We start from the raw sequence: 57671 nt of genomic DNA on the forward strand, positions 1-57671 counted from the left end.
CCTTACCTTCATAGGCCGGGAAATAGAAGAAATCGGCATCCTCGCCCACAACCGTGCCTTCAGGGAAGAAGGCCGGAATGAACGAAGCCTGACGGTGCATGTAGCATTGCGGAGGCGAGCTGAACATGCCCTTCGGGCTGTCACGAAAGTCAGTCGTTGCGACCGCGCCGGCTCCGCCGGCCACGTAATCATCGTTGCGCGCAAACGCTCCGAATTCTTCAATCGCGGCGACAACCTTAGGATCGTTAAATTTCAATTTGTTGGCGACCCAGGCGTCATAATCTTCGGGCGGCAACGTGCGCAGCATCATGTCTTCAACCCAGTCAGTCGCTGGCCAACCTGTCGCTCCGCCGGAACCCAGCCCGATGCACCATGGCGTTTCGCCATCTGCAACGATCTGATCGGACAGCGCCTTGAGCTCTTCCATCGTAGTCGGAATCTCATAACCGGCATCTTCGAAGTTTTCCGGCACGAACCAAACCAGCGACTTCACGTCGACCTTGTAGAAGAAGCCATATAGGTGATCCTGCCCGTCCGGACCTTGGTAGGTTCCCAGATCCACCCAGGACTGACCAGCCGCATAGTTGTCGCGAATCCAATCCGCGGTTCCTTCACTCAGGGGAGTCAGGAAACCCGCCTTGGCCATATCTGACGCCAGACCGGGCTGAGGGAACACTGCTACGTTGGGCGCCGATCCGGCTTCGGCATCAATTCTGATTTGCTGCTCAAAGCTGTCCGAGCCGACATAGCTGTACTCATGCCCGGTCGCCGCCGCGAACCCATCCAGAACCTTTTCGACATTCTCTTGGTCCGGCCCCAGCCACGGGCCGAATACGGTAACCTTGTCGGCCTGTGCGACGCCCCCGATCAGGGTAAATGCGGCGACGCCAGCATAAAGCGAGTGTTTCATGAATTTCTCCTCCCAACGATATCTCGCGCCTTTGGTCTCAAATATCCAAAGCGCTTTGGCTGGAGTGAGTTTATGCGCTAACAGCCTTCACCTGTCAACGATTGCTTTGCGAAGGCCCATAAATATAAATATCAAACAAGATGTTCGTGAAATCTGTTGACCACCAGCGAAAATGCCCGCAAAAACAGGAATACGCAGTAATTTGTAGGCGCTTTGAACAAATATGAACCTAAAGCAGCTCTCTGAAATCCTTGGTTTGTCTCAAACAACCGTCAGCCGCGCGCTGAACGGATACCCCGAGGTCAGCGAAGCCACGCGCACAAGGGTTCAGGCCGCCGCAACAAAACACGGGTACCGCCCGAACAGCAGAGCCAAGGGTCTTGCGACAGGTCGATCACACGTGATCGGGCACGTGATTCCCAGCTCATCCCAGCATGAAATGGTTAACCCAATCTTTGGCGATTTTGTCGCCGGGGCTGCTCGTAGATATGCTGAACACGGCTATGACATGATGTTCACTAGCGCCGACGACACATCTATTGAACGCGCCTATCGCGACCTGTTTCAGCGTGGTGCCGTGGACGGTGTCGTTCTGCAGGGCCCCAAGGTGAACGAGCAGCGGATTGAAGTCCTCAATCGCATGGGCGCGCCCTTCATTGTGCACGGACGATCCACTGGAATAGACGCACCCTATGACTGGGTTGATGTGAACAACAAAAGCTCGTTCAAGCGCGCCACCCAGTTTCTGATCGACCTGGGGCATCGACGGATCGCCCTTATCAACGGACTTGAAGATATGGATTTCGCCCAACGCCGCCGGGCCGGTTACCTGCAGGCCCTGAATCAAGCCGGTCTGTCACCGGACCCTGAATTGATGCGCAGCGCCGAGATGACAGAGGTATATGGCCACCACGAAGCGCGCGATATGGCTCAACTTAAGAACCCTCCGACCGCCATCCTGGTTTCGTCAATGATTTCGGCCATCGGAGTTCGGCGGGCATTGAACGAAGCAGGGCTGCAGATGGGCCGCGATGTTTCGGTGATCGCCCATGATGACGACCTGTCCTATCTGAAAAACGGGCAGGATGTACCGATCTTCACCGCCACGCGATCCTCGGTTCGGTTGGCCGGTGAAATAGCTGCCGAAATGCTGATCGAACGAATAAATGCGCCCGAAGACCCGGCCAAAACTAGATTGCTGGAGGCTGAGCTGGTAGTTGGCGGCTCGACCGGTCCCGCCCCCAACAGGTTCTGAATATGAAATACAACCGCACTGATTTCCCCAAAGATTTCCTCTTTGGCGTCGCAACCTCGGCCTATCAGATCGAAGGCCACGCACAGGGAGGGGCCGGGCAAACCCATTGGGATACCTTTGCCAGGACCCCCGGCAATGTTGTGCGAAATGAAAACGGGGATCTGGCCTGTGACCACCTGAACCGGTTCCCGCAGGATCTGGATCTGGTGCGCGATGGCGGCTTTGATTGCTACCGGTTTTCAACCAGCTGGGCGCGGGTTCTGCCCGAAGGCCGTGGTCAGGTGAATGAGGCCGGGCTGGATTACTATGATCGGCTGGCCGATGCGCTGCTGGAACGCGGTATCCGCCCCTGCGCCACGCTTTACCATTGGGAACTACCTTCGTTTCTGGCCGATCTGGGCGGCTGGCGCAATCGAGATATCGCCGGGTGGTTCGCCGATTTCACCGAGGTCATCATGGGCCGCATCGGCGATCGGATGTACAGCGTCGCCCCCATAAATGAGCCGTGGTGCGTCAGCTGGCTGAGCCATTTCGAAGGCCATCACGCCCCGGGTCTTCGCGACATCCGTGCAACCGCCCGCGCGATGCACCACGTCCTTCTGGCCCATGGCAGCGCCATCGACGCGATGCGGGGCCTTGGCATGTCCAACCTGGGCGCGGTTTTCAACCTGGAATGGGCCGAACCCGCAGATGACAGCCCCGAAGCGCGCCGCGCGGCTGATCTGTATGACGGCATCTACAACCGGTTCTTTCTGGGCGGCGTTTTCAACAAGGCCTATCCAGACAACGTTCTGGAGGGGTTAGAGCCCTACCTGCCCGCTGGCTGGCAGGATGATTTCGACATCATCGGTACGCCGGTCGATTGGTGTGGTCTGAACTACTATACCCGCAAGTTGATTGCGCCTTCGGAGACCACCTGGCCCAGTCTGCAGGAAATCGCCGGACCGCTGCCCAAAACTCAGATGGGGTGGGAGATCGAACCCGCCGCCCTGACCCGGTTTCTGACCCGCACCAAGCAGGATTACACCGGGGACCTGCCGATTCTGGTGACGGAAAATGGCATGGCCAGCCCCGAACGGCAGCAGGATAGCGACCGGATCGACTATCTGAACCAACATCTTTCGGCGGTACAGGACGCCTTGGCACAGGGCGTGCCGATCAAGGGCTACTTCATCTGGTCCCTGCTGGACAATTACGAATGGGCGCTGGGATATGAGAAGAGGTTTGGCCTTGTGGATGTGGACTTTCAGACGATGGAGCGCACACCCAAGGCGTCCTATACCGCAGTACAAAACGCCCTGACGGGAAGCACAGTGTCCTTACCGCTGGCGCAACCGGCTGGGGCCATGCACGACCATTGGAACCTCGTGGCCGATATCGGCGGCACCAATACGCGGCTTGGCGTTATCACCAATGGTGAACTGACGGACCTGCGCAAATACCCCACCGGCAAACTGCCCGAATTGCTTGAGGCCTTTCATAGCCTGCGCGACGAGATCGGAACCGACCCACGGGCCGTGGTTGCCGCCGGGGCAGGACCTGTCCGCAACGGTACAATCAGGCTGACCAACGCCCAACTTGATCTGTCAGAGGATGATATCGCCCGGGCAACGGGCGCCCGACATACCTTTGTGATCAACGACTTCACTGCCGCTGCGTGGTCTGTTGCCGAAATTTCCCATGACAATGTTGAAGTCTTGCAAGGGGCCAAGCATCCGCCGACCGGCACTCGTCTGGTCGTCGGGCCTGGAACCGGGCTAGGTGTCGGATCGCTGCTATATTCGAATGGCCGCTATCACACGGTGTCCGGCGAAGGCGGCCATATCGGCCTCTCGCCCCGAAGTCAGGACGAGGTCGAAATATTCAACGCCGCGCGGCAGGTGGCCCCCGAGTGTTTTTTTGACGACACCCTGACACTTGAGGCGGAAATGTTCCTCAGCGGTACGGGTTTGCCGATCCTTTATCAGGCCATCGAACTGGCAGGGGGTCGGGCAAAGGCCGAGCCCCGAACCGCGCGCGATATCCTTCAGGATGCACGCGACGGAACCGATGCCCATGCCGTCAAGGCCGCGCATATGTTCACCACACATCTAGGCGCGGTCATGGGCGATCTGGCGGTCGTCATGATGCCTGCCGGTGGCGTGTTCCTTGTGGGTGGCGTGGCCGAAAAGAACCGCTGGCTGTTCAAGGACGCCTTCCGAGACGCCTTTAATGCCGGAGGCCGGTTCAGCGAGTTGCGCCGATCCATGAACCTGTATGTCTCGGAACAGGATGAATTTGGCATTGTTGGCGCTAACAATTTCTGTAAAAATGCGCTAAGGCGGTAGTCTGACCGCACGTTTCAGAAACAGAAAGGTCCCGGCATGATCCTATGCTGTGGTGAAGCCCTGATCGATATGATCGAGACGCCCACGATCTCGGGCGAACTGGGGTTTGTGCCCCATTCTGGCGGTGCGATTTTCAACACGGCTATTGCCCTGGGTCGATTGGATACGCCGGTGGGTCTGCTGACCGGGCTTTCCTCTGACATGTTCGGGCAACAGCTTATGGCCGCCCTCAAGGCCAGCCATGTTGACTCCGACCGGGTAATCCATTCGGACCGCCCGACTACATTGGCATTTGTACAGCTCAAGGATGGGCAGGCAGCCTACAGTTTCGTCGATGAAAACTCGGCCGGACGGATGTTGACGCCAGAGGATATGCCAACCCATCTGCCCTCGGTCTCGGCGCTGTATCTGGGCGGGATCAGTCTGGCATGCGAGCCTTGCGCAGATGCCTATGCGGCGGTGCTTGACCGCTTTGGATCAGAGCGCGCCGTCATGTTGGACCCAAACATTCGCCCGGATTTCATCCGGGATCAGACCCGGTATCGCACCCGGCTGAACCGCATGATTGCGCAAGCGGATATCGTCAAGGTCTCGGACGAAGATCTGAACTGGATCATTCCGGGCCCAGAAAGCCTTGCTGAAAAAGTTCCGCTGTTGCTGCAGGCAGGACCTTCGGTGGTGATCGTCACCCGGGGCAGCGAAGGCGCGATCGGGTATCTTGCAGACGGGTCCGACGTTTCTGTTCCCGTAAAAAAGGTCGAGGTTGTCGACACCGTTGGCGCCGGTGACACTTTCAACGCAGGCGTCTTGTCCGCCCTAGATCAATCAGGCCACTTAACAAAATCCGAATTGCGCACATTGCCAGCAAACGCCCTGCGCGTAGCCCTTTCGAAAGGGGCGGAAGTCGCCGCTGTAACTGTCGCGCGCGCCGGGGCAAACCCGCCCTGGGCCCATGAACTCTGACCCAACGAAGAAGCCGATGAAACGTTCCGAAATCAACGAAATCAAATCCGAGGCCGAGGCCTTTATCCGTTCCTTTGGCGCGGTGCTGCCGCCCTTTGCGGATTGGTCGCCCGAGAAAATGCGCAGCGAACAGGCCGCCGGTATCCGTGAACGCGGGCTTGGGTGGGACATAACCGACTATGGCCAGGGTCGGTTTGACGAACTTGGCCTGTTCCTGTTCACCCTACGCAATGGCGATGTCAGCGATCTGAACAAGGGGCAAGGCATGCTCTATGCCGAGAAACTGCTGGTGTCGCGGGACAAGCAGCTTTCGCCGATGCACCGGCACATCGTCAAAGCCGAGGATATCATCAACCGGGGCGGTGGCGATCTGGTGATGGAAATCTACGCCTCAGACCCTCAGGGCGGCATTGACCGCGATACCCCTGTGACCGTGCCTAGCGACAACTGCCCTGTGACGCTTCAACCTGGCGAACTGCTGCGGCTAAAGCCCGGTCAAAGCGTGACCTTGATGCCGGGTATCTGGCACGCGTTCTGGGCGGAAAAAGGTGATTGTTTGATTGGCGAAGTGTCTACCGTCAATGACGACCGAACCGACAACGTCTTCGAACAGCCAATCCCTCGCTTTGCGACAATCGAGGAAGACGCCATCCCGGATTTCCTGCTGGTTGCGGATTATTGACATTGGCGCATAGGCGCGCTGGCACCGGCTTTGAACCCGATAAGCCCCTTTTACTAAATCGGAAAATCAGTCTACCATGGGCGATACTGGCACGCAGATAGTGGTCTGCCGGGAAGGAGCCTGAGCAATGGTGACAAAAGCCGAGCTTGAAGCAGAGATCGCAGAGTTGCGACGGCAGCTTGCCGAGCAGCCACCGGCAAAAAACGCTTCGCCAGATAAAGGGGCTGACGCCCCGCCGCGCGAAACCATCGCCGACCGGCTTACAGATAACCTCGAATCCTGGTCCACACAGCTTGACGATATACTTGAGGAATTCGAAGATCTGCCGCACAGAAAATCAATTCTGTTTGCCGCTGGTATTTTTGCCCTAGGCTACATGCTTGGCCGGTCACGCTAGGAGACGCCCATGAGCCGCATATCCCGCAATGTCTCAGTCATTTTGCGCGCTGAACGCTTGATCGCACGTGCACAGCTTGCGATCTCCGTGAAACGGGCCGGGTTTTACATAGCCGCCGGAGTGGCGGTGGGCCTGGCGATCATCATGCTGAATCTCGCCGGATTTTTTTGGCTTTCCGCGATCCTGTCGAAACCCGTTGCTGCGATACTTGTGGCGGGGACCAATCTGGTACTTGCTTTGATTCTGGTTCTGCTCGCCAATTCGATAAACCAACACGGCGATGCCTCGGCCGCAGTCGAACTTCGGGATATGGCGCTGCAAGACATTGAATCTGAAATCAGGGATTCCCTGGCCGAGGTCCAAAACACCGTAGCCGGAATTCGCCGCGACCCGGTTGGCGTACTGGCGCCCGAAGCCATCACGACCTTGCTGAGCATGCTGCTGAAATACGCCCGGCGCCGGAAAGAAACGCCGAACGAATAAGACCTATTCCAGAAAATTCACCGCAGCCCGCGCGATCACCATCTCCTCATTTGTGGGGATCGTCAGAATCCGGACACGGCTGAAATCCGTGGACAGGACTGTTCCACCATCGGCATTCCTGGCGTGATCCATTTCAATCCCGATCCATCGCATTCCATCACACACCATCTGCCGGATCTGGGCAGCGTTCTCACCAACGCCACCGGTGAAGACAAGCGCATCAATCCCTTCAAGTGCAGCGGACAGGGCGCCAAGCTCTCGCCGAATACGGAAGACGTAATAGTCGATTGCCTTTCGGGCTTCGGGCGTATCAGCGGCCAGCAACGTGCGCATATCCGATGATATCCCCGACAGGCCCAGCAGGCCGGATTTTCTGTACAACATTTCGGCAATCTCTTCTGCGGTCATTCCGTCCTGCTGCAGCATATACAGCACGACACCTGGATCCAGCTGACCGCAGCGCGTGCCCATCGGCAACCCGTCAAGCGCCGAGAACCCCATGGTCGAAGCCACAGCGCGCCCACCTGAAACCGCGCACATGGATGCCCCGTTTCCAAGATGGGCGATAACCACACGGCCATCATACAGACCCGGTGCCGTTTTTTTCAGCTTGTTCGAAATGTAGTCATAGCTCAGCCCATGGAACCCATAGCGGCGAACGCCTTTGTCATAGTAGCTTTTCGGCAAGGCAAAGGTGTCGTTTACCCACGGATGGGTGCGATGAAACGCCGTGTCAAAACAGGCAACCTGAGTTGTTCCGGGGAAGGCAGCGCTGGCTGCGCGAATACCCGCAAGACTGTAGGGCTGATGCAAAGGAGCAAAGGGAATAAACCCTTCTAAAGTGTTGATGACGGTGTCATCCACGCGCACAGGCTCGGAATAGACCGTGCCCCCATGCACTACGCGATGACCTATCGCGCACACATGAATGTCAGGAAGATATTCCCGCGCCATTTCAAGAAATGCATGGATTGCTTCATCATGGCTTTTGGTGCTCGACAGGGGACGATCTACTGATCTGCCGCCTGCCGACTGGGCCAATAGGCGTGGTGCATCACCTAAACGTTCTATTTGTCCGCGCCACCGCATGCTGGGACGGTTGTCATCAACCAGTTCGTACAGCGCGAATTTCAGTGATGAGGACCCGGCGTTCAGTGCCAGAACATGGTCAGCCATGGAGTTTGCCTTTACTTGCATATGCATGAAGCGCCGCCACCGCGCAGGACGCCAAACGCGAGTCGTCATCATCCGAACGCGAGGTCAGGATAATCGGTGCAGCAGCCCCGACCACGATCCCTGCCGCCTCGGCATGAGAGATGAATGTCAGCTGTTTCGCCACCATATTGCCTGCTTCTATGTTTGGGGCGACAAGAATGTCCGCAGCACCAGCCACCTCGGACGTAATCCCTTTGGTGCGTGCCGCATTCAGATCGACCGCGTTGTCCATAGCCAAGGGGCCGTCAACCAACCCTCCTGTGATCTGACCCCGTTCGGCCATCTTCGACAGCAAGGCGGCATCAACTGACGACGCCATGCGCGGGTTGATCGTCTCAATGGCTGAAAGCACGCCTACCTTTGGGGTCTCAATCCCGATGGAATGTGCCAGATGGATCGCATTCTGAACAATATCAGCCTTGGTTTCGAGGTCAGGGGCAATATTCACGGCCGCGTCAGTGACCATGATCGGACGCGACATCCCTGGAACATCCATAACGAATATATGTGACAGCCTTCGCCCGGTTCTCAACCCGTTTTCGCGGCGCAGAACCGCGCGCAACAGGTCATCGGTGTGCAAATGCCCCTTCATCAGTGTTTGCGCCCTGCCCTCAACCACCAGGTCAACCGCGCGATGGGCGGCGGCTTGGTGGCCATAGGCCTCGATAATTTCAAATCCGGACAGATCGGCACCCAGTGCCTCGGCTGCGGCAGCGATTTTGCCGGGATCACCCACAAGGATCGGCGTGATAATGCTGTTGCTATACCCCAGCAAAGCACCCCCCAATGAGTTTGGCTCTTCAGGTGCAACAACAGCAGTTGGCATCGGGTCAAGGGGTCTGGCTTTCGCCAGTAACGCTTCGAAATGGCGGTGGCGTTGAACGATAAGTCCCGGCACCTCGATCGAATCGAATTCCATATGCTTTGCGGGCGGCGTGACTCGGACATCTCCGCTCAGGACCAGGGTGCTGTCGCCAACACGCCGAACCTCGGCGGTGCAGATAACATCACCATCGTCGGATTTTTCTGTAACCCGAACAACTGCGGTCAACTCATCTCCGGCCAGAACGATCGCGTGAAACCGTAGATTGGCCGCTCGGGTCTGGGTTCCCGCACCCGGCAAAATATTCCCCAAGACGGCAGCCACCAGACCGGCGGGCCAAAGCGCAGGGGCCACCGCCTCGGGGTGGCCGTCGCCGTCACCATCATAGGCCGCCAGATGCAGAGGATTGTGATCCCCCGATGCCGAGGCGAAGGCGTAAAGATCGTCAACCGTGCACAATCGTGTCAGCTGGGCTTCGTCTCCGACCTCGAGCTGTGAAAAGGTTCGGTTTTCCTGGATCTTCATTTGGTCAGGCCTTTTTTCAGACGGTGCATCGGCATGCCTCGGAATTGGCGGCGGGTCGCGGAGCGGGGCATTCTCGGTCACTATTCGACCTGTGCCAAATCCTCCAGATCGGATGGCGGATCCATACCTTCGCCAATAACACGTTCACCTACCTCTAGCCGATCCTCTGCTGACGGCAATAGGCCGGACAATGTTTCAGCAGCCCAATTTAAAATGATGGTTTGTTCGACAACAGCACTGCCCGGACCCTTCGAAGGAGTACTGCTCCTGAGGTGGCTTGCCATCCACACCGTCAACCAAGAATAGTTTTCACAAATTGCGAGTTAAACTTTTGATTTAAGAACCACTTTTGACATATATACGACCCGGCCAAACACTTTGCCGCCCTCAGACCTGTTCCCACTAGCCAGTAATGCGGGGGCAAAAATGGGACGGGCATTCACATCTGCACAGGCAAAAACCTGCGGAAGCTGGTATTCAATGCGGCAGACCGGGCATTTTGGTCTGATGGCCCTGTTTGGACTACAGCGCCGCTGTCCAAACTCTGTAACGTCCCTGCCCTGTCACCTCGCGGATCAAGCCCCTCCGGCTGAAACGGTCAATGTTGCGCTGAACCGCAGCGCGTGAGGCTTTAGTCAGCTCTTCCGCCAATGGGGCCGAAACCATTGGCCAGGCCGTAAACACGTCGATCAGTCTTGGTGGTGTGCGCCCGCTCAACTCTGCAGTGGTCTCTCTGGCGCGCTGCTCCCAGGCGCTGACCCGGTCCAGGTGCAGCAAGGCGGACAATACCGCCTGCCCTGTTCCCCTGATCCAGGCAGCAAGCTTTTCTGATGGTTCACCAACACCTCTCAACGCACCCGGACCCGACAGAACCAAGGGCATGAACACAGCCCCGCCCCGCCCCATCTTGGCCGCATGACGGGCGGCAATGATTGCAGCCTCGGTATCCTGTCCGATGCCTTGAGACAGGGCCCGCCAGGCATGAAAACCGATGGCGGCCTGCGTCACCGGGTGCAGCCCCTCGGAATTGCGCATGACTTCGGCAAGATCGGCGATGGCTTCGGGGACTTCGTCAATCCCCTGCGCAATACGATCTAAAAAGGCTGTCAGGCCGGTCTCCCACCCGCCATCCGATGGCGCGGCGCCGGATGTTAGCCGCCGTACGGCCCAACCCGCGCGGTACAGGGCCTGCACATCATCCCCGGTTGCACCAATCCGAAGCCCGGTCCAAAGCGCCAGCCGATCAACGCTGATCCGGTCTCCGGTCCACCATCCCAAATCGGATACATCCATCAGCGCCAGCCGGTGTGTCCACCCATCCGGGCCGGCGCGCAAACGTTCGTCCAAGGCGCCGAAACTAACTGCCAGGTCGGCCAGTTCCAACGACAGATCTGCCTGCGCCGCACGCCAGTCCCTGGGATCAAACAAAAGACTGCGGTCGACCCTTGGACCGGGCGGCAGGAAATCCTCGACAGCCTCTTCGTCAGGTGGCAGGAACCACAGATCATCCTCATCAGCGTCGTCATCATCATAGATGCTGCGCGGGCCGAGGGGGTCCTCGTCCTCATCCGGATCGGGAATGACGGGTGTGGTGGTCATGTCCGCTATATTTCTGGTATTTCCGCAGGTTCACAAGGCGTTTTTGACGCGACCTCAGCTTGCAAAGGTCGCGGTTAGAATATCCAGCTTACTTTCCAGGTCAGTCTGATCGCTGTCACCAATCAACATATAGCCATAACCGTCTTTGGACCAGGTCGCCGTCGCCAACCCGCTGAGCACTGCCTCTTTCAAATCCTTGCTTGGCGCGCCTTCACCCTGACGAATGACACAGAAGGCAAAAGGCTGGCCCTGTTCATTCGCAAAGACCACTTGAACCAACGGTTTGCCCCTGAAGGACAACACCTGCGCACGCTTCAATTCCATCCCCGGCAACGCCTCAAGAGTGTCACGTCTCAAGGACAGACCCAGCTGTGCCTCGGCCTGATCAAACTGAGTTGTCAACGCCTGTTCCGAGCTGTCCATCCCCGCGATCGTGTCCGCCGCATATAGTGATTGATAGATCGCCGCCTGCTCAGCCCACCCCATGGGCTGAGGCCTGGTTACCCAATATGTGGCCGACACAGAAATCACCGCGACAGATGCAGCTACTGCCAACAGGCGCAGAGGACCGCCACTGGTTTTTATCTCGGCATTTGGGTCAGGCAAAACCACCTGGGGCATCTCGGCCGGGACATGTTCAAACACCGCTTGTACCACCGGTGCGAATGGATCAAGCTCCATCAGGCGCGCCTCAAGCTCGGGTTCGGCCGCAACCGCAGCTTCTATCGCCTGAGCCTCGGCTTCATTCGCTTTGCCTTCCAGGTACGCTTTGAGAACTTCATCGGAAAACTTCATTTGCGACTCCGTCGAACGGCATCTGCCGCCTCATGCTGCATCACGACTTTCAGTTTTTGTCGCGCATTGGACAGCCTGCTCATGATCGTTCCTATTGGCACCTCCAGCAATGCTGCGGCCTCGCGGTAGCTATAGCCTTCGACATAGACCAGCATCACCGTTTCTCGCTGTGCTTCTGGCAACTGCATCACTTGGGTAAACACTTCGGCGGCGAATATATTCGTTTCCGAGTCCGGTCCGGATGCAATCAGCTCTGACTCTGGGGTCAACGACAGTGCCTGCGCTTTTCGGACCGAGCGGGCACGCAGCTCATTCAACCAGATTGAACGGCAGATCGTCATCAACCAACTGTCCAACCGCTCAAATGACGTGACCTGGTGGTGGCGTTCAAGCGCACGCAGGCAAGTAGCCTGCAACAGATCATCGGCCACTTCGGAAGCACCCGACAGGGCAAGCCCAAACCGCCAGACGCGCCTCGAATGCGTCTGGATCGCGCCGCGCACGGCCTGCTCGGAACTCAATTCACCGACCATAGTTTGCTTCACGACCTCTATCATTTTCACGAACCAGGTTCGCTGGGTCAGGCCTGACATACCCTGCGCGGGAAAGAAATGGAACTTATGTTGAAAAGGAAAGTACCATGCGGTCTTTGAAATTGCCCGTGATCTGATCGGAAATCCGCAGGCTCTGATCGAAACATCCTCACTAGGAACGGAGTCTACATCCAGACAGCCGGATCAAGGAGATGGGTTTAGGTCGCGAAGATACACGTACATAACAAGTTCGACATGCAGGCTTCGGTCGATTTGATGCTTGCGATCAAGGACACGATGAAACCCCTCGTCGATCAGGGCATGTCCATGGATGAAGTCCTGGCGCAAAATCCGTTATCCGTCTTTGAGAAGTTCGCCTGGTTTCACATTCCAACCGAGCGGATGACGATGATCATCTATTGTCTGCTGGCAGAGAGCTGAAATTCTCTTGGCCGAAATCACCACCTAGACTTTGACCGTCGAGAATAAGGGCACAATGCGAGGCAGTTAACTGCCTCGCTCAAAACCCCACACAGCCCGCAAAAGGCGCGCTTCACAGATGATAATGGACCCGCAAGATCAGCGGAATTCGCTAGCCTGTGCCAGTTGAGGCAACAGTACCGCAGCGAGTGTTCGCCAGCCTTCTGGTGATACATGTGTAGGGGATTTCTTCCAGGTTGCAGAGAAAGGCACCTGGCGAAGAAACGGAACAGATATCTCCTGCAATAGGTTCGAAGTCCGCTCGGAAATGTACGGTGCTTTTTACACAGATAACCGCGTAGTTCGTTGGGTCTAATCCGATATGAGTAAAATGCGCGCGATCAAGACATTGGTTCCGTATACTTGTGACAACAAGGTCAATACTTGCCTCGTGCCCAACCAAACGTAGGGCAGCTGTCTCGCCCAGCATAGCTACCCCACCGCCATACATTTTTCCGGTATAGCGACAAACGCCATCACCCAAAGCCAGAACTTCAAACTCTGCTTTGACTGGAACGTGCCCAGCCAAGTTGGACTTTGCACCGACCGCAAGTTTTACCCGTGCACCTTCTCCGGCCTCATGGGCTTGTTTTGCACTTTCAGGGTCATGGAACAGACCCATTAAGACACTCTTTGTCCCGCCCTCAATCAGTGCTGCCAGCAGGCCAGTAGTATCTGATGTCCCGCCCGCACCAGCGTTGTCCTGGACATCTGCGACAACAATGGGTTTTCCCCGCCTCTCGCGACATATCGAAACGGTTTCCTCCAGAGACAACATCGAACAATCAAGATCGGCTTCGCGAGATACAAACAAATGCACGACTTCTTCCACGGCAGCAGCAGCTTTCTGGGCTGTGGCCGCGTAGGCAAGACATGATGGGCCTGTGTCTGAGAAGTCCGCCGCGGTGAAGCCGAGGGCGATTTCTGCCAGAATTTCCTGCTTCTCAAATCTTTCGGGCAACTGATAGATCTCGCTGAATGGCTTGGAGCCCGTATGTTGCGCATGCAGAGGGATGAGGTAAGGCACCGGTTGGAAAGCCTTGTAGAGCGTTTCACCCGCTAGCAACCGCTGCAGGACAGGAACGCATCGTGCGCCCGTTTCCGCCATATCCAAGTGGGGATAGGTTCTAAAAACAGACAAATAGTCTGCATTGTCGACCATCTCAGCCGAGATGTTGGCGTGAAGGTCCAAACTTGCGACCACTGGCACTTCGAAGCCCACAACTTCACGTACACGACGCAGAAGCTCTCCCTCACCGTCAGCGAGGCTTTCGGTGACCATTGCCCCGTGGAGATCGAGATAAACGCCATCAATATCGCCCACATCCCGGATGCGATCCAACAACATCTCGCAAATTGTTTCGAATGCGTGATCGGTTACATGTGCAGACGGCTCGGCAGAACACCACAGGGTTGGTGCGACTTCAAATCCTGCTGCCGCTGCTGCTTTCGCAAAACCGGCGATAGGTAGGTTCATGCCAAACGTTTCCGATATCACCTGTGCACCGTGCAACATGCCGGGCCAGGAATCGGCCATCTCAAACTCGTGCAGACCGGCCTGCGTCACACCAAAGCAATTAGTTTCATGCTGAAAACCCGCGATCGCAATACGCTTGGTCGCCATCAAGTGTGCTCAATTTCTTGTTCGGCATGGGGCGCAGCAAAAACACTTTGGCCATTGCGGATCGTTTCAAGCACCCGCGTATCTGTCAGGCGGTCCGGATCGTGCAGTGGATTACGCGAAAGGACAACAAAGTCAGCAACTTTGCCCGGTTCGACAGAACCGCGCTGCTCGTCCTTGAAGACTTGCCAAGCAGCGTCGATGGTCTGAGCGCGCAAGGCTGACAGAACGCTGATCTTCTGATCTTCACCGAGCACGCGGCCAGAAACGGATTTTCGATTTACCGCACAGTGGGCCAGATGAATCGGACGCGTCGGGGTGACCGAGGCATCATTGTGGATTGTATATCGCAAGCCAAACCGCTCAGCAGACGCCGCAGGGGATATCCGCTCGGAGCGCTGCGGCCCCAAGAACGTATCGTAGTGGCGATCACCCCAAAAATGTATATGAGCCGGAAAAAAGCTGACGGTAAGTCCAAGCTGGACCATACGCTCCAACTGATCATCCCGCAGAGCCTGACCGTGGATAATGGTGTGGCGATGATCTGGGCGGGGATGCGCAATAAGCGCCTTTTCCACCGCATCTATGAACATCTCGGCACCGGCATCACCATTGCAGTGGCAATGCATTTGCAAGCCCTTGCTATGGAGTTTTCTGACGTCGGCATCTAGCTGTTCTTGTGAGGTGTAAACCATCCCACAAGGGTGACAGGGATCGGATGGCTTGAAATACGGGGTAGACAAAAACGCGGTCTGCAACTGAAAAGCCCCGTCCGTGAACAATTTGCGCGGACCCAGTGTGAAATGCGGGTTGCCGGGCCAGTTCGTACCTATCCAATGCTCGGACAATTCGGGTTCCAGACTTCCGACGGGTAAGAGCTCAATGTCTATTCCCGGATCCAGATCCGCGGGCTGGCTGGCAAAGTGTTCCAACATGGTTTGCGACGCCCAGGCGTTTTGGGCATAGGTCACACCATAGGATAGGTATTCGTCACGACAGGCCTCAAAGCCTTGCCAGAACCTTTCGCGGTCAATCAGGAAATCAGTATCGCCCATCTCGCCCATGGCCGATAATCCTTCGATCAATCCCGTCAGGGCTCCGGTTTCAGGATCACGGCCAAAGCGGCCGCCTTCTGGATCAGGTGTTTGACAGTTTAACCCGCGCCTCTGAAGGGCAACAGAATTGGCTACGCCACAGTGCCCCGACGCATGAATAACCCAGATTGGATGACGCTGTGATACATCGTCCAGCTCAGCCCGCGTGGGCATGCGGCCTTCGCGAATGGCAGTATTATCAAACAACACGCCCATGACCCATTCACCCTCGGGCGTCTCGCCAGCCTTTTCCCGAATCCTATTCAACGCCTGCGCCATGTGCTTGCAGTCCCCTAAAGGAGGCGAAGATAAGTCGACACGGAACAGCCGTATGAACCCTGGATCCGGGAAATGCCCGTGCGGGTCGATAAACGCCGGCATCAGTGTACGACCCTGAAGGTTATACTCATGTGAGTCAGCCGGCATGCGTGCGCGCAGATCTGCTTCTGCACCGACGGCCTGAATTCTTTTGCCCTCGGTCAGAACAGCCTCTGGAGAGGAGTTCTGTGCATCCATAGTCAGGATTGTGCCGTTAAAATATAGTGTGCTTGGCATTGGGTTTCCTACTACGACAGCGGGGCCAGACAACGCAGCCCGTGGCCGCCATTTACTTCCCATTCCGGGGTCTGGGTGCAGATATCCTTGGCAAAGGGACAACGCTCGCGGAATTCACAACCGGACGGGCGTTTGAGCAAACTGGGGGGCTCACCTTTGAGAGCAATCCGTTCCAACCGCGCATCCGGGTCCGGCTCTGGGTTGGCACTCAGCAGGCAGCGGGTATAGGGATGGCGCGGCTCGTTAAAGATGGCCTCGGTTGTACCTTCTTCAACCAATCGGCCCAAATACATGATGCCCATTCTGTCAGCCACATGGCGTACGACGCTAAGGTTATGCGTGATAATCACCATCGCAAGCCCCAGCCTTTCGCGCAGGTCGTTGAGCAGGTTCAACAGCTCACCCTGAACCGACACATCGAGACCTGCAGTGGGCTCATCCGCAAGGATCAATTTGGGTTCCAGTGCCAGTGCACGTGCCACACCCACACGCCGAGCTTGGCCACCAGATAGCTGATAAGGATAGCGGTCCGCGAAATGCGTGGGCAAGTTGACCATTTCCAAGAGGCGCTTGGCTTCGGCGTCCATGTCACGGTCCTTCATGCCCTGAATGCGGTAAGGCTCGGTAATCAGACTGCGGATGGTCAGACGCGGCGACAGGCTTCCAACCGGGTCTTGAAACATCATCGCCATGTCTTTGCGCAACGGGCGCATGACACTTTCGGGTGCACCCCGAATTTCCTGGCCTTCGAAGGTGACCGAACCATCTTGCGCAGGTGCTAACCCGGCAATGGCGCGAATGACCGTGGTTTTACCAGACCCACTTTCACCAACCAGCGCGTAAGTCTCTCCGGGTTCTACGGTAAAGCTGACACCCGCCAGTACATTGACCGGGCCATAGCTGGTATTGAGGTCCACAACGTTCAGCAAGCTCATGATGCGACCTCCTGATGGTTCAGCCAGCACGCAGCGTGATGGCCTTCTTTCAATTGATCCAGTGGCGGCACTTCGGTGGCGCAGCGCGCCATGGACTGATCACAACGATCCCTGAAAATGCAGCCCCCCGGCAGGTTGGCCAAGTCGGGCACTTCACCGGGAATGGTTGGCAATACACGGGCACGCTCTTTGATGTGACCGGGGTCGCATTCGATCAGTCGGCGTGTGTAAGGGTGTTTAGGATTGTGGAAAATCTCCCGCACGTCCCCGCTTTCAACAACTGCGCCAGCATACATCACAACAACCCTGTCGCAGAGTTCCGCGATCACGCCCAAATGGTGCGAGATGAACAAGATGGCACAGTGAAACTCGCGCTGCAGCTCTTGCAGGCGCTCAATGATCTGCACCTCCAGCGTCGCATCCAGTGCAGTTGTCGGCTCATCCGCAATCAAAAGATCAGGTTCGGACATCAACGCCATCGCGATGGCGATCCGTTGACGCATCCCACCAGAGAATTCATGCGGATATTGCGCCAGACGCGCCTCAGGGTCAGGAATGCCAACAGCGCCCAACATTTTGGCCGCGTGCGCCAACTTGTCAGCCTTGGACTGTCTGGATCGGTGCTGAATATCCAGCATCTGCTGACCGATAGTCAGAACCGGGTTGTGCGTTTGCATCGGATCCTGAAAGACGATGGATATATCCGCCCCGCGCAGGTCCCGCATGTGCCGCTCAGAGGCTTGCAGCAAATCCTTCCCCTTGAACCTAATTTCTCCTTCACGGAACCGGGTATTGGGCGCGGTCAAACGCAGAATGGATGAGATCAACGTGGATTTACCACAACCGGACTCTCCCACGATGCCAACGATTTCACCTTTGTTGACGTTGAATGTGATGTCCCTCAATGCCCTGAGGTCGCCACGGCCTGTTTCGTAATCGACGCAAAGCTGGTCGATTTCCAGAAGTGTCTCGGTCATCGCTGTTTCCTCAGTTTCGGGTCAACTACATCGCGCAGGCTTTCACCCAGAAACGTGAAGCCAAGCGTTGCCAGAATGATCGGCAGGCCTCCGCCAACAACCAACCAAGGAGTTTGGCGGATCAGGGAATAGCCATCCTTAAGCAAAGCACCCCAGCTCGGGGTCGGAGGCTTAACGCCCAGACCCAGGAAGGACAGGCCGGCCTCAAGCGCGATGACTGTGGGGATATCCATGGCTGCCAACACAGCCAGAACGCCAATGATGTTGGGCAGCATGTGAACGCCTAGAATGCGCGCCATGCTGGCCCCCATTGAACGTTCAGCCAGGATGAACTCAGAGTTGCGCAGTGTCAGCGTTTGGGTCCGCGCCACGCGCCCATATGTTGGGATCGAGGTCGCCATGACGACAAACACGACCGTCTGCAGACTGGGCCCGATCAGGGCCACAACAGCCAGCGCGAACATCACTGTCGGAAAGGACCGGATGGTATCGAAGAAAAGCATTAGAAGATTATCGAGCCATTTCGGCCCATACCCTGCAATCATGCCCAGTGTCAGGCCAATCGCCATTGCTCCGAACACGGCGGGCAATGCCACCTTGAGCGCTACTTGGCCCCCCGCGATGACCCGCGAAAACGTATCGCGCCCTAACTGATCTGTGCCCAGCAGGTGTGCTGTGGACGGTCCCTGCAAGCGGGATTTGATATCCATCGCAATCGGATCATAGGGTACGATCCAATACGCAAAGATTGCGCAGAAAACGATGACACCGACGATGATTAAGCCCATGAGACCAAGCGGGTCGCGCGCAACGCCGACTATGATCTGGCCCATTTCGGAACGAGATTTTTCCATGTGCCTGCCTCCTCAATGAGCCGTGCGCGCGCGTGGATCAAGCAGCGCATTGATCAGATCGGCCAATGCGGTCGACACCACGAACAAAGCTGTTGATACTAGGACAGAGCCCATCACAATCGGGTAGTTTCGGGTCGTAATGCTGTCGATGACCAGTTTGCCCAAACCAGGTCGGGCAAAGACGATTTCAGCGAAAACCGCCGAGCTGAGAAGAAAACCCATCCCAACACCGATCACGGTAACCACGGGCAAAATGGCGATCCGCAGCGCGTACACCATGACCACGCGACGTTCGGCGATACCAAAGGCTCGGGCCGTGCGGACATGGCTTTCACCCATAACCTCCAGCATCGACGCGCGTACCAACCGGGCAATATAGCCAACCCAACTGAGCCCGATGGCAAAGGCGGGCAGGACCAGATGGTCAAGACGGTCAAAGAAGCCTTCCCCGGCACCGATCGCGGGAAACCACTGTAGATGCACTGCAAAAACCAAAAGAGCCAAGAGCGCGACAACAAAGGCCGGAGCGGCCACAAAACTAACAGATATCGCGGCGGCAACCCGGTCGATCAACGTATTGGGATGCGCAGCCGCATAGGCGCCGAGTGCGATGCCCAGCGTAGCTGACCACAGGATCGACGCGAAAATCAGTTCCAATGTGAATGGTAGTTGCTGGAACACGATGTCAGTCACGGAACGACCCGAAAAGACATCGGTTCCCAAGTCTCCCTGCAAGAGGTTTCCGTAAAAAATCAAAAGCTGTTTCCAGATTGGCTGGTCCAACCCCAACGCTACTGTGAGTTGGGCCTGAAGCTCGGGCGTGGCGCGTGGGCCGAGCATGATTTGGACCGGGTCGCCTGGCACGGCGCGGATCATCAGGAACATGACGGTGACCGCCACGAACAGGATAAGCAGCGACAGCCCGAACCGACGGGTTGCGAATTTCAGCATGGCCAACTGGCTCCTTTTGGCTTGATGGCGTTGGTGTTGGTACGGCGAGCGTTATGCACCCGCCGCACCTAGTCGACCTGGGGAGATCAGGTCGCCTTGCCAAAATAGCGAAGCAGGGACAGGCCATCTGGCCGCAATGCGGGAATGACGCGAGCGCTGTGAATAACCGGAGTTGCCTCATGGGTGATGAAGCGATAGGCGCCGCTTTCTTCCATTAGATCCTGCGCGCGCTGATACATTTCCGCCCGCTTTGCGATATCCGTTTCAGCAGCCGCAGTTTCGTGAATCTCATTGAATTCAGGGCTGTTAAAGCGTTCCCAGTTCCATTTTCCTATCTGTTCAGGCGTGAACCACGACGTCGCATAATACGGATCTGGGGTCATCGAAAAACGGTTCAGAACGAGCTGCAGGTTTTCATTGTCGCCGGACGCCCAGAATGCACCGGATTCCAGAACGTTGACTTCAACCGTGATCCCAATTTGCGCGAGCGTCGCCTGAATGATCTGAGCCGTTGTCGTGAAGGTCGTTTTGTTCAGCGTGTCGAGGGTCAGCGTGACATTGGTTTCACCGGATTCCGCCAGCAGCTGTGCCGCCTTCTCAAAATCCGCCGCCGGTGGCACCAGCGAAGAAGCCCGATGCCCGGCGAGGCCCGGTGCGATGATGCCGGTCGCTGGTTCGGCAGCACCAAAATATGCGGCCTCCAGAATGCTGGGTACGTCCACCGCGTGCTGAATCGCCTGTCGCAGTTTTTGATTTTGCAGCTTTGGATGCTCAACGTTCATGCCCATCCAGACATAGTAGAGCGAGGGCTTCTCAACCAACGATCCACCATTGGGAACACCAGCGCGATAACGCTCGACCGAGCCCAGCGACACGCGGGTTACATCCAGTTCACCTGCCTCAAAAGCGATCTCGGCGGTGTTTTCATCATCGATCGGATAGATCTCGACGGTGTCCCAAGTGGGCGCGTCCCCTTTCCAGTCGGGGTTGCGCTTAAGAACAGTCTTTTCCTTGGGCGACCAACTGTCTCGCAGATAAGGGCCGGATTCGGCAACCGGATCAGCACCGATCCGGCCACCGGCGGCTTCGACCGCTGCCTTCGAGACGATGTTGCCAGTAATATAAGGCAAGGCAATCGACCAGATCGGGGCAAACGGGCTGTTCAGAACGATTGTCCCTTCTCGGTCTCCTGTCACTTCAACATGGCTGAATGGCCCTAGGTCGGGCTTATTCGGACTGTCGGTCGTGTCGTCCACGATCCGTTCCATGCTGAATTTGACGTCATCAGCAGTCATCGCGCCAAATCCGTTAGTGAATCCAATATCGTCACGCAATGCGAACTTGATATGGGTCGGGTCAACCTGCTCGATCATAGTTGCCGCATCCATCTGCCAACCCCATTCCTCGCCCGGCTTGTATTGGATCAGCTTGTTGTAGATGGAGGCATGCACTTCTTCTTCAACGACACCAACGGAATGTGCTGGATCCATGTTCTGTGCATCACCATAAGCCCGCACCCGCAGAACACCGTCATCTGCTGCAAACGCGCGGTTCGCCCACCCCATCGGAAGCGCTGTAGCGGCCCCAAGCGCTGTTGCGCCTTTCAGAAACCTCCGGCGACCAACATTGGCCTTTGTCCATTCGATCTTCATAGTATCCTCCCTTAGATTAAGTCAGAGAAGTCCGCGTGGAACGGTTTCGGACCATTCCCTTGTTAGGACTTCGATTTCATTTGCGCCTTCAGTGGCGCGTAGTTTGCGGTAGAGATAGAAATTCTCGGTGTCACAGGTCATGCGGCACTCGGTCGTGATGGCGGCCTGCCATTCTTCGCGCTCGAACGAAAAACTCCAAGCGGTCTCGAAATACGCGGTTGTCGGATCATCGGGGTGAATGCGGTAAAGCATGCGTACGTCGCTACCAACAATCAGATCGTGGTAGGGATCGCGCGTTTTACCATAGTCATCAAACGTCTCCAGAACCACGCAACCGCTTTCCGTCACCGTGCGTTCTGATTGCGCTGAAGGTAAACGCAACTGCTCAGCTGCCAGAACCGGATACGCCTGCGCCGGGCCGGGTTCAGAGGCTTGAATTTCATGCGCAACTTCGCGCACCGGCAGATGAAGAGCACAATCCAGCAAGTGTAAAGTTACCGTGGCCGATTGAGGTGCTGGCCAGACAATCGGCCAATAAGACGTCGACAACGCCAGTCGCAAAACGTGGCCCTCGCGCAAATGGTGCGCACATTCGTTCAGCGTGATTTCAGCCTCGTAGATCTCACCTGGTTGCAGGACCTGCGGCGTCTCATGACTGTGGGAGTGACACAGGTTCAACGGACGATAGCTGATCCGCTGTGACACACCTTCGGGTGAAACATCACACAGCCGCGCGACAAGCTGGGCAACAGGCTGATCCACTGAAAACTGGAACTTTAGCTTTGCCCGACCCAGCAGCTCGAGCGGTGCTTGCAGCGGCGAGCTGTCAAAACAGACCGATAAGGCATCATCACCGGCCTGATCCCCTGCAAGTTCATTGTCGATACGCATACCCGCACAGAAATATCCGCCTTCCCCACCAACATGGTTGGGCGACGTGACAACGACCGTGCCAACCACCGGGTCCCGCGAAAACCCACCAGGAACCAGATGCCAGACCCCTTCTGAGACATGAGGTGACGGCCATGCCGTCTCTGCAATCCAACGACCTTTCCGAGGACCGTTTTGCGCAGTCGGATTGAAGTGTTCCTGCATGTATGTCCGATAGGCAGGCAAGTCCTCGGCGCCGTTTTGTTGTCCCTTCAGCCAGCGGTCAAACCATCCGACGACTTCGGAATGAAAATCTGCGGGATCAAGCTTTGAGATGTGCGGATAGCGGTGTTCCCACGGCCCAATGATAGCTTTGGTTGGCGCCGTCAGGTTGGCTGCCAAAGCCGGAGGCGCATTGACATAAGCATCTGCCCAGCCTGTAATCGCCAAGACAGGGGTTTGGATCGCGGTCCAATCCTCGCAAACTGAGCCGTGCTTCCAATATGGGTCGCGCGTCTGATGTCGCAGCCAATCTGCAGAAGAGAATGGGACGTTTTGCAGTCGGGCAAGCCAGTCCTGTCGCCAATCTGCTCGAAGCTCTGGATCAGCTGGGCGCGTCAGATAGGCAAACATCTGACTGCCCCAATTCATGTTGTCACTCAGCAGGCACCCACCCATGAAATGGATGTCATCGGCATATCGATCCACAGTCGAAGCGACACTGACGATGGCTTTCAGTGCAGGTGGTTGCCTGAAGGCCAGCTGCAGACCATTAAACCCGCCCCAAGATATCCCAATCATCCCGACATTGCCGTCACACCAATCCTGCGCGGCAATCCAGGCTATGACTTCCTCACCATCATGCAGTTCCTGTTCCGAGTATTCGTCGTCGAATTGCCCTTCGCTGTCCCCGGTGCCAGCTATGTCGACCCGAATACAGGCATAGCCCGCCTTTGCAAAAACCGTGTGTGTTGTTTCGTCTCTGGGCGCGGTGCCGTCACGTTTGCGATATGGCAGATATTCCAGAATGGCCGGTGTGGGGCCTGTCTCGGGCAACCAGAGGCGCGCCGCAAGCCGTCGCCCATCGGCGAGTGTGATCCATGTGTTTTCGATTGTTTCGATTGGCATCTGAAGCTTGTCTGTTACGATCTGATGCTGAAGAAGAAACCGATTTGCAGATAAATCAAATTGTGCAATCTTATGCGAGTTGACGCAATTTGCAGTGATATAGCGTCAAAACGAGAAAGGTTTTTCTTGTGTCCGAGTATTTTTCTGCCAACTTACGATCGTTGTGCGCAGAGCATGGAAACATTTCGCAGATTTGCCGCGAAATCGGCGTCAATAGACAGCAATTCAATCGCTATTTGAATGGCTCCAGCCTGCCCTCTGCCCATAACATGCGCCGCATTGCACGTCATTTCGACCTGACCGAAGCACAGCTTTTCGAGGAAACTGCAAGCTTCGAACGAATGCTAAGAGGCGTCCTGCCACAAGTTGGGAAAACGCCCACAGATGCGTTTTTGGAACCCTTCCGGGGGCAACAGAAAAACCTGAGGCGCTACATAGGTTTTTATCATTCCTATTTCTGCACGCCATCTTGGGAAGGAAAAATCTTCTGTTCATTGATCCGCATTCAGGAAGTTGAAGGGCTAATCACGATCCGGTCCCGTGAAATTGCCACGTCTCCAGACAAGAGCATGCATCAGATTTCGCGCTACGCTGGCTTTGTAACTATGCGCGGGAACAGGATATTCGTGACCGAACACGAGCTCGCGCGCGAAGGCAGCGTTTCCAATACAATCTTGTACTCGGCGCATCGCCAGCAACTGAAGTATTTGCGAGGGATGACCATGGGTGTTGCTTGGCGCCCATACCCCCATCCATACGCAGCCAAAACAATCTGGAAACGTCTGCACGAACGCGTAACTGCGCGCGAGGCGATCGCAGCTTGTGGCATTTACCCAATCCAAAGTAATAGGATTGATCCAACTGTCAGAAAGCACCTGACCGAGGTTTGAATCGCCGGATAGACATAAGCGAAAGCACCGTTCTTTAGGTGCCGACTCCAATTCCGATAGCAATTTTTCGTCCAAACTGTACGAGATCAATTCGTACCAGTTCTTCGAGACAGCACTGACAATGCCGCAAGTCTAGCTCGTGCAACGGGTAATGCTCGTCTCTGATTGCTGCGAAGAGGCGGATTATGACCCAGGCATCACCACCGATCTGGCAATACCATGTGTGTGCAGTAGCATTTGTGCTGCTTCTGCAAACATGCTGCCTGTCTGACGTCTGGCACGAAACACTGGTCTGAACTTAATCCACCGCTGCACGAAAACGCCGCCCCCGGATCAAAGGGGGCGGCGCAAGGTTCGTAACGCTATAGTTTGATTACTCGGCAGCCTGTGTGCTTGCGTCAGCATGCTTGTCACGCTGTCCGTCGCGGTAAAGCGCTTTGGTCAGCGAGACCATCATCAGGGCCATCACCATGGTAAATGGCAATGCACCGATGATCATCGCGTTGCGCAACGCATCCATCGGGTTGTTTTCCCCTGCAGCAAGGATCAGCGCGCCGATCACAGCCGTCAGGATCACCCCCCAGATGATGCGGTGCTTGATGCCGGTCTCCTGGCTGCCGCCGGACATGATGGTGTTCATCACCAGAATGCCCGAGTCAGCTGAGGTCACCAGGAAGGTCATGATCAGGATCACGCACATGACGTTCAGCATGGACAGCAGCCCTCCGTCGATCATGTAGGACAGGGTCACGAACAGCTTGTTTGTGTTCGAGGCACCAATAATCGCGCCTTCTGCGGCACCGGCCAGTTCCAGATCAATCGCGGTGCCACCCAGTACAGTCATCCAGGCGAAGCACACCAGTGCCGGTGCAAGCACGCAGCCCAGAATGAACTCGCGCACGGAGCGACCTTTGGAGATACGCGCCAGGAACAGGCCCACAAACGGCGAGAACGCAATCCACCAGGCCCAGTAGAACGTGGTCCAGCCAGACTGCCAGCCGAACTGACGGCCCTGCTCACCCGCTGCATAAGCTGCGGCCAAAGTTGCTTCGTCCAACTCCGCAGCTGCGCCTTCCAGACCGCTCTTGAAGCCGTCAAAGCTGCCCCAGGCATTGGTAGCGCCACCCATCAGGGCGTCCGCATGCGCCTGTGCTTCGGCAGGCAGAGCCGCCGCAAAGGCCTCGGCTGACAGCGGGCCATAGGCACCAAAGCTCAGCGAGAGGAAGTTCAGAAGGTAATCAACCAGTGCTGTACCATAGGTGGTCATAGCAAAGACGAAGGACCCGAAGATCACAAACGTGCCCAGCAGGATGATCGACAGGACAAGGTTCAGGTTCGACAGGTATTTAACACCCCGGCCAACACCCGACACCGCCGAAATGATGGACAAGCCCATGATAACGACCAGACCAGCAATCAGACCAACTTTGCTCGGCGTCGGAACATCTCCGCCAAAGTCCATGATCCATTCCATGCCGGTGATGGCATAGAAACCGTCGATGAACTGGCTGACGCCAAAACCGATGGTCACGGACACACCCAGGATCGTTGCAACAACGCCCAGAACGTCGACCACATGGCCAAGGAATCCGTTCATCAAACGACCGAACAGCGGGGTCAGAGCCGCACGGATGGTCAGAGGCATGTCACGGGTATAGGCGTAATAGGCCAGCGACAGGCCAGTCACCACATAGATTGCCCAGGCGTGGAAGCCATAGTGCAGGAAGGTATACCGATAGGCCGACTGAACGGATTCGGGATCGTTGCCAGCAACTGCACCGGACACGACCTCGGGGTTTGATCCCCACAGGCCCAGCGGTTCAGCCGTAGCAAAAACCATCAAACCAACACCAAGACCGGCACCAAACATCATCGAGAACCACGAGAAGTTCGAGAACTCGGGCTTTTCGCCAGGTGTTCCCATCACCCGCTTCCCTGTCGACGGCAGGATCGCCACAATCACCAGAAAGATGGCAAACAGGCCGACAATAACAATGTAGAAGCTGTTGAAGATTTCCAGCAGCTTGCCATTCCAGCTACCGAGGGTGCTGTTGGCATTGGCCGGGAAGACAAGCGCCCACAGTACAAGGGCAACCATGATGCCCTTGCTGATCAGCGCAATCGGTACGCTGTAATTCTCATAGAAACCGGCATCCGCCGTTTCTATCTCTAGATCCGTAAATGGTTCAGGTAATGACATAAGGTTCCTCCCAGTTGTCACTTTTTCATTATTTTTCCGCACAGGTTAGTTGGCTTTTTACCATGAACCCGACGGGCCTTTGGTTCGAACACACGTGCCGATTTTCTCATGCAGCGTGGCGGTTAGCGCTACGTCTCCGGTAGCGGCACATTCAAGGATTACCGACGGTTCACATCTGGCAGCCGAGCATTGCTCGCCGACTGAAACGACGCGATCAGGTTCAGAAGTGGTCACGTCTGGCTCCAAATTCGGCAATTCCGATTCAGAGCAGAATGCAGCTACAGGGCGATATCAGTCAAACTCAATTAGCTTTAATTAACTTCAGTAAAGATGAAGTCGGTAACTTTCCTTGCCAGAATTCAACAACCGCATGGATCTACTTAGGTGCATGCATAGGGTCGATACTAATGATCTGAACCGCGCCAACAAGTCGTAACCTTTGTATAGCGTTGGACCTATCCCGCCCTATCCGACGCGAAACCGGTTCAGTCAATTTCGGCCTCGGCCGGGTTGGTAACAGCTACAGTCCCCGTCGCATAGATCTCTATCAGGGCTTCGCCAGCCTGTGATCCATCTAGCTCCACCTCAATGATCTCAAGGAATTTTTCGGTCTCAATCGCAGCCACCGCCATTGTCCGCATATAGATTTCCCAAAGATTATACTTGCGTTTGGACGAAAGATTCCCATCATTCGATATTCAGTCTCGTATTGTGAGAATTTCGTTAACATGCACCTAGAACGTCTGATCCAGATACTTGAAATCATCGCAGTCGTCGGACGCCCTGTTTCGGTGGCAGAGGTTCAACGTGCAACCGATCTGCCCAAGCCCACATGTTACCGGCTCATTCAGTCACTTGTTGAACAAAATCTCCTCGACGAACCCTCTGATGACGGAAAATACATCATTGGCGAGCGGATGATCAGGATTGCCTTGCTTGGAAAGTCCGATGCCGATGTCCGACGCTGTGCAGCCCCCCTTATGCGCCTCGCAGCGACAAATTTTAATGAAACGGTTTTTCTTGCGCGCTTTCGCGACAACAAAGTTGAAATCATCCACGTAGAAACACCCGATGATCCCGCTCGTGCCTTCATTCATCCGGGCTTGGGCGTACGTCCCATGCATGCCTGCTCGTGCTCGAAAGCCATTGCCGCCTTTGCGGAACCGGAATTTCGCGAAAGCATCATGTCAGGGAGCCTGAAGGCGTATACTGAACACACCAAGACGACCGAAGATGAGCTGCGCCGCGAATTCGAGATAATTAGCGAACGCGGCTTTGCCGATTGTGATCAGGAAATCGACATCGGAATTGCCAGCGTTGCGGCACCGGTATCGATCGGCAACATCGGAGCTACGTTCAGTATTGGTGCGGTTGGCCCCATTCGCCGGTTCCGCACCGAATACCGAATCGAGATCGGCGAGAAATTGAAAGGTTTGTCCAAGAAGGTCAGTGGCGCAATCCAGCTGTGCAACGTGACGGATACATAACGAAACGAACAACTACCGGCCCTTTTGGCCAAAAGGATGACACTGAGAATAGGAAAAATTCAACAAACCGGAGGAAACCAAATGAACCTGAGACCAGATCCAACGTTTCACGCCTCGCCTAAGCTTGCCATGCAGGCACCGGTGGAAAACTACGCCTTCACTGTTATGCTCAGCCCGGACGGATCGCAATCTGATGGCATCGCGGTCATTGACCTCAAACCGGACTCCGACACCTATGGCCAGATCGTACATCAGGTCATTGTCCCCAACAAAGGCGACGAATTTCACCATTTCGGCTGGAACGCCTGTTCGTCATCTCTGTCTCCTCTGACCGGACACGCCTTTCTGGAACGACGTTATCTGATCGTACCTGGAATCCGATCCTCACGTATTTACATCATCGACGTGAAAGACCCGTTGAAGGCCAAGATCCACAAGACGATCGAACCCGAAGAACTATTTGCAAAAACCGGGTATTCGCGCCCGCACACCATCCACTGCGGTCCCGAAGGGATCTATGTTTCCTGCCTTGGAGGTGGCGGCGAAGACGGTACAGACGGACCTCCGGGCATCTTCATCATGGATTGCGAGACGTTCGAAATTATCGGGCAATACGAGATGGATCGCGGCAAGCAGGACAAGCACTATGATTTCTGGTGGAATCTGCCGCAGGACTACATGGTTAGTTCCGAATGGGGTTTGCCGCCGCAGTTTGAAAACGGCGTGGTGCCCGAGGACCTGTTGTCGAACAAGTATGGTCATTCGATCCACTTCTGGGACTTGCGCGCGCGCAAGAATATCCAGACGATGGATTTCGGCGACAATTACCAGATGGCACTGGAAATTCGCCCTGCGCATGACCCGACAAAATCTTATGGTTTCTGTGGTGTCGTGGTGGACACCACCAACCTGCAAGGCGCAATTTTCACATGGTGGCGCGGTGACGACGGCAAATGGCAGTCCAAGAAAACGATCACCATCGACCCGCGCTCCGAAAAGCCAGAGAACCTGCCGCCACTGTTGCAAGGGTTCGAGGCCGTGCCGCCGCTGGTCACCGATATCGACCTGAGCCTAGACGACAAATACCTCTATGTTGCGTGCTGGGGGCTGGGCGAGATGCATCAATACGATGTCAGCGACCCGATGAACCCAAAGCTGACCGGAAAAGTCGAGCTGGGCGGCATCGCCCGCGGCACCAAGCACTCCAACGGCAAGGATTTTGCCTATGGCCCGCAAATGGTAGAAATCAGCCGCGACGGCAAGCGCGTCTACTGGACCAACTCGCTTTACTCCACCTGGGACAACCAGTTCTATCCCGACGACGAAGGCGGACAAATGGTGATGGCCGATGTGGGCGAAAACGGGGGGCTGACGCTGAACAATGACTTTTATGTCGACTTCCCCAAAGGTCTGCGCAGTCACCAAATTCGCCTGGAAGGCGGTGACTGTTCGACCGACAGCTTCTGCTATCCGTCCGTCTAAGAAATGGGCGACATAACAACAATGACAGCCCTTTGGTGGGCTGTCATTTTTTCTGGACTCTACCACGGTATCAACCCCGGCATGGGTTGGCCGTTGGCCGTTTCGGCGGCGTTGATGGAGCGAAAGCACAGCGCCCTGCCAAAAGCGCTGGCAATGTTGGCCACGGGGCATTTCCTCGCGATGATTGGCATCTTATTGCCGCTCTCACTGATGATGTTCCTTGTTCAGTGGGAAGTTCAAATCCGCGTGGTCGCCGGGCTTTTGGTCATCGCCATGGGTCTCTATCTGCTGATCAACCGAAGACATCCGAAAATTCTGGCGCGCGTGCACCCTGCCCGGTTGGCGCTCTGGTCATTCCTCGCTGCGATGGCGCATGGGGCTGGTTTGATGCTGGTGCCGATTTTTCTGGGCATCTGTGCGATTGGAGCAAACGAAACCGGTCATGCCGCAGCACAAACACTTACGAACAGCAACGTGACGACTGCGTTTCTTGTTGCAGCAGTACACACGTTGTCGATGACAATTGCTGGCGGCACCATCGCAGTTGTGATCTACCTTTGGCTGGGGCTCAGGTTCCTCTCAAAGACATGGTTCAATCTTGATGTCGTCTGGGCACTCAGCCTCATCGCCGTCGGAGCATTCGGACTCTATGCAGCACTTTTTGGCCATTGAAATCGGTTACCCGACCAAATGGCACCTGTTCACGAGCTGGCAGAAACCAGCAATCCCGGCAGTTAATCTTTCAACGCATCTAGTGGCACCTGAAGCACCGCGTTGCCGATTTAGTCAGGTGGAGTTTCTCCTGCAGGCTCTGCCGCAAACTTTTCAACTTGATTACCTGGAATAACCCCGACCGGCATGATGCGTGAGACAATCTGCAAAGCGGACGCTCAACACGCTCGTTCAAAGAATGTCATTTTCCAAAGCACATCGTTGTTCACGCAATCTACTTTTACTCACGATACTCAGTGTCTTAACGCGATCTGGAGCAGATATTGGCAGAGCGGGGCGTTGCGGTTGATCATGTGACAATCAGAAGATTGGGTGGTGAAATTCTCGCCCCAGGTCAAGATTGAGATGCACAAATGCAAGCGCCCTAGTGCAGTTTCATGGCGCATGGACAAAACCCATCTCAAAGTGCGCGGCCATTGGATGTATCGGTATCGAGCGGTTGATCGCGACGGCGAAACCCTTGATTTTATGCCGTTTGAAAGCCGCGACACCGCGGCGGCCAAGCAATTCTTCGCGGAGGCATTGGCCAACAAAGGCATTCCGTTGCAGATCGTGGTCGACAAAACCGTCCCTCTCGCTGCAAATCTGTTTTCATCCCAAGATCAAACATCTTCTTTAAACTGCTTACGCAACCAGTCCACAAAGATCTCGACCTCTGGTCGTACAGATTTTTTGGAAACAGGTTGCATTAGGAAATGTGCATCCGGATGTGGCAGCGGTTTGCCGGCAAATCGAACGCCCGAGGCGAGCCCATTTTCGGTATTGACCAGTCGCGAGAACACTAGGGCATAGCCACCGCCACTCGCGACAAGTTGCAGCGCCGAAATGGTTGTGTCTACCAGGTATTGCGGGGCGTCTTGCGGCTTGGTGCAGTCATATGCGCTCAAGTATCGTTCCCAATGGCCTTCATGGCCCAATATGTGAACAAATGGACCAGACAGCAGATCCTGCACTTGCTTTGCACTGTTCTTCCGGCCTTTGGCGCATATCGGGACGATCGTTTCATCAGAGAGCTTATCGGAGAGTGCGTCGGTCCAGTTGCCACGACCCAAGCGTAGCTCTACGTCGATCTCTTCTAAATTGGTGGTCTCTGTCCAGATATTTGTCACAAGGCGAAGATTTATCGCCGGGTGGTCTTTCTTGAACGACGGAAGACGGGGCGCAAGCCAAAGTGAAGCGGTCGATATCGGCGCCTTGATCGTAACTGTCTTCGTCGCCATCGACCCGAAAAGGTTTGCCGAGGCCATATCGATATCAGCAAGCGCCTGCCGGACAGTTGAGCAATAAGCCTGACCAAGCTCTGTGAGAGACAGATGTCTTGCGCGCCTCACAAATAACTTGTGCTGCAACTGCTGTTCCAATGATCGGATGTGCAGGCTGACGGCAGCCTGCGTCAGCCCCAATTCGACGCTTGCACTGGTAAAATTCAGATGTCGGGCCGCGGCTTCAAAGCTACGCAGCCAGGTTAGACTTATCTGGTTGGACGGCATTTACCACCAAGAAAAATTTGCGTTAGCTCGGTTTATTTATCATTTTTCTTTTATCAGCAAGTTCTCAAATAGGGTCTGGTTTTGTTCTTTCACTCGACCAGGAGATAAGGACATGACTGAAAAACAGGATGTGTCGCAAACTCTGGGGTCTAGTTGACGAGCATGCATGATCTGAGGTTTTTACTGGTCGAATAATTTTCGAACAGGTTATTTGAGCATGATCTCGTTAAAGGGCTGTCATTTCCCCAAGGATGCAGTTTTGTACGCTGTTTTCTTCTATCTGCGGTACACGGTGTCCTATCGTGACTTGGAAGAGATCATGGCTGAGCGCGGTGTCCGAGTTGACCATGCCACTTTGAATAGGTGGGTGGTGAAATACTCGCCTATCGTCGCAGCCCGTGCGCTGTCAAAGAAGCGTCCAACGCCGAGTTCATGGCGCATGGACGAAACCTATATTCGTGTTCGCGGCAACTGGATGTACCTCTATCGGGCCATCGACAAAGCTGGGAATACTCTTGATTTCATGTTGTCTGAGCGCAGGAACCGTCCAGCAGCAGCAAGGTTCTTTGCCAAAGCGCTGTCTTCAAATGGAATCCCGAGCAAGATCGTCATCGACAAAAGCGGCGCCAACGCGGCTGGCATTCGAGTGGTGAACAAAATCCTTAATCGGTTTGGCTGCCCAGCCAAAATCCAAACGGTCAGGTCCAAGTATTTGAATAACCTAATCGAACAGGATCATCGGTTTATCAAGTGTCGTGTACGGCATATGTGTGGGTTCAAATCGTTCAGATCCGCATCAGCTACTTTGGACGGCATCGAGGTCGCCAAAATGATCCGGAAGCGGCAATTCCCCAGCACTACCACGTCGGGCTTTCGGCTGTTTGCCGAGATCGCAGAATAGGTGTGTCCGGTAGTTGACTGCCTATGGTCGTTGCAAAAGTTTGCGACACATCCAGTTCACAATGAGGAACGAACGGCGGCCCTGCGGACATAGCTGCAATTCGCCCTTTCCCAAAATCCTCTTTGTGTCGCAGTCTTGCGCGTGACGTCCGCTTGACGACACGACCCCTATCAAACGATCATCTCAGAACTGTCATGTGGTACTTCAAGGGAGATCTCATGGAAGTATTCGGAAGTGAAGCACAGCGACGCATGTCAACCATGGGCGAGCATCTTATGCAGCTGTTGGGTGATGACCCTCGGTTTTGTAGCCATGGGCGTGGTATACAGATTGCCAACGAGTATAGCGGGGCGTTGGATGATGCCGTCGCAATGGCCCGAATTCTTGGCATCACGGCGATAGAAAGCATACCGCGTGAGGAGGTGGCGACGGCGCGAGAACGAATTGAAAGCGAGGGTTTAAAAACCGACACGATTGCTTGCTATCTTGGCGGTCTGAACTGTGTCGAAGCCGCTCGCCAAGTGGTCGCAACTCATGCTTTGCCCGAGGATTTAACCATACGAGTGATTGATCGCAGCTCTCCACCAGAATGGCTTGAAGCTTTCGCGGAAGTCGCGTTGAGCCATGGTGTTCTACCGCCAATAGGGCCGGTGATGCGCGGATTGTCTCGTCCCGGGTTTGCTATGGTCGTCGTTGATCGATCAGGTGCTCCAGTCGCAACTGCGGGTTCAGTTCTGTGTCATCCCTCCAGCAGTCGGCTGCATAGTCGCGCACAATGGGGGCAACTCTCGACCAAACCTGAACGCATGGGCGAGGGCATTGCAAAAGTCTTGGGGGCGATAGCTCTAATACACTCGCATGAAAAGCTTGGCGCCACAGGGTTCAAGACAGGCATCGCTCCGGGTAACATTCCCTCTGCACGGCTTTGCGAAAGACTTGGCTTGGAGGACAGTGGAAACGACATAGTCGCGATCATTGACCCTCACGTATACTCAGAAGATCGGTTAACCAAGTGACCCATCCGGCTGTCTGTGGTCGCATTGTGTAAGCAATATTACCAAGAGCCTGAGTTGGTCTCTTGAAAAAGCTGTCTGAAGTCAGCGCATATGGGACCAAAAGCCCCAGAAGGTTGGGAGAACAACTGGGCGCAAACCATGCCAGGGCAAAGCTTCAACGTGATGATGCGCCTCTACGGACCGCTCGAGCCTTGGTTCGACAAAACCTGGCGTCCTGGTGATCTGAAATTGGTAGAATAAAGCGACGGCCACGACTATCGGGCGACGCTAATTGTTGGCGTCGCCTGGCATTTTTTTGGTGTCCGCTTTGGTCTCAAAGCGGAAATCCCTTTTCGGGAGCATTGCCATCTTTCTTCAATTCTAGATATGTTCCTGAACCAACTGCCTCAACCACTACTGCAGTTGTAAAATATCCGGAACGCATAGTTTTCTTTTTGCTGGCATTTTGTGCGCACCATCCGATCGTTTCAGTCGTTTCGGACCGTCTTTGACCTTGATCTTCGGCTTTGCTATTGGGCCCTTCAAGGTCACGGGCCAGGGGCTCTTCGAAAGAGGTTCGCCAATCTTGCGGGGCTGCAAATTCAGGTCCAAAACCTTGCCCGCCACATTAACACCGCCAAAGACAACGACTTGGACATGATCTGTCTCCAATGTGGTTTGTTTCGTCGAAATACTTCCATTGGAAATACTAATCGGAGCACGCAAACATACTATTGGAGCAACCTTTTGTTTCTCTTTGGTAAACACCCAAGGTAGCACACCCAGCCCCGCCAAATCCAAAAGCTGGGTCTCGATCGAGCCATCACGTAATGAAACTGTGGCGTTGCCGTTCATGCTGTTGGCAAAGTGCTTGGGTGAATCGGTTCCTCCTGACACCGAAAAATCTGCATAAATCGTACCGCTTGCACCTTTTTTGAAGTTCAGTCCGTGAAGAATGTCATCCAGCTGCCAGCCGCCTGCCTTGCCGGTCAACGTGAGCAGGTGCGCATCGTTCGATAGATCCATTTGCCCGCTGACGTCGAAATGAGCGCCACCGTATTCAAATTTCAAAGGTCCGGCCTTAAGCTCATTTTTGTTAAGCGTCAGTTCGCTCTGCAAACTGCTAATGCCTTTGGCGCCCTCTATGTGCCGAAGGTCAATGTCGACATCCATATCCATACCGGACAAGAGAACTGAACGTCCAATTGGTTTAAGCGTCACATCTCTCAAAGGGCCAGTGTCATCTGCTTCTTGATTGACATCTTCCTCATCGGGCTCCGTACCGCCTAGCTTCCGCAACTGTGCGGCGGCCTGAACGATGGTTCGGATATGATCTATCTTTATCAGGTCACTCTCTATGGAACCCTTCAGCACAGGATCACTTGTTGCATCATCAAGATCGGCGACAATTTCGAGGACAGATTCAGCAACCTCTACATTGGCACTCGCGTTCCAATCGGTGCCTTCGCTAGCGAGGTCAATCTCAAGGCGAGCCTGTCCGGTTTCCACACGTTCAAGCGATAGTGCCTCCAAAAGGTCCGCTCCTGATGGGACTTCGACATCAATTGCCAAATCCAGGTCCTCGAATTTGAGTACATTCTTCACAGTGCCATGTACTTCGAGGTTCCAGACTTCTGTTTCACTTGTCTTTCCATCTAAATTCGTCAGCGATAGCTGATTGATGTCGCCATTCAAATGAAAGTCGCCGGAAAATCTGCCGAGTTGGTCGTCCGGTCCTAACAGTTCTGGTGAGATCAAACTGCTTGCCGGAATATCCATTAGACCTTCTGCTGATATTCCTTGTAACTGCAGCGCGTCATCGACCGAACCGTCCAAAATGATAAACGGATCAGCCGGGTCCCCAATTCTCAAGTTGATGCTTCCGACCCTTAAGCTGCCTTCTGGTGTTCTGGAAAGTTCGGAGAACTTGATCGGAGGCGGGCCCTCGCCAGACGTGTCCAATGTGAATCCGTTGGTCTTAATGACCATTTGCCGCTGCGGAATCTGCCCGGGGACGCTGTCGATAACCATGTCGACCGAGATAAGTTTAAGATCATACCGCGATGCGGCGGGGGCTGGTTCAGCATCTTCAGGATACAACCGAATGCGGGTTGTCAACGATACGTCTTCCGGATTTCCCAATTCTCCGATTTGTCCTGTCAGCGAGAGGCTTTGCCCGCCATCCAACTCCGTCAAAACACTTAGATCATCAATCCGAGCAACGCCGTCGACCGATTTGAATGTTGCACCAATACTTCCTGAACCTTCCAGGACACGGTCAAGCTTCAGGATATCGAGAAGCTGGCCAAGTTCTACAACCTCTAGGGTCGTCTTCACTTGCAGCCCGTCTTCTATGGGGGATTCCTCTGCGGTAATCGAAATCTGTTCGAAGTTCACCGCTACCTGAAACGGGTCTTCCGCAGGGAATGTCGCGTTCAGATCAAACCTCTCTCCGTTTAGCGAACCGGCCCCAACTGCGGTCGCAACGTCGGTTTCCGTATCGCGTTTTAGAAGCAGCTCAGAAAGCTGCAGATCCAGCTCAAGCCCGTTTAGATCGTTTTGGTAAAAAACGGTGATATCGGTCAGGTCAATTTTATGGTCCGTTAGAACTCCAGCCAAAGGCATTTTAGGAGACTTAGCAGCTTGCCCGGCTTCTACATCTGATTGGGAAAGGGACTGCCAGTTTCCGACGCCGTCTTTGCCTGTGATCAGGTTCAGGTGAACGCCCGAGAGAGAAAGGTTGCTCAGCGATAGATTACTGTTCCAGAGGTCGCGCGTGGAAATTTCGAACTCAAGTTCGTCGATTGCTGCCAGATTCTCGTTAGCTCTCCGCGAACCGGGTAGTACCAGCCCCGCCGCTGACACCTGCAAGTGCCGGCCAAGGCCCAGACGCACTTCATCCTCTATGATGACGTCCTGACCAAGTTTCTTGGAGATCAGGTTTTCAACGAAGGTGGTCCTTACAGAAGAAAACAACGTAGAAGACAGGAAAAGCCAAGCTGCTAACACAGCCACAAACGCGACAGCGCAACAAACCAATACACCTTTTGCAACGTATCGCACGCTTTTCTCCTAATGTTCCGATTCATACGTTGGGCAACCTAAACCATTTATTTGTTAGGTTAATGGATTATATGGTCGGTAAATTTCCCGACCTCTGAATGATCTTGACCGTACAGCTGATAACTCTCGCTGATTTGGTCGGACAGCTAAATCACGGGTAGATGACAAAATAACTTTTGTACCGCTGACCCAGCTTCCAATCAGCTGGCTTGAAGTGAGTTTGACCGACCAGAACTGGACACGTTGCAGGGGTTGCGACTTCAGCGGCTCGACGCATCCCCAAGCTATTGGCAGCCAGATTTCCTCAATTTCCCACATTTATCTAATTACTGTTATATGTGAATTCTTCAAACGACGAGGACAGGATGAACTCACTAACTAGAATAACACGTGGGATAGGCGTCGCTTTCAAAGACGGTAGAGTGAAAGGCATTCTTGCCTTCACGGTTGGAATGATTTTATGGGCCTCGGTCTTTTACCACTTTGTCGAGGGTTGGAGTTGGCTCGACTCAATCTACTTTTCTGTCGTGACGATTTCGACTGTGGGGTTTGGTGACTTCTCACCTGAAACCGCGGCAGGGAAGATCTTCACAATGATTTACATCATCGTGGGCCTCGGTGTCTTCGTGACCGCGGCGACCACAGTGGCGGATACAATCTTGTCCCAGGACGACAAAAAAGCGGACTAATAGACTGCACTCAAATGAGCCAAACCGAGTTCCTGCACAGGCATTGGCCCGTCTGTGCATCTCAAGCTGCGGCCTGGATTCATTTGCGTCTTCAAGCTGATAGATGATCACTAAAACTAAAAAAATATACATATTATGTTTTTTGAGTATAACATTCAAAAAACATATGGAGGGATGGAATGGAAAAGACACAGGACGCAAAGATTGTCGATCTGGCAATACGATTGCTCTTTCTCGGACTATTTCTCTACAGCGCTTTGGTCATGGTGGCCCCGCTTGCAAGCGTGGTTATCTGGGCAACTATCCTCTGTGTGGCGCTTTACCCGGCATTTGATTGGCTGCAGTCCAAGCTGGGAGGTCGGAAAAAGCTTGCCACAACGATCTTGGTTTTGCTGGGCCTTGTTTTGACCCTGGGGCCAGTCGCAACTGCGGTGTCTGGTGCTGCAGAACTAGGGGCTGAATTCGCGGAACAAGCAGACAAGGGTGAGCTGAAAGTCCCCCCTGCGCCCGAGGGCCTCAAGGAATTACCATTGGTGGGAGACAAAATTTCCGATGTCTGGGGGATGTTTGAGCGCAATCTTGACGGCGCGCTTGCAAAATATGGCACGCAAATCCTTGAGATCACCAAATCGCTTTTTGGGAAGGTTCTGGGCATCGGAATCGGGCTTCTTGGCTTAGCTCTGTCCGTATTGATTATGGGGGCTTTGTTCAGCCCCGGGCCAAGTTTGGTCCAGGGTCTTCAGCGCTTTGCCAACCGTGTTTTCGCACCACGCGGCGGTGAATTCGTAACGCTGGCAGGCGCAACAATCCGGAACGTGACAAAAGGCGTAATTGGCGTGGCAGCCATTCAGGCGGTCTTCGTTTGGATACTGTTGGCTTTGTTCGGGATTTCTTCGGCCGCCACTCTGGCATTTATCTGCCTGATACTCTCGATTATCCAAATCGGGCCCGGATTGGTTCTAATACCGGTAATTATCTACGCATGGAGTTCCATGTCCGGCGGAACTGCTTTGATTTTCACTATATTGGCCGTTCCCGTCATGATAATGGACAGTTTTCTAAGACCCGTGTTCATTTCAAAAGGCCTTGAGACTCCCATGTTGGTCATCCTCATCGGTGTTCTCGGAGGTATGATGGCGTACGGTTTGATCGGCGTCTTTATGGGGCCGGTTCTCTTCGCTGTTTTCTATGAGCTATTCAAAGTTTGGATTGATACCTCGCCCGAAGCCGAGGGCACTGCTGAAGGCGCGGCGAAATGAGGAAGACAATTTGGGCAACCCTGGCGGTCATTCTGATTTTTCTTGTCTGGTACCTGGTCGCTGATCGGAAAACGCCATTTACCGGGAACGCCAGAGTAAAAGCCGTGGCGACCCAGATCGTCCCGCAGGTGACTGGAACTGTGACTGAAGTCTTGGTCGAAAATGGTCAAATCGTCTCGGCCGGAGATGTCCTCGTCCGGATCGACGCGCGACCCTACGAAATTCAGCGCGACAAGGCGGAAGCTGATCTCGAAGCAGCCACTCAAGAAGTCGGTGCATCTTCGGCAGAAGTAAGAGCGGCACAGGCCAAACTAGCAAGGGCGCAGAGCGATCTGGATACGATGCGCATTCAAACAGAACGCGTATTTGCGCTCGAAAAGAAAGGGTTGATTGCCGTCTCAAAGGCCGATGATGCGCGAGGGCAACTGGCAGAGTCCGAGGCAAACTATGAGAACGCAAAAGCAGATCTGGAAAAAGCAAAACAGAGACTTGGTGACGACGGAATCGAAAACCCGAAAATCCAGCGCGCGTTGGCCGCCTTGGCGGATGCAGAGCTTAACCTTGAGTGGACTGAGTTGCGCGCTCCGGCGACAGGTGTCATCTCTAATTTGCTGATAGCCCCCGGAACATATGCGCGATCCGGCCAGGATCTGTTGACGTTTCTGGACGCAACTGACGTCTGGATTGAGGCGTATTTTTCCGAGAACAACCTAGGAAGAGCCTCGATAGGGTCTCCGGTTGATGTAGTGTTGGACATGCATCCAGGTCAGGTTATTCCGGGCGTCATTGAGAGCTTTAGTGCGGCTGTTTCCCTAAGTGGCGGTGATGTGCCCGGGCAATTGGCGAGCCCGCCAAGCACTAAAGGTTTTTTGCGCGAGCCTGAGAGATTCCCAGTCAGGATCGTTTTACCTGGCTATGAAGCCGGAAGCGCCGAAGATGACCTTCGCTTTCAACTGAATGGGCAAGCCGATGTGATCATGTACCTAAGCGACAACTCGTTGCTGAACCTCGTAGGTCGCACCTACATCCGCGTGGTTTCAATTCTGTCCTATGCGTACTGAGGACCAACGCTCTGTCACCCGGCTTGCGCTGGGTGTTACCGGCGTCTTTTCATTGGGCCTATTTCTTGGGTGGCCGCTTGCCGTCGTCGGGGCGGTGTTCGCCGCCCTTTTTCTGCAAGCACCTGCCGCATTGCCTTTGACAGCATTTGCGAAGCTCTTTGTCTTCTCTATTGGGTTGATGTTCATTTCGTTCCTGGTGTCGTCGATCTTCTCACCATATCCGCTTGTATTTCTGATGCTGGTGGCGATTGGAATAATCCTGTCTTTCATGTGGTCAGTTTCCGGCGCCGGAGTATTACCCGGTGTCATAGCTCTCATGGGCGCATTGATGATTCCGAACCTGGTTCTGCAATCACAGGACCTGGCTTTGGTGCTCGTGTATTGGATACCGTTGAACCTGCTGTTCGCAGGCTTCGTATCGACACTGATGTTCGTATTGATACCCGCTGAACCTCAAACGGCGGCTCAAAAAAAAGCTGCAGCGCCGCCAAGCTTCGACCCAAATCGTCGCATAGTCAGGATGTCGCTTGTCACAGTCCCGTTTGCTATGGCATTTTTTGTTTCCGGCGCGTCTGCATTGCTGGTTCTGTTCTTTGTCGCGCTGCTGAGCCAACAACTTGCAGCGATGCCTACCGCGGGTAAATCGGTTGCAAAAGCTATGCTGACGGCAAACCTGCTTGGGGCGGCAGTATCCATCATTTGCTATGAGACAAACGTAATAGCGCCGGTTATTCTCACCCCCATTTTACTGTGTTTTTTCTTTTGCCTGACACTCGGAGCACTCGGTAAATCTCAAGCCCCACTCGCCGCCGCCGCCGGCTCAGCCATTACAACGGCTCTCATAGTATATGGCGGGTCGGTTGCACCGTTTTCAGACGAGGCTGACGTCAAGAGCATCATTCGAGTTTTGCAAGTTGCCAGCGCCGCCTTCTTTGTAATCATCGCATATGTCGTGGTAGATGAATTCTGGCCGGAAAAAGAGCGCCAGGCGGCTCAATGACGTTTGTTGCAACAAGGCTTGGCGCTGAAACCGACAGAGTTCTCTACTTGACCAATTCTACTTAGGGTCAAGATTCATAACCAGTACATAACGGTTGCCTCGAGTGCGAAGGCTGAGAGGAAGACCTTGGGACTACGGTCATAACGTGTCGCCACGGGCCTTCAATCCTTGAGCCTGCCGAACATGATCTCGATCCGGTTGCGGCGTTTGTATCTGCGCTTGTCGTATTTGACCGGTGTCTTGCATTGCTTACGGCCTGGGATGCAGGCGCGTATCCCGTTGTCTTTTAGCGCTTCTCGGAACCAGTCGGCGTCATAGCCGCGATCCCAGAGCAGCCAATCCACGTTTGGTATGCTGCTGAGCAGAGCCCGAGCACCGATGTAATCGTTGACCTGCCCGGCGGTAACGAACAGGTTGAGCGGGCGACCTTGGCTATCACAGATAGCATGCAGCTTGGTATTCATGCCGCCTTTGGTTCTGCCAATCAGGCGGCCACGCCCCCCTTTTTGACGCCCAAGCTGGACGCCGTGCGATGGGCTTTTAGATATGTGGCGTCGATCATAACCATCTTCTTTTCACCGTGCTCGGCAGCTAGACCAGCCATCATCCGTGCGAAGATGCCTTTCTCGCTCCAACGCTTCCACCGGCTGTAGAGCGTCTTTTGAGGTCCGGATTCCCAGGGCACATCTCGCCAACGCAACCCATTGCGATTAATGAAGATAATCCCGCTCAACACCCTTCTATCATCGACCCGTTGCCTGCCGTGCTACTTCGGGAAGAAAGGGGAAAGCTTGGCCATATGCTCGTCTGTCAGCCAATAAAGGTCGCTCATGTCATCGCTCCATATTTGGAGTTGTGAATCACGCAGCGCAGCAAAAATCAATGCATCCTGAGCCTAACATAGATCCAAGCGAAAGCTTCCTTCGCACCAAAAGTCAATTCATGGCAAGCGTTGTTGAATGGCCGCTAACCGAGACTGTGAATGCTTTTTATGCGAGAGTAGCGAACGGCGGGTAGGCTCGCATCAACGAAACTGCAAATTCCTGTCTTGAAGGTCCGCTTCGGGCTGCTAGCGGCCTATCGTGCTTGCTGCGGAGAATGGCAACACTGAGCCCAAGGTGTTCATGTTGCAATAGGAATGAGCGGCAGCGACAAATCAGGGTACAGACATCAACGTTGTGAGTAGCGGTTCGTTTTGACCATGCGACGTGCTGATGTCACGCAGCGAACATAGCCTCACCGCGATCTTGGAGATCGTTAGGCTTCTTGGTCGCTTTGTCTGCAAATTCAGGCGATGTTCAATGTCCCGAATTGGTTTTCGCTATACTGCAAAGCAGATCAACATGTTGATCCAACCAATCTTCGTCCAGTGCCTCGTGACGTATGAGTTTGCGGAAATAAGGTGCAGCCACTGCTAGTTCTATAAGCTGGTCAACCGGAACGTCGGCGGTGATCTCACCGCGGCCTATTGCGGCTGCAAATACTGCTTCAACACTTGCGAACCTGTCTTTCATAAATTCAGTGATCACCAACCGCGCTTCTGCATCGGTGGACGCAGCAGCGACAACTTGAGGCGCGATTTGACCCCATGGTGTGTCATTCAAAGCTCCCATCAGTACTCCGAGTAACCAGCGCAGATCAGATCGCAGCGGGCCATCGGTTTTGGGTGGTATGTTCGGCGGTGTTGCGATGCGCCTGAATGCTGCATCACGCAGACTGCGCGCATCTGGCCAGTGCCTGTAAAGTGTGCTGCGCGAAATGCCCGTTGCCTTCGAAACTGCGCCATGAGTTACGTGCAGCACGCCCTCATCCATTAGTATCTTTTGCGCGGCATCAAGCGCGGTCTGTCGTGTGGCGATCAGCCTAGGATCTTCTTTCAATCGTCCCTCCTATAGAACATCTTGTTGCATAGTAGAACATTTTGTTCTAAAAGTATGGTCGGTCAAAACCTAAATCCCACAAACACGTCTTTTCAAAACGGGAGCGTATCAATGTTCAAAGTGGCAGCAACCCCGCTGGTGGTACTCTTATCGATGGGCGCGACAACCGCATTGTCCGAGAGTGGCACCTACGAGCTGGATCCTGGACACAGCCAGGTATTGTTCAGCTACAACCACATCGGGTTCTCAGAAACATATGGAATGTTCTCAGGTTTTAGCGGTGAGATAGAGTTCAACGAAGATGATCCGTCTGCGTCATCTGTCACAGTGTCTATGCCTGTAAAATCTATGATCACGGGCTGGGATGCCCGTTTGCAACACTTCATGTCCGATGACTTTTTTAGCGCGAGTGACGGTGACGTGGTCACATTCGCCTCAACCAGCATTGAAGTGACCGGGGACAATTCCGCGAATATTTCTGGCGACCTGACCATGAATGGCATCACCAAACCTGTTGTCCTGGAAACAACGCTTAACAAGTCAGCGCCATACCCGTTTGGCCCAAAAGAGGGCACGCCAACCTTGGGGCTGGCAGCCACGGCGACTATCGTGCGGTCTGAATTCGGACTTGGGGCGTTTGCACCTGCGGTGAGCGACGAAATAGAGCTCTTGATCAATATCGAAGCGTTAAAGGCTGAATGATGTGTGCAAGTGCGCTGATACTGCGTTCAGCACTCAATCTTTTTGATTGGCAGATGGTCAACACGATGAATGTGCACCTGAGAACATTGGCGGTTGCTGTGACGGTAGTGGTATTGATGTGCTCAATGGCGTCCGCGCAAGAGCGCTCCTTGCCGGAGCGCACCTCGCCCCGTCCCGAAACGACAAGCGGCGTACCGCATACTCAGATTGGTGTCGAAATTAATGCCGATTTGGCCCAGTTATTGCTGGAGCGAGTTGCGCAATTCCCAGGGGTCACACTTGGCCCAACACGCATATCATTACCTGGCGCGCTTGGCTTTCAGCTTGATCCTGACATGTTGTTGTCTCAACCGAACTCTATCGTCGGTGGGTTTGAGTTTGCGCATATGCATCCTGATGGCAGCTTGCACGCTTCGCTGCACCCCGCAATGGCCCGACGGGCAATTGAGGCTGGCTGGGCCGTAGGACACCCTTGGGCCAATCAACGCCCCGGATGGAGTGGCTTTGTCATGATATACACACCGACCACACAAGAAGAGTTGGATGTCGTCATCGATCTGGTCGAAAGTTCGTACACCTTCATCACCGGCAACACCTTGGGTTAAACCTGTTTTGCCCGAAAGTGTGCGGTGGCGCCTGCTTCCTTAAAGAGTGCTGTTTCAGCCGCCGTGCTTTTCACGGTCAATTTCTTTCTTACATTCTTGCCGTGGCGAAGCGCTCGGAGCGTGCGTTCAAACCTTCAGCACCAATAGTAACTCCCGTCCCGCGCAGTTGAATTTGCAAAGCTCAGTGGCGAATGCCCGCTTTGGGCTGCGACCAACCAATTGAACTGATCGCAGAGAATGGCGTATCTGGCGCCCAAAGCGACCATTCCGGTATCTAATGACAAAGTGGGTGTTCATGTCTTTGGGCTCACTTCACGGGTTTTTCGGTGAACCGGCGAACTGCGAGGACCGAAGCAGCATAATCCCCCAATGAAATCCCTCTGAAAGCAAAAGCCGCCGGCTTATTGCGTGCTCGGACGTCGACTTTGCCAGCGACCAATTCCGTCAAGTCGCCAGCAATTTGCTCGTATGGCAACATCGGCTTGTCGCTTTCCAGCTCCTGCAAACGGTCGTCGACAATTACCGTTTTAATACCAGTCATGTGCGCCGGCACCCACGGGATGCACGCATCAGTTATGGTTGCGAAGGCAGTCGGCTTCAGCCATCGGGCATCCAAGAAGGGTTCAATGGAGTAGTCCAACGTTATCGATGTCACTATCAGATCGGCATCACTCAAAGCGTCCTTGGCATCGGCGCATGTTTCAGCTTCGAGACCCATGCCCAGAGCATAACGACAAAGCTTGTCGGCATTCTCTTTACCTCGCCCGAACACGCGGATTCGTTTCAAGGGAAACAGTTCTGAAAACGCAGCTAGATGGGAGTGAGCCTGCACGCCCGCACCCACAAAAGCCACCGTCTCGGCATGAGGGTCAGCAAGCCGTCGCGCTGCCACCACTGACAGAGCCGCAGTTCTGATTGCCGTAATCCAATTCGCTCCCAAGACCGCGCGAAGTAGTCCGGTTTGCGCATCCATAACCATGATGGCACCGTTTATCGCGGGAAGACCCCTCGCCGGGTTTTCCGGACACACTGTAACCTGCTTGGTCACGATGAATCCATCATCTCCCATTGCCAATGTAGACATTGCGTAGCGCCCATCGCCGGGCAAGATGACTGTCTTGGGAGAAGTGTGAAGCTTTCCGTCTGCCTTGGCTATTAAAGCAGCCTCGATGGCATCGGCAACTTCCGAAGGTTGGATGCCTAAGCCCCCGAGGTCGTCGTCAGACAGGTAAATTACGGTGTTCTCAGAAGTCACAGAGTCCCTCACTTAAGCAATTTGGCTTTTTGACTGAATACATTGTCTTCGGCAGTTCTTCCTATCGGTTTACCTTCACAGAAGTATTTTGGCTGTAACTTTTGATCGCCCGATCCAATGCGCAGAAAAAAAGTGCCTTCATTTTTCTGAAAATGTGAACCCAGTCGAACGCCTGCTTCGTCCATTAGGCCGACTTTGTGCGGTCTGAACCAACCCGATGACCTACTGAGATCGTCAGACGACAGGTTCGGGCCCATTGGTAGTTAAAGTTGCGAATTGTTCAAACGACACTTTGCAGATCAGATTCCGGGCGACTTCAGGTCGGGATCACAATCCGACACAACAACCCACCCAGCGATTCAGAGCGGTCCAGATCTAGTCTGGAATCGTAGGCTTTCAGTAAGTCGACCGCGATCGCCAGCCCAAGCCCGCTACCAACGACCGAGGTGTCCAGTCGTCCGCCGGATCGCAAGGCTTCGCGGTGGGCGTCTTCTGGAATTCCGGGACCGTCATCCTCGATACTGATTTCGATACATTTCTGCTTACGTTTCGCGGTCAGCCGTACCGCGCTTCGACACCATTTGACCGCATTGTCCAGAAGGTTGCCCAAAATCTCTTCGATGTCCTGCGTATCCATGCGCACCCAAAGACCCGGATCGCCATCGATCTGCAGCGATTTGCCTTCGCGGTCCGCCATGGCCGAGAACAGCCGCGCCAGGCGCTCGATGGAGTTAGACAGATCGGTCCGCGAATGGGTCAGGTCAGCAGCGTTCAAAGCCCGCAACCTGGCCAGAGATCGACCAAGTTGAGCATCGATCCTGTCCAGCGCCTCTTGTGCGGTATCTGTCACCGCTCCGGCGTCGGACAATGTCACAAGTTCATTGCGCAATATGGCTGTAGGAGTTTTCAATGCGTGTGCCAGATCTGCGGCCTGGCGGCGCGAACCCGAGACGATCTCGCGGTTCCGACGCAGCAGCTGGTTCAGGTCCTCGACCAATGGCGAGACCTCTTCGGGGTAATCTGTTGGCCTAAGGTCTTCGTCCTGATCCCAGCGATGGGCCACATCCGTACGCAGCTTTCGCAATGGTCCCAGAACAACTGAAATCAGAAACAACGAGCCGGCTAAACCGATCAGGCCAACTAGGCCAAACACCGGCAGCAGGCTTTTCTGCGCCGCGCGCCGCTCGGCCACGAGCTGAGCCTGACTTTCGGCGACGCTGACGCCCCATACCGTGCCATCTTCATAAGTGATCTTCTGAAAAGCGCTGCGCAGCACTTCATTCTCCGGACCGCTTGTGTCCCAGAGTGTGGGGATGTCAGGAATACCGGGGGGTTCCGCGATGACCTCATCAAACAGCGAGCGAGAGGTGAAGACCACACCGTCGGCGCTTCTGACCTGCCAGTATCGTCCGGAATATGGGGTGCCATAAGCCGGGTCAAATATCAGATCTCGTAGTGCCTCCGGGTTTTCGGTTGTGACATTCAGGCCGACAACCAGCTGTGTGTGACGATCCAGCAGCGCAGAGTCGAACCGGTTGGACACCCGTGCATCAATGTATGAGAAAACCGCCAGTGTGCCTACGCCCACAGACACTGCCCCAGATGCAATTCCCCCCAGCAATGCCCGTTGTCGCAGCGATAACATCAGGCCGAATCGATCATATATCCACGACCCCGAACCGTTGTGATCAGGTCAGTGCCAAGCTTCTTGCGCAGACGGGTAACAAATACGGCGATAGTGTTCGAATCCCGGTCTCCATCGTATTCATAGATATGCTCTGAAAGTTCTGATCGTGAAATCATCCGACCAGAATTATGCGCCAGATAAGTCAGCACCGCGATTTCTTGAGCAGTCAGGTCAACCGGCACGCCATCGGCTGTCACCCGGCCGTTACGGGTATCCAGAATGACGTTTCCCATTTCAATCACGGGATTCAGCTGTCCACTTTGCCGTCGCAGGATGGCGCGAACACGCGCGGCCAGTTCGGGCATGTGGAACGGTTTGGTCATATAGTCATCTGCGCCCGCATCCAGGCCGTCGACCCTTTCGCTCCAGCCATCGCGGGCAGTCAGAATCAGCACCGGTGTTTTGACGCCCTCGTTGCGCCATTCGCGCAGAATCGAAATGCCGTCGCGCTCTGGAAGGCCGAGGTCAAGGATGATCATGTCATATGGTTCGGTGGCACCCAGATGCAGGGCGTCGAGCCCACTATTGGCGACATCCACAACGCGGCCTTCTGCGTTCAGGAGTTTTTTGATCTGTTCGCAGAGGTGCGGTTCGTCTTCTGCCAGCAATACTCTCATACTTAAGGACTATAGGCGAGCAAATGGAAGTATAACCATTACTTTTTGCCCCCGCCGTTACCTCCGCCATTACCACCGGAGTTACCGCCGCCGTTGCCACCGGAATTACCGCCACCGTTACCACCGGAATTACCGCCACCGTTACCACCGGAATTACCACCACCATTGCCACCGGAGTTACCGCCGCTGTTGCCTTTGTTTGCAGATTTCCCCTGCGAAGCGCCCTTGCCGGATTTACCCGGCGCAGCGCGGGCAGCTTCAGAAATCTGGCGGCCAACAACGGATCGGTTGGACACAACAACACCCGTCTGAGCGTTGACGATGACACTGACGATTTTACCATCCGGTTTCTTGACGAGAATACGGTAATATAGCCTGTCAGCCTGAAAGGCTCGCGCGTCAACTGGCGTTCCACCAAAAGCCTTTTCAACGCCTTTGATTACTTTTTTCAAACGAATGGCACTGCCTGAGGTTGTCGCCTTGCGCAACTCGGATTGCGTCAACTCACGTGCAGCAGCCTGTCCCTCTCCGGGGTGGAGAAAGGCAAGTAGACAGGCAATGGCAATAAGCTTTTTCATCCTTGTCACTCATTACTGCGAAAACGCCGGCTCAATCTACCGATTTCTATGTGAACCTACGGTGAACAGCCAGTTACGCGTGGGTTCAACGATGATGGGTTTAGATCAGGGGTGTCGGATTCTGTTTTCGACACCCAGTTTTTGCGTCTGCTCGCCGCTGATTACCGTGACAGACGAGAATCGCACCTGATGAACGAGGACCATTATGAACACCAAACCGATCAACCTGCTAAAAGCCTCTGCTATTGCCATCGCCCTGCTGGGCTCGACCGCGATTGTCGGAGCTGTCGCGTTTCCTGATGCTGCTTTTGCCAAAGGGGGCAACGGCGGCGGTAACGGAAACGGCGGCGGTAATGGCAATGGCGGTGGAAACGGCAATGGTGGTGGAAACGGTAATGGCGGATCTGGTGCGTCCATTAGCGATAGTGATAAAGCGGCCGGAAAATCTAACCGGAAATCTTCCAACGCTGGTAAGTCAAAGTCATCGGGAAAAAACAAATTTTCCTTGAAAGACCTGTTTGGGGGTAAAAAGACCAAAGCCAAAACCACAGCCGTAAAGACCGTACGCAAAAGTCAACCAGTGGATCAGGTGACCAAAGCAATTCGCCCCGCCCCGAAACCAAAAGGGTACAAGATGGCGGATCTGCTGGGCGTGCACCCATCTGAACTAGGCGCACTGAACGCCGCCAACGCTAATGAGAATGCTCTCAAGAACGCCTCTCCTAATTCCCGTGTGGGCCGCATCGCCGCATTTCGTGACGCAGTTCTGGCCGGAGATGAATTGCGTGAGGAGCTTGCGGAAACACAGGCATTGCTGGATGGCATGACCCCGCCGGACCGCCCGGTCTCTGAGATCGAAGAGGACCTTGATGCGGCTCTGACAGATGTTCAGGAGAAGCAGGATCGCGTGAACGAGCTTGAGGACGCTCTTGCCGATGCCGGGGGCACAGATCCGGATATAGAAGCAGAGCTTAAGGACGCCAATGACGAACTTCAGGGAGCCCTCGATACGGCCGAAGACCTAGGCGCCGAACGGCAGGCTGCGGTCGACTACAACGATACGGTGGCAGAAGTCGATGCGCTGACTGAGGCTGTAGAAAATCAACCGCAGACCGAGCGTGAAGCGTTGGAGGCTGCCGCCAACAAGCCTGTGACGGATGAGGTCGAAGCTGCCGTAAAAACTCTGCTTGGTCTTGATAGCTGATTGCTGATTGTCCAATCAATCACCAGGTCAAATAGACCCGAGCCAGCAGGCATAACAACATCACAAATAAAAAAACCCGCTCCGATCCGGAGCGGGTTTCACTACATCCCAGACAACACCACGTGACTTGGGATATACGCAGACGTTCTGTTGAGAGATCAGACGCCTCGTTTCGCCTCTTTTAGCCGCTCTTTGTTGAATAGTTCAGACAGTGCATTTTCGATAGGAGGGAAGCGACCGTTGCTCGAATTCGTGATGCTTGACAATTCACCGCCTGAGACGGTGCGCGAGGATTGCATTGCTGTAGGAATGCTAGGCGCACCCTCATTGGCAGTATTGATCATGCTGTTCCCCTTCAGTGCATCCGGGCACGCATTGATCGGCCCTGAGTAAGGAAGTATGAACGATAACGGTTGAACACTCTGAGAATACATTGTTCACGTTCGGTTAATGTTGTTGCGTATGAGTGGACAAACTGGGGGGGCATTGACCGCCATATAAGAAAATGCTGCCATTTTGGTTTTATTTCCCGATGGCAGCTTTGTCCGTATAGCAGACATCGGCGCTCGTCATTGTGAACTCTCGAATGTCTGCTGAGAGCCCATAGCGTGAATACGATTTTCACGCTGCGCGTGCTCGCAACGCCAATTTCACTCCGTCGTCTTTGTGTCCCATGCTGGGCATCCAGCGTTCGACTTGGACACCTGCCTCAAAACGACTCAGCGGATCACGTGGACAGAACAATTGGCGTGGTGAACGACCCGGTTCGCAGTCGACCCAATAAAAATGTTCTCGATCCCCGGCTTGTGTGAGGCCAGCACGATGCAATCGATGCCATTTTCATTTGCGAAATCAACGATCGCTCGGCCAGCGCTCCCCGAGATAAGCCGCGGTTTCGCCCCCGGTAGCTCTGCAGCGTTCCGATGTAAGCCCTCCTGAAGCTCTTTTCGCGTGTTTGCCAGAACTTCCTCAGGTATCTGGGATGCCACATATGCAGGGATCGGCTCCTGCACATGGAGCACTGTGAATTCCGCATCGGCACTCGCCAGCAAACGAGCAGCTTCAAATGAGGCCTGTGTATCGTGATCGTTGTCCAGCGCGACTGGAATCAGAATGTTCTTATACATGTTAGTCACCTTCGATTGCTCCAGCTACGATCATTCCGGCCTCCGCGGTGATACGGCACTCTAAACCGGTTCGGATTTCGAAGACTTACCCGCTTTCTTTGCTGTGCTTGCAACATCATCTATTGTTTTTTCCACAGCTTCGGCTTCGGTTTCCGCTGCAAATGCTGCACATCGGGCAACTGTTTCGAACCATTCCTGAGCGTCAGCCACGAGGCGTTCGGCTGAATGCTTCTGCCACTCTGCTATGGATTGCAGTGCTTTCGCCGGATCAGTCGGGTCTGCAGCAGACGCCGAGCGCGCAGCTTCTAGCACGGTTCGAACAGCCTCGTGGCGCCTCTCAAACCAATGTTGAGCAAAGGCCTCTGCCTCTTTCAGTGATTTCTCCTGCGTGTCCCAGAATTGCTCAAGCTGTGCGCCTAAAAACGGATTGGCCGTAGTAGTCGGCTGCATCTGCTTGAAAACATCAACAAGTGGGTTGGAGTAACTTGATTTTGGCTTCTCTTCAGGCATCGGAGATTCCTCCTCATCTTCCCAATACTGAATGTTACCAAATCCCGTAGAAAATAACCTTAATGTAGATCAACCGGCGTCAACAACGTAGGCAGTGGTCCTCTACAATCTAATGGCAGCATTTGTACCAACCTACTCGATTTGTATGGACTCAAGATAATAAATCACATTTGCCAACGGCACACCTGCGAACATTGGCTGGCCGTCAGGCATGGTCAGCGCAACTTTTTGGTCCGAATCCAAAGCTGGTCCAAAAATGGGCATTTCTCCGCCATGCGCGAGCAATGGTGCGCGACCATCAATTTGACGCGCCACCTCCTCAATCGGAAAAACACCGTCGTTTTGGGCCGCAAGCCTGGTCAGATCAGGCGTCCTTATTGCCAGCATCTCCGCCATTGGACCATCTCCAGTGGCCTCGAAACCATGGCATTGCCAGCAATAGGTTCTGTAGAGATTGTGCCCGTTTTGAAGGTCAATATCCTGCGCCAGTGCAGCACTTGCAGCAAATATTGACAAAAGAAGTCCGCGATAAACTGGCATTTGTTCCTCCTCGAACGTCAGCATTTCGCGTTTAGACTACGCGGTATTGAGCGAACGCTTCATTGATCTCGCTCATATTCAGCCTTTGAGTACCAGCTGGGAAAAACTGCGACGAAAGTAAGTACACTGCAGTCGGTTCCGCTTGGCTGGTCGGTTCTTGGCGACCAATGACATAGATCAATTCAAAAAGGTACATTACATAGTAAAGCATGAATGTTTCAGCGGGATTGCCGTTCATCGCCTGCATCCAAATCAAACATGGTGATAAGCGGAATTGCAAAAGCGTGGAAATTCCACCGCAGGGGCTCGGAATGAATGGTGGCGAGCCCCTCGTTAGTGACTGGTGTACTTAACCGCGCTGTAGCTCGGTACACAGGCGTTTGTTCATTGAGGAGTGAAGCCAATGCATACGGCCGATCCACCGACACCTAAACTCCGACGCGCGCTTACTGCCCCGTTGCTTACGCTTTACGGACTAGGTGTCACCGTTGGTGCGGGAATCTATGTGCTTGTCGGTGCCACCGCCGAGGTCGCTGGTCCTTACGCCGCTGTTTCGTTTCTCATTGCAGCGCTCGTCGTTTCGCTGACGGCTTTGTCGTACGCCGAACTCGCAACCCGTTATCCCGTAAGCGCGGGAGAAGCGGCATACGTCGAAGCTGGGTTTCAAAGAAACTGGATTGCCGTGTTGGTGGGTCTCGCCGTCGCTGCTTCGGGAGTGATATCGGCTTCGGCCGTTGCGATTGGAGCGGCCTCCTATCTTCACACCCTGACCAACCTTGGCACCACATTGCTTACGATCGGCATCGTGTCGGTTATGGGACTGATTGCACTCTGGGGCATCGCGCAATCAGTATTTGTGGCGGCAGTGATCACGATCATCGAGATTTCGGGGCTTCTGTTTGTGATTGGCTGGGGCATGTCCGTGCAGGATCCGCAAGGCTATGCGTTCAGCGAGACGATTCCAGGTTTTGAGATCAACGCTTGGCGGGGCATTTTTGCGGCGTCGCTTCTGGCTTTCTTTGCCTTTGTTGGATTCGAGGACATGGCAAACGTCGCCGAAGAAGTAAAAGACCCAGTTCGCACAATTCCTAAGGCAATTCTGCTGACGCTCGTTCTGGCGACGGGTCTGTATCTGGCGACCTCAATTACGGTCCTGCTTGTTGTTCCTATCGATACCTTGTCGACGTCGACTGCCCCGCTTGCTTTGGTTTTTTCAAATGCACCCGAAGTAATCAAACAGGGGTTTGCCGCAGTCGCAGTCGTTGCAACAGTCAATGGCGTCCTGATCCAGATGATAATGGCGTCGCGGGTAATCTACGGTCTTGCCGACCGGGATCATCTGCCGAAAATACTGGCGAGTGTCCCGCAGGTAACCCAGACACCAGTCGTCGCAACCCTGCTGGTTGTGGCGCTAATCCTTCTACTGACCCAAACACTGCCGATCGGCACCCTAGCAGAACGCACATCTCAGATCGTCTTGGGGGTGTTTGTGCTAGTCAATTTCTCGCTGATCTTTTTGAAGTTGAAACCGGATTCAACCCGACAACATTTCCACGTACCTCTTGTCGTGCCAATCCTTGGTGTTCTGACCAGCACCCTACTTTTTGGCGCCGGGTTTCTTTGAGAGAAAATCCGACGGCGTTAGGTCGCCAGAACGGGATCCGAATGACATATGAACACTGATCGACCTACACTTGGAAGGCGGCTCTCTGACTGGTGGCACCGGACATTCGTTGATCTGGTCGCGCAATTACAATGGTCCTACATGCCACCGTTAATGGTGTACTTCGCGGCCGGAGTTTCGGGACTGACATCCGTCGTTGGCGCGTTTTTCCTCAAGGACTATCTGAATCTATCTGCTGCTTTCGTGGCGGGCTTGGCATTTTGGGCCGGATTGCCCTGGATTTTGAAAATGCCGCTTGGGCATCTGGTGGATCTGTTCTGGCGTTGGAAATCGCTGCTGATATTGGTTGGCGCGTCTCTTATCACGGCCTCGTTGCTTATCATGTATGGACTTGTGACCGCGCCTGCCCAGATGGCCGGGGTCATGCTGCCTGAGCATTGGTATGTCGTTGCCTTGATCCTGGCACCTTCTGGTTATGCCATTCAGGACGTCGTGGCAGATGCCATGACGGTCGAAGCGGTACCACAAACCAACCAAGACGGGTTCGCGTTTACGCATGAAGAAGTTCGTGCCCGCCACACTACTATGCAGACCCTGGGCAGGATTGCGATCATATCCGGGTTTGCGGGAGTCGCAGCGGTTAACATCTGGATTTTTTCGGGCGCGGAGGATCTGGAGAAAAGCGATCGTTTGGTTCTCTACGGTCAGGTCTATCTCGTCGCTCTGGTTGTCCCCTTACTGTCGATCAGCGGAGTGGTTCTTCATGCTCTGATACAGCGTCGCCTCGTTAGTCTTGGGCACCTTCTACACAAACCGGATCAAGCCACCGAAGTAAGGTGGCCAATACTGCTGGGAGGTCTCGCGTTTGTTGTACTCAGCGTTGTGTTGGGAACCGCAAATTTCGCCTTTGCGCAAGAGACTGTTTTTGCGGTTTCGCTCACGGTCATTCTCTATCTCATGTCACGGCTGCTAAGGGAACTGGAGTCGAAACAGGCCAAGGTTCTGATCGGGACGGCGACAATCATTTTCGTTTTTCGCGCGGTCCCGTTGCCTGGTCCGGGATTGACCTGGTTCGAAATCGACGAGCTTGGGTTCGACGAACAGTTTCTGGCAATTCTGGCGCTCCTGACCTCACTACTAGCGCTGCTTGGCCTGATCATCCTCAGACCGTTTATGGCCAGTCGTTCCATCGCGCAGGTGGTGGTACTGCTCACCATTGCCGCCGGAGTGCTGGCCCTGCCTAACCTTGCTTTATACTACGGAGTGCATGAATGGACGGCCGCGCACACAGGCGGGGTTGTGGATGCAAGATTCATCGCCATACTCGACACAGCCGTCGAGTCACCGCTGGGTCAGATCGCGATGGTCCCGATGCTGGCCTGGATCGCACGTAACGCCCCGACACATCTCAAGGCGACCTTTTTTGCTGTCATGGCGTCTTTCACCAACATGGCATTGTCGGCAAGCAGCTTGGGCACAAAATACCTAAACCAGGTATTTGTCGTGACTCGTGTCGTGACCGAACCCAGAACGGGTACAGTTGCATCCATCGCTGACTATAGCCACTTGGGGAATTTGCTGATTACCGTGGGCCTGATCTCTGTCATAGTCCCACTGATTATGGTTTTTCTTGTGCAAAATTCACCATATCGGACAGGCGAGTGAATACGCGGATCAGTCGCTTTCATTGAGAAGTGTCTTGAGGTGCGACACCGGAACGCCAATATTCGAACCACCAAACTCGGGTAAGATCGCGGCGTTGATCGCAACCACCTTACCGTTTCGGTTCAACGCAGGTCCCCCGCTTCCTCCAGATGTGGTCTCTGCATCATAAACAATGGCGCCGGGACTGGTCTGGGCTACGATTCCCCGGCTGGCCAGGGGTCGGATTTTATTTTGTTCCGAAAGATGGGTCGCAATTGTCCAGAAATCCACGGCGCCTTTATTCTCTAGCGTTTTCAGAAAGCCCGGACCGGCCTGCGCGATAAGAGCCTTCAGGCCGGTTGGATATCCAAGCAGGAAAACTTCCTCTCCCGCTCGCGGTGGCTCATCTGCAAGTAACAGCCCAAGACCCCGAACGCGTGTGGCGTCGATAGAGAGAAGCGCCAGATCTGCGGTTTCGCTTGCTTTATGCAAGACAGCCTTAATTGGCACAGTTTGATCAGGCAAATAGACCAGCAAACTCAGCATCTCGGCCTCCAGCGCTGCGGCCTGAAGGGCTTGTGCACGGTCGCCAGTCGTCCAGGGCAAGGCAACATGACGGTTGGTCACCAACAGAGGCGGGTCCTGTAGAAGAAACCCGGTTCCAGTAAACTGAAACTCAGCAGGTTCGCCCATCGCATCTGGTTCGAGCCACGGTTGTCCAAATGGCGTTTGCAGATTCTTTCCATCGGGGCCAACCACATGCCGCAGCAATTTCCCGCTTTTGATCTGCCGCAATCCATAGGCGCCCTGGACGAACGCGACGGAACGCGTAGAGGCTGTGATAATCCGCGTTGATGCGCCTGCGCGTTCCTCCAGCGTGCCAAGACGCTGCTCAGTGGACAGCACCTGACTCTCGAATGCGTCTTTGAGTGCACCCAAATCCTCTGGCGTCAACGAGTCTTCCCGGGTCTGTGCCAGCATAACGGCAACTGCTTCGATCTTTCGGGATTCTCGTTCCAGGCTGTCCGCCAGCTTCCTGTCGTTCTGAAACAGTAAATACCCAAATACGGCGATCAGAAGGATTGCGCCAATAACGGTGATCCTGAAGAGAATTGTGGTTTGTGATGTTAGCCGACGCCCACTGTCGCGCAGTGCACCGGAAATTTTCCTTGGAAAGGGTCGACGGCTTGTTCTCGCATATGCGTACGCGTCGCTTAGGATATCCTCGACCGTGCGATGTGCAGGGAATGAGTGTTCGCATACCCTGTAGCGGGACATCGGGCCTTTTTCGCCGAATTCGATCATGTCACCGTGCCTGAGGTCAGCCGAAGCGACCTTGTGACCGTTGACCCAGATATTCCGATCAGACAACGCGTTTAACGTGTAACCGTCATCTGACCACTGAAGAGTCGCAATGTCTTCGTCATAAGCTGGCACATCTTCTTTCGGTCTCAGCCTCAAGGTACGGTCCGGACTGACCGAGGCCGACACAGCGTTGTCGGCAAGCCAGACTACGGTCCCGCGGGACGGGCCAGTCAAGCTCTCCAGGAATGCGCGGACATTACCGGTATCAACTCCTGTGTCGCTTTGGTCCGGTGTCCGCATGGCCCATCTCTGTTTAATAGCGCTATACCCACTCTATCATGGGCAAACTCGAAACTTCCACGTTTGGCAATAAAGCACACATTCAGAGTATGCCCGGAAGCGGTTCTCCGGCGGTTAATTGTTACCGTCGAGTTAATTGCAAGTAGGTGATGCCATCAGGAGAAGTCCAATCACCGACCGACCAGCCTTCTGTACATGTTGACCCGATCTTGGTGAACGTGCGTGCGCTTCAAATTTGCTTACTTGGATGAGACCTTGATCTTACGCAAGCGGGTGTTCTGTCAGCCGCCTAGTTTGGCTCAGGTGCAAAAACTTATTTAGGTCTCTTGTGCAACCGAGCGTCTAAAAAGCAGCAGACTTGTTGCCAGAAGGATCGCGCCCAAGCACGCCATCCATACAAACTCTGCCCAGACCGTCTCGATCCCGGCACCTTTGAAAATGATGGACTGACTGGCTGACATGTAGTGACGGGATGGGAGGATAGATGTTCCAATCTGAAGCCAGCCGGGCTGCCCTTCGATTGGCGTCTCTCCTCCTGACAGCATCAACATTGGAAGCACCGTCAGCATAACCAAAAGTGCGAATTGAGCCATTGAGCGCGCAATCGTCGCAAGAAACACCCCAAGCGCCGTCGCCGTGAAGAGAAAGAGAACTGTGCCAAATAAAAACAACACCTTCGATCCCGCGATGCTGATCCCCAGGAAGTCTTGCATAACAAAGGTCAGCGATAGGGCGGTCGCTACCAGAACCACCGCCGCGTTTGCCCAGATCTTGGCGACCGCAATGTCAAATGGAGTAAGCGGCATCGCCAGCAGGTGTTCGATTGTTCCATGCTCGCGCTCACGGATCATGGCAGCACCGGTAAGGATTGTGGTCAGCCACATGATCTGACCGATCAACGCGACGATACCGGCGAAACGAACAGTGTCGCGATTTGGATTAAATGCGCTGCGCACAATGATATCGATGGGCGGCGGGTCTAACAATTCTGCTCCGACGGCAAAGCGCCGGATCTCGGCGCTCAAGATATTGATGATGTAGTTCGCTCCAATTCCGGCCTGCTCCATCGCTGTCGCATCGATCAAAACCTGAATTTCTGGCGCGCGCCTGGCTCGAACATCTTTCTCGAACCCTGGTGGCACTGCGACTACGAACAGGAAATGCCCTGCATCCATCTTTTCGGCTCCGGTGCCCGGTGCGATCTGGACAACGGGTTGGAA

Annotated in this window: 53 protein-coding genes and 3 pseudogenes (2 of these 56 only partly in view); 26 read left to right on the forward strand and 30 right to left on the reverse strand. The window is 54.5% G+C overall.

Annotation, left to right across the window (positions count from 1 at the left end; genetic code table 11):
* Positions 1-910 carry the 5' portion of an ABC transporter substrate-binding protein gene (locus AC2FGB_RS08175; protein WP_142636126.1) on the reverse strand. 359 nt of this gene lie to the left of the window's left edge, so 910 of the gene's 1269 nt are visible here — the first part of the coding sequence; its start codon is at positions 908-910; its stop codon lies beyond the left edge, outside the window.
* Positions 911-1133: 223 nt separating this feature from the next.
* On the opposite strand from AC2FGB_RS08175, the gene AC2FGB_RS08180 reads away from it, so the two are divergent.
* The 7 genes and pseudogenes from AC2FGB_RS08180 to AC2FGB_RS08210 all read left to right on the forward strand — a co-directional run bounded on the left by AC2FGB_RS08180 (position 1134) and on the right by AC2FGB_RS08210 (position 7017).
* Positions 1134-2165, forward strand: a complete 1032-nt coding sequence (locus AC2FGB_RS08180; RefSeq protein WP_271948730.1) for a LacI family DNA-binding transcriptional regulator — start codon at positions 1134-1136, stop codon at positions 2163-2165.
* A 2-nt stretch (positions 2166-2167) separates the two neighbouring features.
* Positions 2168-3472 (forward strand): annotated as a pseudogene (locus tag AC2FGB_RS08185) (GH1 family beta-glucosidase); the annotation flags it as partial.
* A 39-nt stretch (positions 3473-3511) separates the two neighbouring features.
* Positions 3512-4492, forward strand: coding sequence for a glucokinase (locus AC2FGB_RS08190; protein ID WP_496689483.1), 981 nt, complete (start codon positions 3512-3514; stop codon positions 4490-4492).
* 36 nt (positions 4493-4528) lie between these two features.
* Entirely contained in the window at positions 4529-5455 is a 927-nt protein-coding gene (locus AC2FGB_RS08195) for a carbohydrate kinase family protein (RefSeq protein ID WP_142636120.1), read from the forward strand.
* Between the two features lie 16 nt (positions 5456-5471).
* Positions 5472-6137 (forward strand): D-lyxose/D-mannose family sugar isomerase, encoded by a 666-nt coding sequence (locus AC2FGB_RS08200; protein ID WP_271948728.1) that lies wholly within the window; start codon positions 5472-5474, stop codon positions 6135-6137.
* A gap of 127 nt (positions 6138-6264) precedes the next feature.
* The gene (locus AC2FGB_RS08205; protein ID WP_496677238.1) at positions 6265-6534 is read left to right on the forward strand and encodes a hypothetical protein; all 270 of its coding nucleotides are present in this window, start codon (positions 6265-6267) and stop codon (positions 6532-6534) included.
* A gap of 9 nt (positions 6535-6543) precedes the next feature.
* A complete protein-coding gene (locus tag AC2FGB_RS08210) occupies positions 6544-7017 on the forward strand; it encodes a hypothetical protein (RefSeq protein WP_281972981.1) in 474 nt (157 codons plus the stop codon).
* 3 nt (positions 7018-7020) lie between these two features.
* On the opposite strand, the gene AC2FGB_RS08215 is transcribed toward AC2FGB_RS08210, so the two are convergent.
* The 5 genes from AC2FGB_RS08215 to AC2FGB_RS08235 all read right to left on the reverse strand — a co-directional run bounded on the left by AC2FGB_RS08215 (position 7021) and on the right by AC2FGB_RS08235 (position 12519).
* Positions 7021-8193, reverse strand: a complete 1173-nt coding sequence (locus AC2FGB_RS08215) for an acetate/propionate family kinase (RefSeq protein ID WP_496677242.1) — start codon at positions 8191-8193, stop codon at positions 7021-7023.
* Positions 8186-9580 (reverse strand): bifunctional enoyl-CoA hydratase/phosphate acetyltransferase, encoded by a 1395-nt coding sequence (locus AC2FGB_RS08220; protein ID WP_281972984.1) that lies wholly within the window; start codon positions 9578-9580, stop codon positions 8186-8188. Before AC2FGB_RS08220 ends, AC2FGB_RS08215 begins: the two co-directional genes overlap by 8 nt.
* 522 nt (positions 9581-10102) lie before the next feature.
* On the reverse strand, positions 10103-11179 hold the full coding sequence (locus tag AC2FGB_RS08225; RefSeq protein ID WP_142636109.1) for a helix-turn-helix domain-containing protein: 1077 nt from the start codon (positions 11177-11179) through the stop codon (positions 10103-10105).
* Between the two features lie 54 nt (positions 11180-11233).
* Positions 11234-11974, reverse strand: a complete 741-nt coding sequence (locus AC2FGB_RS08230; protein WP_282027170.1) for a hypothetical protein — start codon at positions 11972-11974, stop codon at positions 11234-11236.
* The gene (locus tag AC2FGB_RS08235) at positions 11971-12519 is read right to left on the reverse strand and encodes an RNA polymerase sigma factor (RefSeq protein ID WP_282021723.1); all 549 of its coding nucleotides are present in this window, start codon (positions 12517-12519) and stop codon (positions 11971-11973) included. The genes AC2FGB_RS08230 and AC2FGB_RS08235 overlap by 4 nt, the downstream gene beginning before the upstream one ends.
* A 285-nt stretch (positions 12520-12804) precedes the next feature.
* Between AC2FGB_RS08235 and AC2FGB_RS08240 the strand changes: the two genes are divergently transcribed.
* Positions 12805-12948 (forward strand): hypothetical protein, encoded by a 144-nt coding sequence (locus AC2FGB_RS08240; protein WP_496693718.1) that lies wholly within the window; start codon positions 12805-12807, stop codon positions 12946-12948.
* A 151-nt stretch (positions 12949-13099) separates the two neighbouring features.
* Here the strand turns inward: AC2FGB_RS08240 and AC2FGB_RS08245 are convergent, their stop codons facing one another.
* The 8 genes from AC2FGB_RS08245 to AC2FGB_RS08280 all read right to left on the reverse strand — a co-directional run bounded on the left by AC2FGB_RS08245 (position 13100) and on the right by AC2FGB_RS08280 (position 23624).
* Positions 13100-14611 (reverse strand): M81 family metallopeptidase, encoded by a 1512-nt coding sequence (locus AC2FGB_RS08245; RefSeq protein WP_496693717.1) that lies wholly within the window; start codon positions 14609-14611, stop codon positions 13100-13102.
* A complete protein-coding gene (locus AC2FGB_RS08250) occupies positions 14611-16257 on the reverse strand; it encodes an amidohydrolase (protein WP_496693716.1) in 1647 nt (548 codons plus the stop codon). Before AC2FGB_RS08250 ends, AC2FGB_RS08245 begins: the two co-directional genes overlap by 1 nt.
* 11 nt (positions 16258-16268) lie before the next feature.
* Positions 16269-17192: an oligopeptide/dipeptide ABC transporter ATP-binding protein gene (locus tag AC2FGB_RS08255; RefSeq protein ID WP_142636099.1), complete on the reverse strand. Its 924-nt coding sequence runs from the start codon at positions 17190-17192 to the stop codon at positions 16269-16271.
* Positions 17189-18169: an ABC transporter ATP-binding protein gene (locus AC2FGB_RS08260; protein ID WP_496693715.1), complete on the reverse strand. Its 981-nt coding sequence runs from the start codon at positions 18167-18169 to the stop codon at positions 17189-17191. Before AC2FGB_RS08260 ends, AC2FGB_RS08255 begins: the two co-directional genes overlap by 4 nt.
* A complete protein-coding gene (locus AC2FGB_RS08265; RefSeq protein WP_281995038.1) occupies positions 18166-19023 on the reverse strand; it encodes an ABC transporter permease in 858 nt (285 codons plus the stop codon). The genes AC2FGB_RS08260 and AC2FGB_RS08265 overlap by 4 nt, the downstream gene beginning before the upstream one ends.
* Positions 19024-19035: 12 nt before the next feature.
* The gene (locus AC2FGB_RS08270) at positions 19036-19974 is read right to left on the reverse strand and encodes an ABC transporter permease (RefSeq protein ID WP_496693714.1); all 939 of its coding nucleotides are present in this window, start codon (positions 19972-19974) and stop codon (positions 19036-19038) included.
* A gap of 86 nt (positions 19975-20060) precedes the next feature.
* Positions 20061-21626 carry an ABC transporter substrate-binding protein gene (locus tag AC2FGB_RS08275; protein ID WP_496693713.1) on the reverse strand — a complete coding sequence of 522 codons (1566 nt, stop codon included), beginning with the start codon at positions 21624-21626 and terminating at the stop codon, positions 20061-20063.
* 21 nt (positions 21627-21647) lie between these two features.
* The gene (locus AC2FGB_RS08280) at positions 21648-23624 is read right to left on the reverse strand and encodes a CocE/NonD family hydrolase (RefSeq protein WP_496693712.1); all 1977 of its coding nucleotides are present in this window, start codon (positions 23622-23624) and stop codon (positions 21648-21650) included.
* A gap of 128 nt (positions 23625-23752) precedes the next feature.
* Between AC2FGB_RS08280 and AC2FGB_RS08285 the strand changes: the two genes are divergently transcribed.
* On the forward strand, positions 23753-24514 hold the full coding sequence (locus tag AC2FGB_RS08285; protein WP_281972993.1) for a helix-turn-helix transcriptional regulator: 762 nt from the start codon (positions 23753-23755) through the stop codon (positions 24512-24514).
* Between the two features lie 373 nt (positions 24515-24887).
* Here the strand turns inward: AC2FGB_RS08285 and AC2FGB_RS08290 are convergent, their stop codons facing one another.
* Both AC2FGB_RS08290 and AC2FGB_RS08295 read right to left on the reverse strand, forming a co-directional pair.
* A complete protein-coding gene (locus AC2FGB_RS08290; protein WP_496693711.1) occupies positions 24888-26714 on the reverse strand; it encodes a BCCT family transporter in 1827 nt (608 codons plus the stop codon).
* Positions 26715-27199: 485 nt separating this feature from the next.
* A complete protein-coding gene (locus AC2FGB_RS08295) occupies positions 27200-27355 on the reverse strand; it encodes a hypothetical protein (RefSeq protein WP_271948696.1) in 156 nt (51 codons plus the stop codon).
* A gap of 87 nt (positions 27356-27442) precedes the next feature.
* Here AC2FGB_RS08295 and AC2FGB_RS08300 point away from each other — a divergent pair, with 87 nt between their 5' ends.
* The 4 genes and pseudogenes from AC2FGB_RS08300 to AC2FGB_RS08315 all read left to right on the forward strand — a co-directional run.
* Positions 27443-28201 (forward strand): IclR family transcriptional regulator, encoded by a 759-nt coding sequence (locus tag AC2FGB_RS08300; protein ID WP_281972994.1) that lies wholly within the window; start codon positions 27443-27445, stop codon positions 28199-28201.
* Positions 28202-28282: 81 nt separating this feature from the next.
* Positions 28283-29683, forward strand: coding sequence for a selenium-binding protein SBP56-related protein (locus tag AC2FGB_RS08305; protein ID WP_496693710.1), 1401 nt, complete (start codon positions 28283-28285; stop codon positions 29681-29683).
* 3 nt (positions 29684-29686) lie between these two features.
* The gene (locus tag AC2FGB_RS08310) at positions 29687-30355 is read left to right on the forward strand and encodes a hypothetical protein (RefSeq protein WP_496693709.1); all 669 of its coding nucleotides are present in this window, start codon (positions 29687-29689) and stop codon (positions 30353-30355) included.
* Between the two features lie 444 nt (positions 30356-30799).
* A pseudogene (locus AC2FGB_RS08315) lies at positions 30800-30976 on the forward strand (DDE-type integrase/transposase/recombinase); the annotation flags it as partial.
* 41 nt (positions 30977-31017) lie between these two features.
* Here AC2FGB_RS08315 and AC2FGB_RS08320 read toward each other — a convergent pair.
* Entirely contained in the window at positions 31018-31905 is an 888-nt protein-coding gene (locus AC2FGB_RS08320; RefSeq protein ID WP_496693708.1) for a LysR family transcriptional regulator, read from the reverse strand.
* A 217-nt stretch (positions 31906-32122) separates the two neighbouring features.
* Here AC2FGB_RS08320 and AC2FGB_RS08325 point away from each other — a divergent pair, with 217 nt between their 5' ends.
* The 3 genes from AC2FGB_RS08325 (at position 32123) to AC2FGB_RS08335 (ending at position 34062) form a co-directional block, all read left to right on the forward strand.
* Positions 32123-32806 (forward strand): IS6 family transposase, encoded by a 684-nt coding sequence (locus tag AC2FGB_RS08325; protein ID WP_281995032.1) that lies wholly within the window; start codon positions 32123-32125, stop codon positions 32804-32806.
* A 218-nt stretch (positions 32807-33024) separates the two neighbouring features.
* Positions 33025-33822, forward strand: coding sequence for a GNAT family N-acetyltransferase (locus tag AC2FGB_RS08330; RefSeq protein WP_496689456.1), 798 nt, complete (start codon positions 33025-33027; stop codon positions 33820-33822).
* 90 nt (positions 33823-33912) lie between these two features.
* The gene (locus AC2FGB_RS08335; protein ID WP_281972998.1) at positions 33913-34062 is read left to right on the forward strand and encodes a DUF1214 domain-containing protein; all 150 of its coding nucleotides are present in this window, start codon (positions 33913-33915) and stop codon (positions 34060-34062) included.
* Between the two features lie 153 nt (positions 34063-34215).
* Here AC2FGB_RS08335 and AC2FGB_RS08340 read toward each other — a convergent pair whose 3' ends face one another.
* The gene (locus AC2FGB_RS08340; RefSeq protein WP_496693707.1) at positions 34216-36864 is read right to left on the reverse strand and encodes an AsmA family protein; all 2649 of its coding nucleotides are present in this window, start codon (positions 36862-36864) and stop codon (positions 34216-34218) included.
* A 422-nt stretch (positions 36865-37286) separates the two neighbouring features.
* Here AC2FGB_RS08340 and AC2FGB_RS08345 point away from each other — a divergent pair, with 422 nt between their 5' ends.
* From AC2FGB_RS08345 to AC2FGB_RS08360, 4 genes are all read left to right on the forward strand, one after another.
* Entirely contained in the window at positions 37287-37553 is a 267-nt protein-coding gene (locus tag AC2FGB_RS08345; RefSeq protein ID WP_246097203.1) for a potassium channel family protein, read from the forward strand.
* A 179-nt stretch (positions 37554-37732) separates the two neighbouring features.
* Positions 37733-38812: an AI-2E family transporter gene (locus AC2FGB_RS08350; protein WP_496693705.1), complete on the forward strand. Its 1080-nt coding sequence runs from the start codon at positions 37733-37735 to the stop codon at positions 38810-38812.
* A complete protein-coding gene (locus AC2FGB_RS08355) occupies positions 38809-39873 on the forward strand; it encodes an HlyD family secretion protein (RefSeq protein ID WP_496689460.1) in 1065 nt (354 codons plus the stop codon). Before AC2FGB_RS08350 ends, AC2FGB_RS08355 begins: the two co-directional genes overlap by 4 nt.
* Positions 39863-40873 carry a DUF2955 domain-containing protein gene (locus tag AC2FGB_RS08360; protein WP_496689462.1) on the forward strand — a complete coding sequence of 337 codons (1011 nt, stop codon included), beginning with the start codon at positions 39863-39865 and terminating at the stop codon, positions 40871-40873. Before AC2FGB_RS08355 ends, AC2FGB_RS08360 begins: the two co-directional genes overlap by 11 nt.
* A 74-nt stretch (positions 40874-40947) precedes the next feature.
* Here AC2FGB_RS08360 and AC2FGB_RS08365 read toward each other — a convergent pair.
* Positions 40948-41705 (reverse strand): annotated as a pseudogene (locus AC2FGB_RS08365) (IS5 family transposase).
* A gap of 466 nt (positions 41706-42171) precedes the next feature.
* Positions 42172-42753, reverse strand: coding sequence for a TetR/AcrR family transcriptional regulator (locus AC2FGB_RS08370; protein ID WP_496689464.1), 582 nt, complete (start codon positions 42751-42753; stop codon positions 42172-42174).
* Between the two features lie 111 nt (positions 42754-42864).
* Here AC2FGB_RS08370 and AC2FGB_RS08375 point away from each other — a divergent pair, with 111 nt between their 5' ends.
* Together AC2FGB_RS08375 and AC2FGB_RS08380 are read left to right on the forward strand one after the other, a co-directional pair.
* Positions 42865-43455 carry a YceI family protein gene (locus AC2FGB_RS08375; protein ID WP_496689466.1) on the forward strand — a complete coding sequence of 197 codons (591 nt, stop codon included), beginning with the start codon at positions 42865-42867 and terminating at the stop codon, positions 43453-43455.
* Positions 43456-43508: 53 nt separating this feature from the next.
* Positions 43509-44060: a luciferase domain-containing protein gene (locus AC2FGB_RS08380; protein WP_496693704.1), complete on the forward strand. Its 552-nt coding sequence runs from the start codon at positions 43509-43511 to the stop codon at positions 44058-44060.
* Between the two features lie 307 nt (positions 44061-44367).
* Here AC2FGB_RS08380 and AC2FGB_RS08385 read toward each other — a convergent pair whose 3' ends face one another.
* The 4 genes from AC2FGB_RS08385 to AC2FGB_RS08400 form a co-directional block, all read right to left on the reverse strand.
* Positions 44368-45315: an ornithine cyclodeaminase family protein gene (locus AC2FGB_RS08385; RefSeq protein ID WP_496693703.1), complete on the reverse strand. Its 948-nt coding sequence runs from the start codon at positions 45313-45315 to the stop codon at positions 44368-44370.
* Positions 45316-45631: 316 nt separating this feature from the next.
* Positions 45632-46960, reverse strand: a complete 1329-nt coding sequence (locus AC2FGB_RS08390) for a sensor histidine kinase (RefSeq protein WP_496693702.1) — start codon at positions 46958-46960, stop codon at positions 45632-45634.
* On the reverse strand, positions 46960-47619 hold the full coding sequence (locus tag AC2FGB_RS08395; RefSeq protein WP_142636050.1) for a response regulator transcription factor: 660 nt from the start codon (positions 47617-47619) through the stop codon (positions 46960-46962). The genes AC2FGB_RS08390 and AC2FGB_RS08395 overlap by 1 nt, the downstream gene beginning before the upstream one ends.
* Before the next feature lie 38 nt (positions 47620-47657).
* The gene (locus tag AC2FGB_RS08400) at positions 47658-48197 is read right to left on the reverse strand and encodes a PepSY domain-containing protein (RefSeq protein ID WP_496693701.1); all 540 of its coding nucleotides are present in this window, start codon (positions 48195-48197) and stop codon (positions 47658-47660) included.
* 205 nt (positions 48198-48402) lie between these two features.
* Here AC2FGB_RS08400 and AC2FGB_RS08405 point away from each other — a divergent pair, with 205 nt between their 5' ends.
* Together AC2FGB_RS08405 and AC2FGB_RS08410 are read left to right on the forward strand one after the other, a co-directional pair.
* Positions 48403-49401: a hypothetical protein gene (locus tag AC2FGB_RS08405; protein ID WP_496693700.1), complete on the forward strand. Its 999-nt coding sequence runs from the start codon at positions 48403-48405 to the stop codon at positions 49399-49401.
* Positions 49402-49656: 255 nt separating this feature from the next.
* Positions 49657-49794: a hypothetical protein gene (locus AC2FGB_RS08410; RefSeq protein WP_496691982.1), complete on the forward strand. Its 138-nt coding sequence runs from the start codon at positions 49657-49659 to the stop codon at positions 49792-49794.
* 326 nt (positions 49795-50120) lie between these two features.
* Here AC2FGB_RS08410 and AC2FGB_RS08415 read toward each other — a convergent pair whose 3' ends face one another.
* The 4 genes from AC2FGB_RS08415 to AC2FGB_RS08430 form a co-directional block, all read right to left on the reverse strand.
* Positions 50121-50528: a universal stress protein gene (locus AC2FGB_RS08415; protein ID WP_271952494.1), complete on the reverse strand. Its 408-nt coding sequence runs from the start codon at positions 50526-50528 to the stop codon at positions 50121-50123.
* Positions 50529-50588: 60 nt separating this feature from the next.
* Positions 50589-51038 (reverse strand): phasin family protein, encoded by a 450-nt coding sequence (locus tag AC2FGB_RS08420; protein ID WP_496693699.1) that lies wholly within the window; start codon positions 51036-51038, stop codon positions 50589-50591.
* A 132-nt stretch (positions 51039-51170) separates the two neighbouring features.
* Positions 51171-51578 (reverse strand): c-type cytochrome, encoded by a 408-nt coding sequence (locus tag AC2FGB_RS08425; protein ID WP_142636019.1) that lies wholly within the window; start codon positions 51576-51578, stop codon positions 51171-51173.
* A gap of 31 nt (positions 51579-51609) precedes the next feature.
* Positions 51610-51825 carry a hypothetical protein gene (locus AC2FGB_RS08430; RefSeq protein ID WP_142636020.1) on the reverse strand — a complete coding sequence of 72 codons (216 nt, stop codon included), beginning with the start codon at positions 51823-51825 and terminating at the stop codon, positions 51610-51612.
* 156 nt (positions 51826-51981) lie between these two features.
* Here AC2FGB_RS08430 and AC2FGB_RS08435 point away from each other — a divergent pair, with 156 nt between their 5' ends.
* Positions 51982-53202: an APC family permease gene (locus AC2FGB_RS08435; protein ID WP_281973017.1), complete on the forward strand. Its 1221-nt coding sequence runs from the start codon at positions 51982-51984 to the stop codon at positions 53200-53202.
* 48 nt (positions 53203-53250) lie between these two features.
* A complete protein-coding gene (locus tag AC2FGB_RS08440; protein WP_496693698.1) occupies positions 53251-54867 on the forward strand; it encodes an MFS transporter in 1617 nt (538 codons plus the stop codon).
* Between the two features lie 9 nt (positions 54868-54876).
* On the opposite strand, the gene AC2FGB_RS08445 is transcribed toward AC2FGB_RS08440, so the two are convergent.
* Complete coding sequence (locus tag AC2FGB_RS08445) at positions 54877-56451, reverse strand: trypsin-like peptidase domain-containing protein (protein WP_496693697.1); 1575 nt, start codon at positions 56449-56451, stop codon at positions 54877-54879.
* 317 nt (positions 56452-56768) lie between these two features.
* On the reverse strand, positions 56769-57671 hold the 3' portion of the coding sequence (locus AC2FGB_RS08450) for an ABC transporter permease (protein ID WP_496693696.1). Its footprint extends 222 nt past the window's final position; the window shows 903 of its 1125 coding nt (coding positions 223-1125); its start codon lies beyond the right edge, outside the window — the gene reads right to left on this strand; the stop codon is at positions 56769-56771.

The sequence above is a fragment of the Ruegeria sp. CDSC021 genome (assembly GCF_059610845.1).

Excerpts from the sequence above, each read along its gene's own strand:
- AC2FGB_RS08375 (WP_496689466.1), top strand. The coding sequence starts at position 42,865 with ATGTTCAAAGTGGCAGCAACCCCGCTGGTGGTACTCTTATCGATGGGC.
- AC2FGB_RS08355 (WP_496689460.1), top strand. The coding sequence starts at position 38,809 with ATGAGGAAGACAATTTGGGCAACCCTGGCGGTCATTCTGATTTTTCTT.
- AC2FGB_RS08275 (WP_496693713.1), bottom strand. The coding sequence starts at position 21,626 with ATGAAGATCGAATGGACAAAGGCCAATGTTGGTCGCCGGAGGTTTCTG.
- AC2FGB_RS08325 (WP_281995032.1), top strand. The coding sequence starts at position 32,123 with ATGATCTCGTTAAAGGGCTGTCATTTCCCCAAGGATGCAGTTTTGTAC.
- AC2FGB_RS08200 (WP_271948728.1), top strand. The coding sequence starts at position 5,472 with ATGAAACGTTCCGAAATCAACGAAATCAAATCCGAGGCCGAGGCCTTT.
- AC2FGB_RS08390 (WP_496693702.1), bottom strand. The coding sequence starts at position 46,960 with ATGTTATCGCTGCGACAACGGGCATTGCTGGGGGGAATTGCATCTGGG.
- AC2FGB_RS08295 (WP_271948696.1), bottom strand. The coding sequence starts at position 27,355 with ATGCGGACAATGGCGGTGGCTGCGATTGAGACCGAAAAATTCCTTGAG.
- AC2FGB_RS08215 (WP_496677242.1), bottom strand. The coding sequence starts at position 8,193 with ATGGCTGACCATGTTCTGGCACTGAACGCCGGGTCCTCATCACTGAAA.
- AC2FGB_RS08290 (WP_496693711.1), bottom strand. The coding sequence starts at position 26,714 with ATGTCATTACCTGAACCATTTACGGATCTAGAGATAGAAACGGCGGAT.
- AC2FGB_RS08240 (WP_496693718.1), top strand. The coding sequence starts at position 12,805 with ATGAAACCCCTCGTCGATCAGGGCATGTCCATGGATGAAGTCCTGGCG.
- AC2FGB_RS08305 (WP_496693710.1), top strand. The coding sequence starts at position 28,283 with ATGAACCTGAGACCAGATCCAACGTTTCACGCCTCGCCTAAGCTTGCC.
- AC2FGB_RS08205 (WP_496677238.1), top strand. The coding sequence starts at position 6,265 with ATGGTGACAAAAGCCGAGCTTGAAGCAGAGATCGCAGAGTTGCGACGG.
- AC2FGB_RS08220 (WP_281972984.1), bottom strand. The coding sequence starts at position 9,580 with ATGAAGATCCAGGAAAACCGAACCTTTTCACAGCTCGAGGTCGGAGAC.
- AC2FGB_RS08230 (WP_282027170.1), bottom strand. The coding sequence starts at position 11,974 with ATGAAGTTTTCCGATGAAGTTCTCAAAGCGTACCTGGAAGGCAAAGCG.
- AC2FGB_RS08195 (WP_142636120.1), top strand. The coding sequence starts at position 4,529 with ATGATCCTATGCTGTGGTGAAGCCCTGATCGATATGATCGAGACGCCC.
- AC2FGB_RS08420 (WP_496693699.1), bottom strand. The coding sequence starts at position 51,038 with ATGCCTGAAGAGAAGCCAAAATCAAGTTACTCCAACCCACTTGTTGAT.
- AC2FGB_RS08300 (WP_281972994.1), top strand. The coding sequence starts at position 27,443 with ATGCACCTAGAACGTCTGATCCAGATACTTGAAATCATCGCAGTCGTC.
- AC2FGB_RS08245 (WP_496693717.1), bottom strand. The coding sequence starts at position 14,611 with ATGGCGACCAAGCGTATTGCGATCGCGGGTTTTCAGCATGAAACTAAT.
- AC2FGB_RS08260 (WP_496693715.1), bottom strand. The coding sequence starts at position 18,169 with ATGACCGAGACACTTCTGGAAATCGACCAGCTTTGCGTCGATTACGAA.
- AC2FGB_RS08425 (WP_142636019.1), bottom strand. The coding sequence starts at position 51,578 with ATGCCAGTTTATCGCGGACTTCTTTTGTCAATATTTGCTGCAAGTGCT.
- AC2FGB_RS08440 (WP_496693698.1), top strand. The coding sequence starts at position 53,251 with ATGAACACTGATCGACCTACACTTGGAAGGCGGCTCTCTGACTGGTGG.
- AC2FGB_RS08395 (WP_142636050.1), bottom strand. The coding sequence starts at position 47,619 with ATGAGAGTATTGCTGGCAGAAGACGAACCGCACCTCTGCGAACAGATC.
- AC2FGB_RS08410 (WP_496691982.1), top strand. The coding sequence starts at position 49,657 with ATGCTTGACAATTCACCGCCTGAGACGGTGCGCGAGGATTGCATTGCT.
- AC2FGB_RS08360 (WP_496689462.1), top strand. The coding sequence starts at position 39,863 with ATGCGTACTGAGGACCAACGCTCTGTCACCCGGCTTGCGCTGGGTGTT.
- AC2FGB_RS08265 (WP_281995038.1), bottom strand. The coding sequence starts at position 19,023 with ATGGAAAAATCTCGTTCCGAAATGGGCCAGATCATAGTCGGCGTTGCG.
- AC2FGB_RS08330 (WP_496689456.1), top strand. The coding sequence starts at position 33,025 with ATGGAAGTATTCGGAAGTGAAGCACAGCGACGCATGTCAACCATGGGC.
- AC2FGB_RS08415 (WP_271952494.1), bottom strand. The coding sequence starts at position 50,528 with ATGTATAAGAACATTCTGATTCCAGTCGCGCTGGACAACGATCACGAT.
- AC2FGB_RS08400 (WP_496693701.1), bottom strand. The coding sequence starts at position 48,197 with ATGAAAAAGCTTATTGCCATTGCCTGTCTACTTGCCTTTCTCCACCCC.
- AC2FGB_RS08210 (WP_281972981.1), top strand. The coding sequence starts at position 6,544 with ATGAGCCGCATATCCCGCAATGTCTCAGTCATTTTGCGCGCTGAACGC.
- AC2FGB_RS08255 (WP_142636099.1), bottom strand. The coding sequence starts at position 17,192 with ATGAGCTTGCTGAACGTTGTGGACCTCAATACCAGCTATGGCCCGGTC.
- AC2FGB_RS08445 (WP_496693697.1), bottom strand. The coding sequence starts at position 56,451 with ATGCGGACACCGGACCAAAGCGACACAGGAGTTGATACCGGTAATGTC.
- AC2FGB_RS08335 (WP_281972998.1), top strand. The coding sequence starts at position 33,913 with ATGGGACCAAAAGCCCCAGAAGGTTGGGAGAACAACTGGGCGCAAACC.
- AC2FGB_RS08310 (WP_496693709.1), top strand. The coding sequence starts at position 29,687 with ATGGGCGACATAACAACAATGACAGCCCTTTGGTGGGCTGTCATTTTT.
- AC2FGB_RS08270 (WP_496693714.1), bottom strand. The coding sequence starts at position 19,974 with ATGCTGAAATTCGCAACCCGTCGGTTCGGGCTGTCGCTGCTTATCCTG.
- AC2FGB_RS08380 (WP_496693704.1), top strand. The coding sequence starts at position 43,509 with ATGGTCAACACGATGAATGTGCACCTGAGAACATTGGCGGTTGCTGTG.
- AC2FGB_RS08350 (WP_496693705.1), top strand. The coding sequence starts at position 37,733 with ATGGAAAAGACACAGGACGCAAAGATTGTCGATCTGGCAATACGATTG.
- AC2FGB_RS08435 (WP_281973017.1), top strand. The coding sequence starts at position 51,982 with ATGCATACGGCCGATCCACCGACACCTAAACTCCGACGCGCGCTTACT.
- AC2FGB_RS08405 (WP_496693700.1), top strand. The coding sequence starts at position 48,403 with ATGAACACCAAACCGATCAACCTGCTAAAAGCCTCTGCTATTGCCATC.
- AC2FGB_RS08250 (WP_496693716.1), bottom strand. The coding sequence starts at position 16,257 with ATGCCAAGCACACTATATTTTAACGGCACAATCCTGACTATGGATGCA.
- AC2FGB_RS08180 (WP_271948730.1), top strand. The coding sequence starts at position 1,134 with ATGAACCTAAAGCAGCTCTCTGAAATCCTTGGTTTGTCTCAAACAACC.
- AC2FGB_RS08280 (WP_496693712.1), bottom strand. The coding sequence starts at position 23,624 with ATGCCAATCGAAACAATCGAAAACACATGGATCACACTCGCCGATGGG.
- AC2FGB_RS08190 (WP_496689483.1), top strand. The coding sequence starts at position 3,512 with ATGCACGACCATTGGAACCTCGTGGCCGATATCGGCGGCACCAATACG.
- AC2FGB_RS08430 (WP_142636020.1), bottom strand. The coding sequence starts at position 51,825 with ATGCAGGCGATGAACGGCAATCCCGCTGAAACATTCATGCTTTACTAT.
- AC2FGB_RS08225 (WP_142636109.1), bottom strand. The coding sequence starts at position 11,179 with ATGACCACCACACCCGTCATTCCCGATCCGGATGAGGACGAGGACCCC.
- AC2FGB_RS08320 (WP_496693708.1), bottom strand. The coding sequence starts at position 31,905 with ATGCCGTCCAACCAGATAAGTCTAACCTGGCTGCGTAGCTTTGAAGCC.